The sequence below is a fragment of the Rhodobacter viridis genome (genome assembly GCF_003217355.1).
GTDB classification, from domain to species: domain Bacteria; phylum Pseudomonadota; class Alphaproteobacteria; order Rhodobacterales; family Rhodobacteraceae; genus Rhodobacter; species Rhodobacter viridis.
The window spans coordinates 112,118-168,060 of record NZ_QJTK01000007.1 but is presented as its reverse complement, the minus strand read 5'-3'; the positions used below and the strand labels follow the sequence as shown (position 1 = coordinate 168,060).

The 55,943-nt window shown below is 65.8% G+C and carries 55 protein-coding genes (2 of these 55 running past the window's edge); 18 read left to right on the top strand and 37 right to left on the bottom strand.

Going from position 1 to position 55,943, the window contains the following annotated elements; all coding sequences use genetic code 11:
* On the top strand, positions 1-685 hold the 3' portion of the coding sequence (locus tag C8J30_RS10985; protein WP_110805898.1) for an NUDIX hydrolase. Its footprint begins 14 nt before the window's first position; only the last 685 of its 699 coding nucleotides appear in the window; its start codon lies off the left edge, out of view; its stop codon occupies positions 683-685.
* A 2-nt stretch (positions 686-687) separates the two neighbouring features.
* Here C8J30_RS10985 and C8J30_RS10980 read toward each other — a convergent pair whose 3' ends face one another.
* The 8 genes from C8J30_RS10980 to putA all read right to left on the bottom strand — a co-directional run bounded on the left by C8J30_RS10980 (position 688) and on the right by putA (position 9,587).
* Complete coding sequence (locus C8J30_RS10980) at positions 688-1,203, bottom strand: lipocalin/fatty acid-binding family protein (RefSeq protein WP_110805897.1); 516 nt, start codon at positions 1,201-1,203, stop codon at positions 688-690.
* The gene (locus C8J30_RS10975; protein ID WP_110805896.1) at positions 1,191-1,535 is read right to left on the bottom strand and encodes a hypothetical protein; all 345 of its coding nucleotides are present in this window, start codon (positions 1,533-1,535) and stop codon (positions 1,191-1,193) included. The genes C8J30_RS10980 and C8J30_RS10975 overlap by 13 nt, the downstream gene beginning before the upstream one ends.
* Complete coding sequence (locus tag C8J30_RS10970; RefSeq protein ID WP_110805895.1) at positions 1,513-2,559, bottom strand: aldo/keto reductase; 1,047 nt, start codon at positions 2,557-2,559, stop codon at positions 1,513-1,515. Before C8J30_RS10970 ends, C8J30_RS10975 begins: the two co-directional genes overlap by 23 nt.
* Positions 2,560-2,628: 69 nt before the next feature.
* Positions 2,629-3,279, bottom strand: coding sequence for an aminotransferase class IV (locus tag C8J30_RS10965; RefSeq protein WP_110805894.1), 651 nt, complete (start codon positions 3,277-3,279; stop codon positions 2,629-2,631).
* Positions 3,219-4,349 (bottom strand): aminodeoxychorismate synthase component I, encoded by a 1,131-nt coding sequence (locus C8J30_RS10960; RefSeq protein ID WP_110805893.1) that lies wholly within the window; start codon positions 4,347-4,349, stop codon positions 3,219-3,221. Before C8J30_RS10960 ends, C8J30_RS10965 begins: the two co-directional genes overlap by 61 nt.
* Before the next feature lie 57 nt (positions 4,350-4,406).
* Positions 4,407-5,555: a CaiB/BaiF CoA transferase family protein gene (locus C8J30_RS10955; protein WP_110805892.1), complete on the bottom strand. Its 1,149-nt coding sequence runs from the start codon at positions 5,553-5,555 to the stop codon at positions 4,407-4,409.
* 92 nt (positions 5,556-5,647) lie between these two features.
* Positions 5,648-6,136, bottom strand: a complete 489-nt coding sequence (pccA, locus tag C8J30_RS10950; protein ID WP_110805891.1) for a cbb3 -type cytochrome c oxidase assembly copper chaperone PccA — start codon at positions 6,134-6,136, stop codon at positions 5,648-5,650.
* A gap of 67 nt (positions 6,137-6,203) precedes the next feature.
* The gene (gene putA / locus C8J30_RS10945; protein ID WP_110805920.1) at positions 6,204-9,587 is read right to left on the bottom strand and encodes a bifunctional proline dehydrogenase/L-glutamate gamma-semialdehyde dehydrogenase PutA; all 3,384 of its coding nucleotides are present in this window, start codon (positions 9,585-9,587) and stop codon (positions 6,204-6,206) included.
* A 109-nt stretch (positions 9,588-9,696) separates the two neighbouring features.
* Between putA and C8J30_RS10940 the strand changes: the two genes are divergently transcribed.
* Positions 9,697-10,161: an Lrp/AsnC family transcriptional regulator gene (locus C8J30_RS10940; protein WP_110805890.1), complete on the top strand. Its 465-nt coding sequence runs from the start codon at positions 9,697-9,699 to the stop codon at positions 10,159-10,161.
* Positions 10,162-10,163: 2 nt separating this feature from the next.
* Here the strand turns inward: C8J30_RS10940 and selD are convergent, their stop codons facing one another.
* Entirely contained in the window at positions 10,164-11,228 is a 1,065-nt protein-coding gene (gene selD, locus C8J30_RS10935) for a selenide, water dikinase SelD (protein ID WP_110805889.1), read from the bottom strand.
* A gap of 195 nt (positions 11,229-11,423) precedes the next feature.
* Here selD and C8J30_RS10930 point away from each other — a divergent pair, with 195 nt between their 5' ends.
* Complete coding sequence (locus C8J30_RS10930; RefSeq protein WP_110805888.1) at positions 11,424-12,284, top strand: universal stress protein; 861 nt, start codon at positions 11,424-11,426, stop codon at positions 12,282-12,284.
* A 26-nt stretch (positions 12,285-12,310) separates the two neighbouring features.
* Here the strand turns inward: C8J30_RS10930 and C8J30_RS10925 are convergent, their stop codons facing one another.
* Entirely contained in the window at positions 12,311-12,784 is a 474-nt protein-coding gene (locus C8J30_RS10925) for a hypothetical protein (RefSeq protein ID WP_110805887.1), read from the bottom strand.
* A gap of 436 nt (positions 12,785-13,220) precedes the next feature.
* Between C8J30_RS10925 and C8J30_RS10920 the strand changes: the two genes are divergently transcribed.
* Positions 13,221-13,658: an RbsD/FucU family protein gene (locus C8J30_RS10920; protein WP_110805886.1), complete on the top strand. Its 438-nt coding sequence runs from the start codon at positions 13,221-13,223 to the stop codon at positions 13,656-13,658.
* An 84-nt stretch (positions 13,659-13,742) separates the two neighbouring features.
* Here the strand turns inward: C8J30_RS10920 and C8J30_RS10915 are convergent, their stop codons facing one another.
* Genes C8J30_RS10915 through C8J30_RS10900 form a run of 4 tightly spaced genes read right to left on the bottom strand, consistent with a single transcriptional unit; the run spans position 13,743 to position 18,473 of the window.
* On the bottom strand, positions 13,743-15,212 hold the full coding sequence (locus C8J30_RS10915; protein WP_110805885.1) for an FGGY-family carbohydrate kinase: 1,470 nt from the start codon (positions 15,210-15,212) through the stop codon (positions 13,743-13,745).
* Positions 15,209-16,171 carry a transketolase family protein gene (locus C8J30_RS10910; protein WP_110805884.1) on the bottom strand — a complete coding sequence of 321 codons (963 nt, stop codon included), beginning with the start codon at positions 16,169-16,171 and terminating at the stop codon, positions 15,209-15,211. The genes C8J30_RS10915 and C8J30_RS10910 overlap by 4 nt, the downstream gene beginning before the upstream one ends.
* Complete coding sequence (locus tag C8J30_RS10905) at positions 16,171-16,995, bottom strand: transketolase (RefSeq protein WP_110805883.1); 825 nt, start codon at positions 16,993-16,995, stop codon at positions 16,171-16,173. The genes C8J30_RS10910 and C8J30_RS10905 overlap by 1 nt, the downstream gene beginning before the upstream one ends.
* Before the next feature lie 11 nt (positions 16,996-17,006).
* Positions 17,007-18,473: an L-fucose/L-arabinose isomerase family protein gene (locus tag C8J30_RS10900; protein ID WP_110805882.1), complete on the bottom strand. Its 1,467-nt coding sequence runs from the start codon at positions 18,471-18,473 to the stop codon at positions 17,007-17,009.
* A gap of 353 nt (positions 18,474-18,826) precedes the next feature.
* On the opposite strand from C8J30_RS10900, the gene C8J30_RS10895 reads away from it, so the two are divergent.
* From C8J30_RS10895 to C8J30_RS10875, 5 genes are all read left to right on the top strand, one after another.
* Complete coding sequence (locus C8J30_RS10895) at positions 18,827-19,768, top strand: D-ribose ABC transporter substrate-binding protein (protein ID WP_110805881.1); 942 nt, start codon at positions 18,827-18,829, stop codon at positions 19,766-19,768.
* A 63-nt stretch (positions 19,769-19,831) separates the two neighbouring features.
* Entirely contained in the window at positions 19,832-20,479 is a 648-nt protein-coding gene (locus C8J30_RS10890) for a DUF2291 family protein (protein WP_110805880.1), read from the top strand.
* The gene (locus C8J30_RS10885; RefSeq protein WP_110805879.1) at positions 20,476-22,011 is read left to right on the top strand and encodes a sugar ABC transporter ATP-binding protein; all 1,536 of its coding nucleotides are present in this window, start codon (positions 20,476-20,478) and stop codon (positions 22,009-22,011) included. The genes C8J30_RS10890 and C8J30_RS10885 overlap by 4 nt, the downstream gene beginning before the upstream one ends.
* Positions 22,008-23,066, top strand: a complete 1,059-nt coding sequence (locus C8J30_RS10880; RefSeq protein ID WP_110805878.1) for an ABC transporter permease — start codon at positions 22,008-22,010, stop codon at positions 23,064-23,066. The genes C8J30_RS10885 and C8J30_RS10880 overlap by 4 nt, the downstream gene beginning before the upstream one ends.
* Positions 23,067-23,176: 110 nt before the next feature.
* Positions 23,177-23,986, top strand: a complete 810-nt coding sequence (locus C8J30_RS10875) for a DeoR/GlpR family DNA-binding transcription regulator (RefSeq protein WP_110805877.1) — start codon at positions 23,177-23,179, stop codon at positions 23,984-23,986.
* A gap of 201 nt (positions 23,987-24,187) precedes the next feature.
* On the opposite strand, the gene C8J30_RS10870 is transcribed toward C8J30_RS10875, so the two are convergent.
* Positions 24,188-26,221 (bottom strand): bifunctional aldolase/short-chain dehydrogenase, encoded by a 2,034-nt coding sequence (locus C8J30_RS10870; protein ID WP_110805876.1) that lies wholly within the window; start codon positions 26,219-26,221, stop codon positions 24,188-24,190.
* A gap of 83 nt (positions 26,222-26,304) precedes the next feature.
* On the opposite strand from C8J30_RS10870, the gene C8J30_RS10865 reads away from it, so the two are divergent.
* A complete protein-coding gene (locus C8J30_RS10865) occupies positions 26,305-27,288 on the top strand; it encodes a sugar-binding transcriptional regulator (protein WP_110805875.1) in 984 nt (327 codons plus the stop codon).
* Between the two features lie 237 nt (positions 27,289-27,525).
* Here the strand turns inward: C8J30_RS10865 and mtnA are convergent, their stop codons facing one another.
* The 6 genes from mtnA to fabA form a co-directional block, all read right to left on the bottom strand.
* On the bottom strand, positions 27,526-28,629 hold the full coding sequence (gene mtnA, locus C8J30_RS10860; RefSeq protein ID WP_110805874.1) for an S-methyl-5-thioribose-1-phosphate isomerase: 1,104 nt from the start codon (positions 28,627-28,629) through the stop codon (positions 27,526-27,528).
* Between the two features lie 173 nt (positions 28,630-28,802).
* Entirely contained in the window at positions 28,803-30,674 is a 1,872-nt protein-coding gene (locus tag C8J30_RS10855) for a calcium-binding protein (RefSeq protein ID WP_181420849.1), read from the bottom strand.
* Between the two features lie 120 nt (positions 30,675-30,794).
* On the bottom strand, positions 30,795-31,619 hold the full coding sequence (locus C8J30_RS10850; RefSeq protein ID WP_110805872.1) for an alpha/beta fold hydrolase: 825 nt from the start codon (positions 31,617-31,619) through the stop codon (positions 30,795-30,797).
* Between the two features lie 69 nt (positions 31,620-31,688).
* Positions 31,689-32,477: an enoyl-ACP reductase FabI gene (locus C8J30_RS10845; protein ID WP_110805871.1), complete on the bottom strand. Its 789-nt coding sequence runs from the start codon at positions 32,475-32,477 to the stop codon at positions 31,689-31,691.
* A 6-nt stretch (positions 32,478-32,483) separates the two neighbouring features.
* Positions 32,484-33,713: a beta-ketoacyl-ACP synthase I gene (gene fabB / locus C8J30_RS10840; protein WP_110805870.1), complete on the bottom strand. Its 1,230-nt coding sequence runs from the start codon at positions 33,711-33,713 to the stop codon at positions 32,484-32,486.
* 23 nt (positions 33,714-33,736) lie between these two features.
* A complete protein-coding gene (fabA, locus tag C8J30_RS10835; RefSeq protein WP_013068378.1) occupies positions 33,737-34,246 on the bottom strand; it encodes a bifunctional 3-hydroxydecanoyl-ACP dehydratase/trans-2-decenoyl-ACP isomerase in 510 nt (169 codons plus the stop codon).
* A 156-nt stretch (positions 34,247-34,402) separates the two neighbouring features.
* On the opposite strand from fabA, the gene irrA reads away from it, so the two are divergent.
* The gene (gene irrA, locus C8J30_RS10830; protein ID WP_110805869.1) at positions 34,403-34,819 is read left to right on the top strand and encodes an iron response transcriptional regulator IrrA; all 417 of its coding nucleotides are present in this window, start codon (positions 34,403-34,405) and stop codon (positions 34,817-34,819) included.
* 34 nt (positions 34,820-34,853) lie between these two features.
* Here irrA and C8J30_RS10825 read toward each other — a convergent pair whose 3' ends face one another.
* Positions 34,854-35,471 (bottom strand): hypothetical protein, encoded by a 618-nt coding sequence (locus tag C8J30_RS10825; RefSeq protein ID WP_220033718.1) that lies wholly within the window; start codon positions 35,469-35,471, stop codon positions 34,854-34,856.
* 261 nt (positions 35,472-35,732) lie between these two features.
* Positions 35,733-36,302 carry an elongation factor P gene (efp, locus tag C8J30_RS10820; RefSeq protein WP_110805867.1) on the bottom strand — a complete coding sequence of 190 codons (570 nt, stop codon included), beginning with the start codon at positions 36,300-36,302 and terminating at the stop codon, positions 35,733-35,735.
* A 98-nt stretch (positions 36,303-36,400) separates the two neighbouring features.
* On the opposite strand from efp, the gene epmA reads away from it, so the two are divergent.
* On the top strand, positions 36,401-37,450 hold the full coding sequence (gene epmA / locus C8J30_RS10815; RefSeq protein ID WP_110805866.1) for an EF-P lysine aminoacylase EpmA: 1,050 nt from the start codon (positions 36,401-36,403) through the stop codon (positions 37,448-37,450).
* Here the strand turns inward: epmA and C8J30_RS10810 are convergent.
* The 4 genes from C8J30_RS10810 to C8J30_RS10795 all read right to left on the bottom strand — a co-directional run bounded on the left by C8J30_RS10810 (position 37,438) and on the right by C8J30_RS10795 (position 40,008).
* Positions 37,438-37,806, bottom strand: coding sequence for a DUF2237 family protein (locus C8J30_RS10810; protein WP_110805865.1), 369 nt, complete (start codon positions 37,804-37,806; stop codon positions 37,438-37,440). The genes epmA and C8J30_RS10810 overlap by 13 nt on opposite strands.
* Positions 37,807-37,818: 12 nt before the next feature.
* The gene (locus tag C8J30_RS10805) at positions 37,819-38,982 is read right to left on the bottom strand and encodes a serine hydrolase domain-containing protein (protein WP_110805864.1); all 1,164 of its coding nucleotides are present in this window, start codon (positions 38,980-38,982) and stop codon (positions 37,819-37,821) included.
* A 124-nt stretch (positions 38,983-39,106) separates the two neighbouring features.
* Positions 39,107-39,601, bottom strand: coding sequence for a MarR family winged helix-turn-helix transcriptional regulator (locus C8J30_RS10800; RefSeq protein WP_110805863.1), 495 nt, complete (start codon positions 39,599-39,601; stop codon positions 39,107-39,109).
* 134 nt (positions 39,602-39,735) lie between these two features.
* On the bottom strand, positions 39,736-40,008 hold the full coding sequence (locus C8J30_RS10795; protein WP_110805862.1) for an FAD assembly factor SdhE: 273 nt from the start codon (positions 40,006-40,008) through the stop codon (positions 39,736-39,738).
* Positions 40,009-40,134: 126 nt separating this feature from the next.
* Here C8J30_RS10795 and C8J30_RS10790 point away from each other — a divergent pair, with 126 nt between their 5' ends.
* Together C8J30_RS10790 and C8J30_RS10785 are read left to right on the top strand one after the other, a co-directional pair.
* The gene (locus tag C8J30_RS10790; protein ID WP_110805861.1) at positions 40,135-41,337 is read left to right on the top strand and encodes a pyridoxal phosphate-dependent aminotransferase; all 1,203 of its coding nucleotides are present in this window, start codon (positions 40,135-40,137) and stop codon (positions 41,335-41,337) included.
* Between the two features lie 26 nt (positions 41,338-41,363).
* On the top strand, positions 41,364-41,783 hold the full coding sequence (locus tag C8J30_RS10785; protein ID WP_110805860.1) for a hypothetical protein: 420 nt from the start codon (positions 41,364-41,366) through the stop codon (positions 41,781-41,783).
* Here C8J30_RS10785 and C8J30_RS10780 read toward each other — a convergent pair whose 3' ends face one another.
* From C8J30_RS10780 to ppk2, 5 genes are all read right to left on the bottom strand, one after another.
* Complete coding sequence (locus C8J30_RS10780) at positions 41,784-43,181, bottom strand: MATE family efflux transporter (RefSeq protein WP_110805859.1); 1,398 nt, start codon at positions 43,179-43,181, stop codon at positions 41,784-41,786.
* A gap of 42 nt (positions 43,182-43,223) precedes the next feature.
* A complete protein-coding gene (locus C8J30_RS10775) occupies positions 43,224-43,811 on the bottom strand; it encodes a cytochrome b/b6 domain-containing protein (RefSeq protein ID WP_110805858.1) in 588 nt (195 codons plus the stop codon).
* A gap of 58 nt (positions 43,812-43,869) precedes the next feature.
* Positions 43,870-44,325, bottom strand: a complete 456-nt coding sequence (locus C8J30_RS10770) for a c-type cytochrome (protein ID WP_110805857.1) — start codon at positions 44,323-44,325, stop codon at positions 43,870-43,872.
* A 116-nt stretch (positions 44,326-44,441) separates the two neighbouring features.
* On the bottom strand, positions 44,442-45,092 hold the full coding sequence (locus C8J30_RS10765) for an SAM-dependent methyltransferase (RefSeq protein ID WP_245909770.1): 651 nt from the start codon (positions 45,090-45,092) through the stop codon (positions 44,442-44,444).
* Between the two features lie 10 nt (positions 45,093-45,102).
* Positions 45,103-46,137 (bottom strand): polyphosphate kinase 2, encoded by a 1,035-nt coding sequence (gene ppk2, locus C8J30_RS10760; RefSeq protein WP_110805856.1) that lies wholly within the window; start codon positions 46,135-46,137, stop codon positions 45,103-45,105.
* 150 nt (positions 46,138-46,287) lie between these two features.
* On the opposite strand from ppk2, the gene C8J30_RS10755 reads away from it, so the two are divergent.
* The 4 genes from C8J30_RS10755 to C8J30_RS10740 all read left to right on the top strand — a co-directional run bounded on the left by C8J30_RS10755 (position 46,288) and on the right by C8J30_RS10740 (position 50,008).
* Entirely contained in the window at positions 46,288-46,959 is a 672-nt protein-coding gene (locus C8J30_RS10755) for a glutathione S-transferase family protein (protein ID WP_110805855.1), read from the top strand.
* A 103-nt stretch (positions 46,960-47,062) separates the two neighbouring features.
* Entirely contained in the window at positions 47,063-48,118 is a 1,056-nt protein-coding gene (gene prfA, locus C8J30_RS10750; protein WP_110805854.1) for a peptide chain release factor 1, read from the top strand.
* The gene (gene prmC, locus C8J30_RS10745) at positions 48,115-48,945 is read left to right on the top strand and encodes a peptide chain release factor N(5)-glutamine methyltransferase (protein ID WP_110805853.1); all 831 of its coding nucleotides are present in this window, start codon (positions 48,115-48,117) and stop codon (positions 48,943-48,945) included. The genes prfA and prmC overlap by 4 nt, the downstream gene beginning before the upstream one ends.
* Before the next feature lie 271 nt (positions 48,946-49,216).
* Positions 49,217-50,008: a DUF4167 domain-containing protein gene (locus C8J30_RS10740; protein ID WP_110805852.1), complete on the top strand. Its 792-nt coding sequence runs from the start codon at positions 49,217-49,219 to the stop codon at positions 50,006-50,008.
* 53 nt (positions 50,009-50,061) lie between these two features.
* On the opposite strand, the gene rsmA is transcribed toward C8J30_RS10740, so the two are convergent.
* The 5 genes from rsmA to lptG form a co-directional block, all read right to left on the bottom strand.
* Entirely contained in the window at positions 50,062-50,904 is an 843-nt protein-coding gene (gene rsmA, locus C8J30_RS10735) for a 16S rRNA (adenine(1518)-N(6)/adenine(1519)-N(6))-dimethyltransferase RsmA (protein WP_110805851.1), read from the bottom strand.
* A 71-nt stretch (positions 50,905-50,975) separates the two neighbouring features.
* Positions 50,976-51,986, bottom strand: coding sequence for a 4-hydroxythreonine-4-phosphate dehydrogenase PdxA (gene pdxA / locus C8J30_RS10730; RefSeq protein ID WP_110805850.1), 1,011 nt, complete (start codon positions 51,984-51,986; stop codon positions 50,976-50,978).
* The gene (locus tag C8J30_RS10725) at positions 51,983-53,251 is read right to left on the bottom strand and encodes a peptidylprolyl isomerase (protein ID WP_110805849.1); all 1,269 of its coding nucleotides are present in this window, start codon (positions 53,249-53,251) and stop codon (positions 51,983-51,985) included. Before C8J30_RS10725 ends, pdxA begins: the two co-directional genes overlap by 4 nt.
* 47 nt (positions 53,252-53,298) lie before the next feature.
* Positions 53,299-55,512: an LPS-assembly protein LptD gene (locus tag C8J30_RS10720; RefSeq protein ID WP_245909768.1), complete on the bottom strand. Its 2,214-nt coding sequence runs from the start codon at positions 55,510-55,512 to the stop codon at positions 53,299-53,301.
* Positions 55,509-55,943, bottom strand: the end of a protein-coding gene (lptG, locus tag C8J30_RS10715) for an LPS export ABC transporter permease LptG (RefSeq protein ID WP_110805848.1). It continues 666 nt past the right edge of the window; the window shows 435 of its 1,101 coding nt (coding positions 667-1,101); the start codon falls outside the window, past its right edge; it ends in the stop codon at positions 55,509-55,511. Before lptG ends, C8J30_RS10720 begins: the two co-directional genes overlap by 4 nt.

Genomic DNA, 55,943 nt, shown 5'->3' with positions numbered 1-55,943 from the left:
TCCCCAGCCCGACAAATCCGCCCTGCGCGACGCCGCCACCGTGATCGTGCTGCGCCGCGACCTGCCCGCAGGCCCGTCGGTGCTGATGGGCATGCGCGGCGCCGGGGCGGCCTTCATGCCCTCGAAATACGTCTTTCCGGGCGGGGCGCTCGATGCCGCCGACGCCGCCGTGCCACTTGCCCGCCCCCTGCCCGCGCGCGAGGCCGCACGGCTTGCGCTCGATGCGCCCGAGGGGATCGCCCCGGCCCTTGCCGTCGCCGCGATCCGGGAACTGTGGGAAGAAACCGGCCTGATCCTCGGCACCGAAGCCGCGTGGCAGGGACCGGTGCCCGAAGATTGGCAGGGCTTCGCCGCCAGCGGGCATTGCCCCTCGGCCGCGGGGCTGCGCTTCGTCTTTCGGGCGATCACCCCGCCCGGCCGTCCGCGCCGCTTCGATGCGCGGTTCTTTCTGGTCGATGTCGGCGAAATCGCCTCGGACCCGGATGATTTTTCGCGCGCCTGCGATGAACTCAGCCACCTGCACTGGGTGCCGCTGACCGAGGCAAGGGCGCTCGCCCTGCCCTTCATCACCGAAGTCGTGCTGACCGAGGTGCAGGCGCTGCTCACCTACCCCCGGTCAGAAACCGCCTCGATCCCGTTCTTCGACAACCGCGGCCCGCGCGCGACCTTTGCCCGGCTCGGCTGATCTCAGCCGCCGATCCGTTTCAGATCGTAGCCATTGAAATCAAGCACTTCGCGCGCCGCTGCGATCAGATCGCCGCGCGCCTTGCCCGGCCGCACCAGCACCACCGCCCAATCGCCCGAGGGCGTGCCCAGCGCGGCAACCCGGTAATCCTGATCGACCCACAGCACCCAGATCGGCTCGCGCCCATAGCCCTTGTCCGGCGCGAACCGCCCGCCCGGGCCGGTCAGTGCCGCCTGCCCCTTCAGCACCGCAGGCACCGTTCCCGAGCAATCGACCCCCGAGAGCGCATAGCTCCCGCGCCCGTCCCAGCGCCAGCCTTGCGTCGCCCCGCCACAGCGCGGCGTCGCACTCATCGCCACCTGCCACTCGCCGCCGAACCGCGCCGGATCGAACAGCACCGCCGAGGTGATCATCGCTTTCGGATCGCGGATCGACCCCGCGGGCTCGGGCGCCTTTTGCCCGCAGGCGGCCAGAGCCAGAAGCCCGGCCAGAAACCCGGCACATATCACTCGACGCATTGGTTCACCTCTATTCCGCCCTCGGTCAGCACGGCGTTGCAGCCCAAAAGCGGCTTGGCCGGGGCACATGTCATGGAGCGCGCCAGACATTCCCCGTCACACTCCGTACGGCTGTGACAGGATTTGCCCGCATCCTTGGTGCGCGTGATGCAATATTCCATCTTGCCAAGCCGCGCCCATTGCCCGCCCTTGCCCTCGCAGGCGGCACGGGCCTCGGCCACGGCTTCCGGCCCGCCGCCCTGCAACTTGCCGCTCTCGCCGCCCGGCTTGCAGGCGACAAGGGCAAGCAAAAGCAGAACCGCCAGCGCCTCAGAACGGCATCGGATGGCCATGATGCACCCTCTCGATCGTACTCAGCAGCGTCTTGTCGAGCCCAAGCCCCGCCGCATCGAGCGACTTTTCCAACTGCGCGACCGAGGTCGCCCCGATGATCGGCACCACCGGGAAGGGCCGCTGCAGCACCCAGGCCACCGCCATCGTCACCGGATCGAGCCCCGCCTCGCGCGCAAGGCCCACATAAAGATCGGCGATCTCGAAGGCCCGCGGATTGGACCGCCCGCCCAACTCGCGATTGATCGACCGACGCGAGCCCTCGGGCACGGCCCCGCCCGAATATTTGCCGCTCAGCATCCCGGTCGCGAGCGGCGAATAGGCGAGCAGCGTGATCCCCTCATGCACGCCGACCTCGGCCAGATCGGTGTCGTACAGCCGGCACATCAGCGAATATTCGTTCTGCAGGCTCGCCACGCGCGGCCCATGCCCCGCCTCGGCAAGCCGCAGCGCCGTCATCACGCCCCAGGCGCTGTCATTCGACAGGCCGAAATGCCCGATCTTGCCCTCGCCGCGCAGCACGGCGAGCGTTTCGAGACAGGCGCAGAAATCTTCCTCGATCTTGGCCTTGCCCGGCTGTTTCGTCGCGTCGAACTTCCAGTTCTGCCGGAAATGGTAATCGCCGCGGTTCGGCCAGTGGAATTGATAAAGATCGATGTGATCGGTCTGCAGCCGCCGCAGCGAGCCCTCGACCGCCGTGCGGATCGTCGCGGGGGTGATCGGCCCGCCGTCGCGCACGGCCTTCATCGCGGTGCCCGCGATCTTCGAGGCCAGCACGACATCGTTCCGCCGTCCGGTCTTGACAAACCAGGTCCCGATGATCTCCTCGGTCCGGCCGACGGTTTCGGCGCTGATCGGGTTGACCGGGTAAATCTCTGCGGTGTCGATGAAATTCACCCCACGATCGAGCGCCAAATCGATCTGCGCATGGCCCTCGGCTTCCGTGTTCTGCGTGCCCCAGGTCATCGACCCCAGACACAGCTCGCTCACCATCACACCGGTGCGACCCAGTTCCACTTTCCGCATGTTGCCCCCTTGAGTTGGCGCTAACCCTGCCACAGCGCGGGGGAATTTGGAATCCCTCTCGACTGCGCTTCAGATCACTTCCGCCGGAACCAGCCCGCGCAAGGCATTGCCCAGAAAGAACCGCCCCTCGGTCAGATCGGACCAGCGCAGCACCGCTTCCCGCGCGCGGCCGGTGGCAATCAGCTTCGCCCGCAGCACGCCCGGCAACGCCCCGCAAGCCAACGGCGGCGTCCACAGAAGATTGTCGCGCCACAGAAAGACAGTGGTGATCGTGCCCTCGACCACCTCATTGCGTTCATTCAGAAAAATCGCCTCGTCCCAGCCCTGGGGCAACGCGGCCCGGGTCAGGTCATAGAGATGCCGCTCGGTCGATTTCACCTGCCGCCACGGATCGTCCGAGGCCACGCGCCCCTCGGCCAGCCCCACCCGCCACAAAGATTTCGCCTTCGGCAGCGGCGCCGTCGTCATCTCGGGCACGCCATCCAGCCCCACCGTCAGCCGCAGCCGCAGCGGGTCCGAGGCGCTGACAGTCTCGATCATCTGCTCGACCCGCCACAGGTCGCAATCGATGCCCAGCTTGCGACAGCCCGCCTCGAGCCGCGCCATGTGATGCAGGATCAGCGCCACCCCTTCGCGGGGCGCCCAGAGCATCGTCTCGATCAGCCGCACGCCTTCGGGGGCGCTGTCACGAAGGCCGCCTTGCTCAGTGCTTCCGCCCATTCCGACACCCCCTCGCTGTCATGCACCACCCCGCCGCCGACGTTCAGCACCGCCTCGCCCTGACGCAGGGTCAGGCTGCGTATGGCCACGTTGAACGCCATTCCGCCCGTCGGTGCAAGCCAGCCGATGGAACCACAATAAACGCCGCGTTGACCCGGTTCGAGTTCGTGAATGATCTGCATCGCGCGGATCTTCGGCGCGCCCGTGATCGAGCCGCAGGGGAAAAGCGCCTGACATATCTCTTCGAAATCAAACCCTTGCCGGACCTGCGCCGTCACGGTCGAGGTCATCTGATGCACCGTTGCATAGGTCTCGATGTCGTAAAGCGCGGGCACCTTGACCGATCCGACCTCGGAAATCCGGCTCAGATCGTTGCGCAGAAGATCGACGATCATCAGGTTTTCGGCGCGATTCTTCTCGGACGCCCGCAGCCACTCCGCCGCCTGCGCATCCGCCTCGGGCGTCGCCCCCCGCGCCACAGTGCCCTTCATCGGCCGCACCGTCGCCCGGCCCTCGGCATCAATGGCGAAGAACAATTCGGGCGAGCGCGACAGGATCGCGAAACCCTCGGCCTCGACCAACACCCCATGACCGACCGGTTGCGCCGCCTTCAGCCGGGCGTAAAGCGCGCGCGGATCGGCGTTGCAGCGGGCCCGCAGCGGAAAGGTCAGGTTGATCTGATAGACATCGCCCGCCGCGATATAGTCCTGCACGCGCGCAAAGGCCTGCAGATAGTCGGCCTGCGTGACGGCAGGGGAAAACTGCGGTGCCTCAGCCGCGGGCGGCACGTCGGGCAACGGCGCCTCGGGCGCGTCATAGACACCAAACAGCATCAGCGGCACATCGCGCGCCTCGGGCATAAGGGGCGCGAGTTTCGCCGAAAAGGCATATCCGAGCTCATAGCTCAGCAGCCCCGCAAGCCATTTACCCGCGGAACGCGCTTCGGCAATCGCGGCAAAGGCCGGGCCGATCTCGGCCATGCTATCGGCCCGGATCACCGAAACAGGCCGCGCAAATCGCGCGGCCCGACCCTCAGGACCGTGGTCAAATTCGAAACTCAGGCTGGCCACGTCTCCCTCGCGCTCGCTCCGCCCCAATAAAGCGGGGTTTTGCCGCGCGGCAATGCCTCAACCGACAGAAAAATGCCACGTACCGTCACCAAGCGCCGGGCTGGCCTTGTCCAGCGCCAGATCCGAGCGCGAAAAGACGATCGGCGTGCGCAGACCGGCGACGCCCTCGGGGGCGATCTTCATCCCCCGCGCCGCGATCTGCGGCTCGGCCAAAGCCTCGGCCACGTCATTGATCGGCCCGCCGGGAATGCCAGCGGCTTCCATCGCCGCGATCAGATCGGCTTTCGGCCGGGCCGAGGTGACCTCGGCGATGCGCGCGCAAAGTGCCTCGCGATGCGCCACGCGACCAGCATTGCTGGCATAGTCCGGGTTACTGGCTTCCTCGACCAGCCCCAGCATGGTGCAGAGCGCCTGAAACTGCCGATCATTGCCGCAGGCGATGATGAAATGCCCATCCGCGGCCGGAAACACCTGATACGGAACGATATTCGGATGCGCATTGCCCAGTCGATGCGGCACCATCCCGCCCAGAAGATGGTTCATCGCCTGATTGGCAAGCACCCCCACGCCGCAATCGAGCAGGCTCATGTCCACATGTTGCCCACGCCCCGAGCGCGCCCGCTCGGCCAAGGCCGCCTGCACCCCGATCACGCCATAAAGCCCGGTGAAGATGTCGATCCAGGCGACGCCGACCTTTTGCGGCTCGCCGCCCTTCGGCCCGGTCAGATCCATGATCCCGCACATGCCTTGCACCAGAAAATCATAGCCCGGTTGCGCCGCGCGCGGCCCGGTCTGCCCGAATCCGGTGACCGAGACATAGACCAGTCCGGGGTTCTCGACGGCAAGGCTCTCGTAATCGAGACCGAACTTCTTCAACCCGCCAAGCTTGAAGTTCTCGATCACCACATCGGCCTCGGCAATCAGCCGTTTCAGCCGCGCCAGATCGTCAATGTTCGAAAAGTCACATATGATCGAGGTTTTTCCCCGATTTGCGGCCTGAAAATAGGCCGCGACGGTTTCAAAAGTGCCATCGGGCCGCAGCCGCTCGATGAAGGGCGGACCCCAGCGACGGGTGTCGTCGCCCTCGGGGGCTTCCACTTTTACAACCTCGGCGCCCAGATCGGCCAGAACCTGGCCGATCCACGGACCGGCGAGTATCCGCGCCAGTTCCACCACCTTGAGCCCCTTGAGCGGCGCATCGGACATCGGACCCTCCCTTGCTGGGATCTTCCTAGCCCGAGGCGGCGGCCAAATCGACCGCCGTTTTCACCGCCGCATATGCCTTTTGCGCATGGATCTCAGGGGGTCATCTTGTGGCCAGACATGTCGGGCGCCTTGCCCGCCGTCGTCACCATGAATTCCACCGGCACCTTGCCCGCATGTTCGAAGACCAGCGTTCCGGGCACCAGCACCCCTTCCGCGATCGGTGCGGTCAGCCCCATGAACATCACATGCAGCCCGCCCGGCGCGAATTTCACCGTGGCCCCGGCGGGAACATCGACGCCCTCGACATGCACCATCCGGGTCACGCCGCTCGCATCGGTCTCGCTCGTGTGCAGCATCGCCGACGAGGCGAAATCGACCTCGACCGCGGTCAGCCGATCGGCGCTGTCGCCCGCGTTGACGATGGTGAAATAGCCCGCCGCCGCCTGCGCCCCCTGCATGACCGCCGGGATCGACGGGTGAATGATCGTCAGCGCCCCGGCATGCGCCTCGTGCGCCTGAACCGAGACCGGCGCCAGCGCCAGCACCAGCGCGCAAAGTTGCGCCGCAATTCCCTTGATCATCGTCTTCTCCCTTGATCGCGCCCGCGGGCGGTGCCGCAAAATGCCGCAGGCGGGCGCAAAGGGCAAGTCACCCCGCCAGCAAAGCGGCGTTGCCGCCCGCCGCGGTGGTGTCGACACAGAGATGCCGCTCATGCGCGACATGGGCCAGATCGGGCCGCGCGGTTATGAGCGGCACCAGCGGACCGGGCCGCGCCGCCAGCGCTTGAGCATAGGCACGGCCCATCTCGGCCTCGCCCCACCACAGCACAGCGGCCAGCGGCTCCGCCGTGCCCAGCGCCTTGGCCGCGACGGCCCCGGTCGCCTGCACCGCCTGCCCGCCCAACACCGCGACCGCCGCCGCCTGCGCCGCGGCCGCCTCAGGCCCCGGCCCGAGGCAAAGGACCGGCCCCCGCACATGCCGCGTCAGACGGTTCAGCTCGCCCGTCGGACCGGGCAGGAACAGCTCGCCCAGCAGCGTTTCGACCGCTTCGGGCAGCACGGGCGTCACCGCCTGCGTCCAAGCCCCGGTCGCCACGACCGGTTCCGGCGCATAGAAGCGGCCCAGATACAAAGGCCCGCCCGCCTTCGGCCCGGTGCCCGAAAGCCCCTCGCCGCCGAAAGGCTGGCTGCCCACCACCGCGCCAATCTGGTTGCGGTTCACATAGATATTGCCCGCCCGGATCGTCTCGGCCACGGTTTCGACACGGGCATCGATGCGCGAATGCAGACCGAAGGTCAGCCCGTAGCCGCGCGCATTGATCGCCGCGATCACTGCAGGCAGGTCATCGGCGGCGAAAGTTGCAAGATGCAAAACCGGACCGAAGATTTCGTGCGACAGATCGGCAATGCCGGTCACTTTCAAGAGCGCGGGGGCGACGAAATGCCCGCCCGCAGGCGCGGCGGTGCGATGCAGGATGCGCCCCGCATTTTGCGCCAGATAGGTCTCGATCCCGGCCTGCGCCTCGGCGTCGATCACCGGGCCGACATCGGTCGACAACCGCCAAGGATCGCCCAGAACCAGTTCGTCCATCGCGCCTTTCAGCATCGCGATCACATGGGGGGCGATGTCTTCCTGCACATACAGGCAGCGCAGCGCCGAGCAGCGTTGCCCGGCCGAACGGAAGGCCGAGGCGACGACATCGCGCACCGCCTGTTCGGGCAGCGCGGTGCTGTCGACGACCATCGCATTCAACCCGCCGGTTTCCGCAATCAGCGGCGTGCCCGGCGCCATATGCGCGGCCATCGCGCGGGCGATGATCTGCGCGGTCTCGGTCGAGCCGGTGAAAACGACGCCCTTGATGCGCGGATCGCGGGTCAGCGCGGCACCGACCGTGGGGCCATCACCCGGCAAAAGTTGCAGCGCCGTCGCCGGAACTCCGGCCTGATGCAGCAGCCGCACCGCCAGCGCGGCGATCACCGGGGTCTGTTCGGCGGGCTTCGCCAGCACCGCATTGCCCGCCATCAAAGCGGCCGCGATCTGGCCGGTAAAGATCGCGAGCGGGAAGTTCCACGGGCTGATCGCCACCACGGGGCCACGCGGGGCCCGCGTGTCGGACGTGCCCTCGGCCGCATAATAGCGCAGGAAATCAACGGCCTCGCGCAGTTCGGAAATCGCATCGCCGAGCGTCTTGCCCGCTTCGCGCGCCAGTGCGGCAAAGATCGGACCGAAGTTTTCTTCGTAGAGATCGGCGGCACGGCTCAGCACCGCCGCGCGCTCCGCCGCGGGGGCAGACCAGACCCGCGCCGCGTCAAGCGCCACCGCCACCGTTGCCGCATCCGCCTCGGTCACCCGCGCGACGACCGCGCCGGTGGCCGGGTTCACCACGTCCCGCGACCCGCCCGAGACCGGCCCCGCCACGATCGGCGCGGCGTCCGGCAGCGTCACGGTCCGCGCCGTCTCGATCCGCGCCAGAACCTCGGGGTCGCTCAGATCGAAGCCTTGCGAATTGACGCGATCCGACCCGAACAAAGCCGCAGGCGCCAGCAGCCCGCGCGGCGCCCGGGCCGTGGCCAGCGCCGCAAAAGGACAAGCGGCGACCTCACTCGGCGGCACGCTTTCATTGACGATCTGGTTCACGAAAGACGAGTTCGCGCCGTTCTCCAAGAGCCGCCGCACCAGATAGGCGAGCAGGTCGCGATGCGCCCCCACCGGAGCGTAGATCCGGCAGCGCCCGCCGGTCTCGCGCAGCACGATATCATGCAGCCGCGCGCCCATCCCGTGCAGGCGCTGGAACTCGTAAGGCCGCCCCGCCGCCATCTCCAGCACCGCCGCCACCGTATGCGCATTATGCGTCGCAAATTGCGGATAGAGGCAATCGCTCAGCCCGAAGAGCTTCGCGGCAAGGCAGATATAGGCGACATCGGTGCCGGTTTTCGAGGTGAAGAGCGGAAAGCCCGGATGGCCCTCGACCTGCGCGCGCTTCATCTCGGAATCCCAATAGGCGCCCTTCACCAGACGGATGTTGATGCGCCGCCCGCTCGCCCGCGCCATCGCGGCGAGCGCGTCGATCGCCGCCCCCGCGCGCTTGCCATAGGCCTGCACGACGGCGCCAAAGCCCTGCCAACCCGCGGTCTCGGGATCGGCCATCACCGCTTCGATCACGCGCAGCGACAGCGCCAGACGGTCCTGTTCCTCGGCATCGATATGCAGCGCAATCCCCGCCGCCGCCGCCGCCCGCGCCAGATCACGCACGACCGGGACGAGTTCGGCCATCACCCGGGCCTCCTGCGCCACCTCGTAGCGGGGATGCAGCGCCGAAAGCTTGATCGAAATCCCCGGATTGGCCGCGATCGAGCCCTTGGTCGCCGCCTTGGCGATCGACGCGATCGCCTGCGCATAGGCGACACGATAGCGTTCGGCATCGGCGGTGGTCAGCGCCGCCTCGCCCAGCATGTCATAGCTGAAGGTATAGCCCTCGCTCTCGCGTTTTTCGGCGCGTTCAAGAGCCTTTTCAATGGTTTCGCCCAGAACGAATTGACGGCCCATCTCGCGCATCGCCTGCCCCACGGCGGCGCGGATCACCGGCTCGCCCAGCCGCCGCATGGCGCCGCGCAGCGTGCCCGCAAGGCCGCCCGCGCCATCATCGAGCACCTTGCCCGTCAGCATCAGCGCCCAGGTCGAGGCATTGACCAGCGACGAGGCCGCCGTGCCCAGATGCTTGCCCCAGTCCGACGGCGCGATCTTGTCCTCGATCAGCGCGTCGATCGTGGCGTTGTCGGGCACGCGCAGCATGGCCTCGGCCAGACACATCAGCGCCACGCCCTCGCGCGTCGAAAGCCCGTATTGCGCCAGGAAATGCTCCATCAGGCTCGGCTTCGCTTCGGCCCGGATCCGCGCGACCAGATCGGCGCCGCGCGCGGCGATCCGGTCAAGCTGCGCCTGCGGCAGCGCGGCCTGCGCGACGAGCGCCTCAAGAACCTCGGCCTCGGGGGCGAATTTGGCCTGCGGGCCAAGAGCGGAAAGGTCGGTCATGGTCGGGAACTCCTTGGGCGTTTCCCCGATCATATCATTGGGCCTCTGGACGATGTGACTATTGAAATCCATAATTGCAGTCCATCGGACCAAAGATAGGGCCAAAGACATGACCGACCCGCTTGACGCCACCGACCGGCGCATCCTGCACGAGCTTTGCGCCAATGCGCGGATTCCGGTCACGGAACTCGCCCGCAAGGTCGGGCTGTCGAAAACCCCAGTCGCGGCGCGCATCCGCGCGATGGAGGAGATGGGGCTGATCACCGGCTACCGGGCGATGCTCTCGCCAATCCAGCTCGGCCTGATCCATGTCACCTATGTCGAGGTGAAGCTGAGCGACACACGGCAGAAGGCGCTCGAGCAGTTCAACGCCGCCGTGCGCGAAATCCCCGAGGTCGAGGAATGCTACATGATCGCGGGCGGCTTCGATTACCTGCTGAAGGTGCGCAGCCACGACATCGCGGAATACCGCAAAATCATGGGGGAAAAGCTTTCGGCGCTGCCGCATGTGGCGGCAACCTCAAGCTATGTGGCGATGGAAGCGGTGGTCGAGCAGAACAGCCCGACGCTTTGAACTCAGACGATGCGCAGCCGCGGGGTGGCGCTTTCCGCAAGCACCCGGCCAATCGGCGCGGCATGATCGAAGCCGTGACGACGGAAGGTCGAGAGAACCGCCTCGACCGCGTCCGGCGCACAGGCGACGAGCAACCCGCCGGAGGTCTGTGGATCGGTCAGCAACCCGCGATCGAGATCCCCCAGATCGGCGGGCAGATCGATCCCAGCGCCATAGCTCGCCCAGTTGCGCCCCGAAGCCCCGGTCAGATGGCCCTCGGCCGCGGCCTCCATCACGCCCGGCAGTCGCGGCACCGAGGCCCAGGAAATCTCGATATCGCAGCCCGATCCGCGTGCCATTTCAAGACCATGACCGCCAAGACCAAAGCCCGTCACATCGGTCATCGCATGCACGGCCGCCATCTCGCCCAGATCGGCGCCGGGGGTGTTCAGCTGCGTGACCGAGGCGATCAGCTCGGCCTCGCCCGAGGGCGGCAGCTGGCCCTTTTTCAGCGCGCCCGACAGGATGCCGACGCCGAGCCGCTTGCCCAGCACCAGCACGTCACCCGGCCGCGCCCCGGCATTGGTCTTGACCCGATCGGGATGCACGAGGCCCAGCGCCACCAGCCCGTAGATCGGCTCGACGGAATCGATCGTATGCCCGCCCGCCACCGGAATGCCCGCGGCGGCGCAGACCTCGGCCCCGCCTTTCAGGATCGCGCCGATGGTGCGCTCGGACAGAACCTTGATCGGCATGCCGACGATGGCCAGCGCCAGAATCGGCCGCCCGCCCATGGCGTAAACGTCCGACAGCGCATTCGTCGCGGCGATGCGGCCGAAGTCGCGGGCATCATCGACGATCGGCATGAAGAAATCGGTCGTCGCCACCAGCGCCTGCGTGTCATTGAGCCGCCAGACCGCCGCGTCATCGGCGGTGGCAATGCCCACCATCAGCTCCTTCGGCACCAGCGGCACGGTGGTATCGGAGAGGATCCGCTCCAACACCCCGGGGGCGATCTTGCAGCCGCATCCGCCGCCATGCGAAAGCGAGGTCAGCCGGGGCTCGGGCTGCGGGGCGGTGTCGGTCATCGCGAACTCCTTGGTCGCAGAAATGGCGCGCTTTATAGGCTCATGCCGTCGCGGGGCCAAGCATGATTGCGCAAAACCTGTCGCAGGACCCCGTCGCAGCTTGGATTTTCCGCCAAAGCCGTGTATCCGGCGGCGCGGCCCCGGTGTGGGCAGAGTCGCGAGGCGCCCCTGCGGGGAAAGCCGTCAGGAGGACAGATGACCGGGAAGATCGTCGCATTCGTCGATGGCTCGATCTACGCCACGAGCGTGTGCGATCATGCGGCGTGGATTTCCAAGCGCACAGGCGCGCCGGTGCAGCTCGTCCATGTGCTGCGTCCCTCGCCCTCGGGCGCGACCACGCTGGACGATCCGGCGGAACCCGCGCCGCTGGGCGCGCGCAGCGGCGTGATGGAAGAACTCGCGGCGCTTGATGCGCAGCGCGCGCGGCTGATGGCGGCGCATGGGCGCGCGCTGATCGACGACGCCCGGGTGCTGCTCGAAAAAGCCGGTGTGGCGGAGATTTCCGCCGAATTGCGGCAGGGCGATCTGCTGGCGACAGTGCACGAGTTCGAGCCCGAAGCGCGGGTGATCCTGCTTGGCAAGCGCGGCGAGGAAGCCGATCAGGCGATGGATCATCTGGGCGCAAACCTTGAACGCATCGTGCGCTCCTGTTCGCGGCCGGTCTTCGTCGCCTCGCGCGCCTTCAAGCCGATCGAGCGGGTTCTGATCGCCTATGACGGTGGGGTCTCGGCGATGAAGGCGGTCGATCACATCTCGCGCAGCACGCTGTTCCCCGGGCTCTCGGTGCAGATCGCCGCGGTCGGTCAGGGGACGCCCGAGGTGAAGAAGGGCCTTGAGACCGCGCAATCGATGCTGGCGGCGGCAGGCATCTCGGCCGAGACCACGGTTCTGGCGGGCCAGCCCGAGGCGGCGCTGCGCAAGCTCGCCGAAGACGAGAAATTCGATCTGCTGGTGATGGGGGCCTATGGCCATTCGCGCATCCGCAGCCTGATCATCGGCTCGACCACAACGGCCACGATGCGCGCCTGCAAGGTGCCGGTGGTGCTGATCCGCTGATCCGCTGATCCGCCGAAGCGGCGGGGCTAACAGGCCCGCACCACCTCGCGCAGCTCGGGCGAGGCCACTTTTTCGGCACTGCAGCGGCACGCGGCAAGGTCCGCCACCCGCCGTTGCGGCGACGTCGCATCCGCCGGTCGCTCGGGCGGCATGACATCGGCGACGAACTGCGCGAGCTGCAGCACCTTCTCGGCCATCTCCCAATGCGCTTGCGCGGCTTCCTCGGGGTAAAGCAAGGCAACATTGCGCCGCGCCACAATCTCGCGGCACAGGTCGCGACTGGTGTCAAAGCCCGGCTGGCAATGGCAGCTTTGCCGGTGCAACGACAACAGCAGAGATCCCTCGACCATGCCCGGCGTCGCCCCCGCGCCGCAGCGCATCAGCCATGTCACCAGAATTTCCTCGGCCATGGCCATGATCCGGTCAAGGCGCGGCAAGGGTTCGCGCCCCACCAGCCCGGCCTCGAGCCGTGCGACAATCTCGGCAAAGGGTCCGGTCATCCGCAGGCCTCCGATGCAGAGGCAGACACAACCCCAGATTGCTTCTTCTGGAAGTGAAACGTCATCTCAGGCTCCTCCCCGGGCTGATCATGGTCGCGACATCGCAGATGGTGCGCGCAATTGGCCTTCGGTTTCTGTCGGCTTTCGGCCTTTCCGAACCGTTCTGGCCCGGCCTTTCGAAGTCCCTGGCCCCTGCCTCGACCGCGCTCAACACCGGGCGGGCGGATGCTCTCTTGTACCCCGGGCAAAAGTTAACTCGCCCCTAGGGTGAGTCAAGGTCACTCACCAACCCACCGATTGTCAAAGGAATTCGTTGCTGCGGCGCGGCACCGCAAAGCGCGTCGCAGCGTCGCACAAACGCTTGCACTTTGCCCGGCCGAGGTCTTTGATCGCGGCGGGACTGGCCCCGTGCCGCCCGCGAACACAAGGTGATACCATGCTGAAGAACATCGACCCGATCCTGACGGCGGACCTGCTTTACACGCTGCGCGCCATGGGCCACGGCGACGAGATCGTGATCGTCGACGCCAATTTCCCCGCCGAAAGCTGCGCGCAGGAGCTGATCCGCATGCCCGGCCTGAGCGCGACTCAGGTGATGGATGCGATCCTGTCGGTGATGCCGCTCGATGATTTCGTGCCGGAAGCCGCCTTCCACATGGAAGTGGTGGGCGATCCCACGGCCGAGCAGCCGATCTTCGCCGATTTCCGCGCCATTCTCGCCAAGCACGAAGGCCCGGCGGCGAAGCTGGGCCGGGTCGAGCGCTTCGATTTCTACGCCCGCTCGAAACAGGCCTTTGCGATCGTCGCGACGGGCGAGACCCGGCTTTACGGCTGCCTGATCCTGAAAAAGGGCGTGATCCGTCCGACCGCCTGAAAAGGAACCGCCCGCAAGGCGAGCTTGCGGGCGGTTACACTCCCACGGCGCCACGGGGGAGGAGATTGGGCGCCCGGGAATGGCTCAGGCAGGCAGCGACGCCTGCGCGATGGCATGGGCCCAGGACCTGCGCAGCTGCGCGCGATCGGCGGGTTTCAAGGCAGGCTCGAACGGCGGTTTCGGCGCGGCAAGCGGCAGAGCATGGCCAAGCGCCGCCATCGCCATCGCAGCCACGCCCATCGCGCCCACCTCTTCCAGCGCCGCGACCTGAACCGGGCGGCCGATCAGATCGGCCTGCAACTGCATCAGGAAGTCATTCCCCGAAGCCCCGCCATCGGCCGAAAGCGCGGCGAGCGGGTGGCCGATATCGGCCTGCATCGCCTCGAAGACATCCGCGATCTGCTGCGCGATGGCCTCAAAGGTCGCGCGCGCCAGATGCGCGGGTCCGGTCGCATGGCTCATGCCGGTCAGCGTGCCGCGCGCGGCGTCGTTCCAATGCGGGGCGCCAAGGCCTGCCAGCGCCGGAACAAAGGTCACACCGCCCGCATCGGGCACGCTTTGGGCAAAGACCGACAGCGCGCGGGCATCCTCGAAGCCGAGGATCTTCGCCATGAAGGCCGCCGCCTGCGCGGAAACGGTGATGTTGCCCTCCAGCGCGTAAGCCGTGCCGGTGCGATCGGTCCAGCCGATCGTGCCCGAGAGCCCGTGGCTTGACGTCACGCGCCCGGGTGTCAGCGTCATCAGCGACGAGCCGGTGCCATAGGTCGCCTTCACCGCGCCGGGGCTGCGCACGCCATGGCCGTAAAGCGCGGCATGGCTGTCGCCCATCATCGCCTGAATCGGGACGCCCGCAGGCAGCGCCGTCGCCCCTGCGGCGGTGACCCCGAACAGGCTGTCCGAGGGCAGCGGTTGCGGCAGGCAATCGACCCGCACGCCAAAGATCGCCGCCAGCTCCGGCGAGAAGCTCAGCGTGCGCGTGTCAAACAGCAGCGTGCGCGAGGCATTCGAGTGATCGGTCGCATGCGCGGCGCCCCCGGTCAGGTTCCACAAAAGCCAGGCATCGACCGTGCCCGCCCTGAGCCGTCCAGCGTCTTGCGCCGCAGCCACGGTCGGGATGTTGCGCAACGCCCAAGCCAGTTTCGTCGCCGGAAAGAGCGGGTTCAGTCCCAGCCCCGTCGCCGCCTCGACCGCCGGGCCGACGCCCGTCGCGGCGAGCGCCGCGCAATCGTCGGCCGTGCGACGGCATTGCCAGATCATCGCCGGGCAAAGCGGCTTGTGGGTCACCGCATCCCACAGCACCAGCGTCTCGCGCTGGTTCGCGATGGCGATGGCGTCGACCCCAAGACCCGGGGCAAGGCCCGCGACCGCCTCGGCAATCGCGCCCTGCACCGAGGCCCAAAGCGCCTCGGCCGATTGTTCCGCCCAGCCCGACTGCGGATAGCTGGTCGTCAGCGGGGCCGAGGCGCGGGCCAGCACCGCTCCATCCGGGCCGACGATCAGCACCTTGGTGTTCGTCGTGCCCTGATCGATGGCGAGAACCCGCGGCCCGTTCATTTTGTCACCCGCGCCAGAACCTTGCGCACGGCGGCCGAGATGCCCGCAACCGACAGGCCGTATTCCTCGAACAGCCATTCGGTCGAGCCGGTGACGACAAAACCCGGGAAGCCGAGCCGTTCGACCGGCACCGGGCATTCGCCCGCGGTGATTTCCGCCACCGCGCCGCCCAGCCCGCCGCGGACCGAGGCTTCCTCGACCGTGACGATGGCGCCGGTTTCGCGGGCCGCTGCCAGAATGGCATCGACATCGATGGGATTGATCGTGGCCATGTTTAGAACCCTTACCGAAAGGCCCTTGTCCGACAGCTTGTCCGCCGCTTCCGCCGCAAGATGCACTGTCGTGCCGCAGGCGATGACCGTCACATCCGAGCCCTTGCGCACCACCTCGGCCTTGCCGGGGGTGAAGGTGCGGCCCGGAATGTCGAGATCGGGCACCGGCATCCGCGACAGCCGCAGATAGACCGGGCCGTCATGCTCGGCCGCCCATTTCACCGCCTGCGCCGTTTCCCAGGCATCGGCGGGGGCAATGGTGGTGATGGTCGTCAGCACGCGAAGCCAGGCGAAATCCTCGATCGAATGGTGCGTCGCGCCCAATTCGCCGTAAGCCACGCCCGAGGATTGACCGACCAGCTTCACGTTGAAATTCGCGTAAGCCACATCGGCCTTGACCTGCTCGAGCGAGCGCCCGGTCAGGAAGCAAGAGGCGGCCGAGACGAAGGGGATACGCCCCCCGTTCGCCAGCCCTGCGGCGACGCCGACCATCAGCTGTTCGGCAATGCCGACGTTGATCAGCCGATCGGGGAATTTCTTCTGAAAGCCGTTCAGCTTCGACGAGCCGACCGAGTCGTTCACCACGGCGACGATGCGCTCATCCTCGGCCGCGAGGGCTTCGAGCGTTTCCACCCAGGCGTTGCGGCAGTCGGCCAGACCGGCCTTGACGGGTCCAACATGCGACATCACACCAACTCCTTCATCGCTTGCGCGAATTGCGCATCATCGGGCACGCCGTGGTGCCATTTCGCCTGATTTTCCATGAAGGACACACCTTTGCCCTTCACCGTATTGGCAATCACGCACAAGGGCTTGCCGCGGCCCTTGGGCGAGGCCGAGAGCACGTCGTAAAGCGCACCCAGATCATGACCATCGACCACCGCGACCTCGAAGCCGAAGGCGCGGTATTTGTCGTCCATCGGGTCCATGCCCGTGGTGTCCTCGGTCGATTGGCCCTGCTGCAGCCGGTTGCGGTCGATGATCAGCGTCAGGTTTTCCAGCTTGCGGAAGCCCGCGGTCATCGCCGCTTCCCAGTTCGAGCCTTCCTGCTGTTCGCCGTCACCGGTCAGAACGAAGGTGCGATAGTCCGCCCCGGTCAGCTGCCCCGCAATCGCGATGCCGGTGGCGACCGGAAAGCCGTGACCCAAGGGCCCGGTGTTCGTTTCGATCCCCGGCAGGTAGTTGCGGTTCGGGTGGCCGTTCAGCTTCGAGCGCGGCTGCATGTAGGTCTGCAGCCAGCCTTCCGGGAAGTAGCCCGCCGCGCAAAGCGCAGAGTAAAGCGCGCCCGTCGCATGGCCCTTCGACATGATGAAGCGGTCGCGTTCTGCCCATTCGGGGCGGGTCGCGTCATAGCGCATCACCCCGAAATAGAGCGTCGCCAGAATGTCGATGGCGGAAAAATCGCCACCCGGATGGCCAAGCTGTGCCTTGTGCACCATCGAAAACGCGGTCCGGCGCATCCAGAGCGCCTTTTCGCGAATGAGGGTCACGGTTTCGGTTTTCGGGGTCATGACGTCCTCTGTCAGAAACGGTGGGGAACGAAGAGCTGCGGCTCGGGCTCGCCCCCGTGGTGGTAGATCGGCCAGCCGAGGTAACGGACCACGGCCTCGTTCAGAACGTCCGCCACATGGCCGCGCACCATTGCAACGTGGTGTTCAAAGCCGTTGTGAGAGACGAATTTCATCAGCTTGCGCAGCTGCGGCACATGGGCGACGGCGATGCCGCCATCCATGCCGAAGGGATCGTCGGTGAACTCCCCCTGCCCCAGATAGCATTTCATCGTGCCGTTGCGGTCATCGGTCGAGAGCCGGAAATAGGTCATCGGACCGGCTTTCACCTTGCCCTTGACCGCGCCGAAGCATTTCGCCCGGCCGATGGTTTCACCCAGCACATCAAGCTCGCCGATTTCCGGCGTGTCGCCGATGAAGCTCTTCGGATAGTTGCCGCAATGGGTGCAGACGCATTTCTCCGGCTCGGTGCCGTAGTTGTTGTTCCAGTCAAGCAGCGCCGAAGGCTGACCCGAGGCGAGCGCCAGCGCATACATCGAGACCGCGCCGATCACGTCGACCTCGCAGGCCGAGGGCATCAGCTCTTCGCCCATCATCGACATGGTCACGCAGGTGGCGCAGCCGAAATTGTCCTGCAGCGAGCGCCAGCATTGAATGGCCGAGGCATCGCAGCCGTTTTCGGCGATCCAGCGGTTCACGGCGAGGGTCCATTTCGCCTGCTTCAGGATCTGGCCGGGCTGGATATGCGCCGGGATCTTGCCATAGGCTTTCAGCTTCATCAGCTTCGCCGCCAGATCCGGGTCGGCGTCGTCAATGGCGCCCGCCTGTTGCAGCAACTCCGACAGATCGGCCGTGACGACGGTCATGCCGCTCGCCTGCAAGAGCTTTTCGGAAAAGCGCATGGTCTGGAACGGGCTCGTCCGCGCGCCGATCGCGCCGATGCGGGCGTTTCTCAGCCCCCGCACGGTGCGGCAGATGCGGGCGAAGCGCTCAAGGTCAGCCCCGAACTCTTCGCCCCCGGTGTCGCATGTATGAGTGGTGGTTTCCGTGAATGCGACACCGTATTGCCAGAAGTTGTTCGCGACCGAGAACTTGCCGCAGAAGGCGTCTCGGCGCGAATGCACATCGACCTTGCCGATCTCGTCGTTCGACGCCTGCAGCAGGATCGGCACGTTCAGCTTCGTGCGGTTGACCAGTTCGGCCACCGCGATTTCATCGCCGAAGTTCGGCAGGCAGATCACCAGACCGTCTATCTCATCCCGGTGAGCCTTGAAATGCTTGGCATAAAGCTCGGCATCGGCAATCGACTGCACCGCGCCATTCGCCGTCGCCTCATAGGGCAGGATCACCGCATTGACGCCCAGACGGGCCAGCTGCGCCAGAACCTCGTCGCGCGCATCCTTGCAGGGCGCAGGGCTGAAAAAGGCGCGGCTGCCGATCACCACGCCCAGCGTGACCTTGCGGTGGATATGCTGGCTCATGTCTCTCCTCCCGACATTCGCTGCCCCGCTGCGGCCGTTTTGTGCGCATCGCGGGTTGCTTTCGATTACTTTCGATTTCTTCGTTTTACTACGAGTCGCCGCTTTTACGCAAGCGCCGGTATGCGCGAAGAGTGAACAAACTAACCCCCTGAGATTGCAGTGCATTCGCAGAAAATCACGCCGCAGCGCCGCGTCATGCGCAAACATTCATGGCGCAGAATGTGATTATTGCGAAAGCAAGCGAAATAATCGAAAGCGAAACGAAAATACTTGACGACAATCGAGAGCGAGGCGCAGGATCACAGCCGGGGAGTCGCCCCCGGTCGGGGGGCGCGCGACAACGGAGGATACCCATGAACGTGAAGAGACGCCTTCTGGTGTCGGCGATGGCCGTCGCCATGGCCGGTGTGATGCCGAGCTTTGCCGCCGCGGCGGACACCATCGCCATCATCACGCCGAGCCACGACAACCCCTTCTTCAAGGCGGAAGCCGACGGGGCCGCAGCGAAGGCCAAGGAACTGGGTTATGACACCATGGTTCTGGTGCATGACGACGACGCCAACAAGCAGTCGGAACTGTTTGACAGCGCCATCGCCGCGGGCGTGAAGGCCATCGTGCTCGACAACGCGGGCGCCGATGCGACCGTTGCCGCGGTGCAAAAAGCCAAGGATGCGGGGATCCCGTCGTTCCTGATCGACCGCGAAATCACCGCCTCGGGGATCGCGGTCAGCCAGATCGTGTCGAACAACTACCAGGGCGCGCAGCTGGGCGGTGAAGAATTCGTCAAGCTGATGGGCGAAAAGGGCGATTATGCCGAGCTTCTGGGCAAGGAATCCGACACCAACGCCGGGATCCGCTCGCAGGGCTATCACGACATCATCGACCAGTATCCGGACCTGAAACTGGTGGCGAGCCAGACTGCGAACTGGTCGCAGACCGAAGCCTACACCGTGATGGAATCGATGCTGCAGGCGCACCCGGAAATCAAGGGTGTGATCTCGGGCAACGACACGATGGCGATGGGCGCCTGGGCCGCGCTCGAAGCGGCTGGCCGGACCGATGTGGTCGTGGTGGGCTTCGACGGCTCGAACGACGTGCGCGACTCGATCAAGAAGGGCGGCATCAAGGCCACCGTCCTGCAACCGGCCTATGCACAAGCGCAGATGGCGGTCGAGCAAGCTGACAAATTCCTGAAAACCGGTTCGACCGGCGTCGAGGAAAAACAGCTGATGGATTGCGCGCTGATCAACGCCGACAACGCGGCGAAGCTTGAAACCTTCGCGCTGTCGAACTGATCGAAGAACGTCCCCGGCGCGCCGATATCCCTCGGCGCGCCGGATTCCAAAGGATCCACGGCCATGAAATCCCCCATTGTGACGGCCCTGTGCCTTGCGGTTGCGCTTGGCACCACGGGCTGCAAGATCGTGCCGAAAACGGCGGAAAACTCTGCCGCCCCCGCCGCTGATGCCAGCGGCGATGCGGCCCGCATCACCACGCTTCTGGCCGAGAGTTACGAGGCAAAGCTGTTGCCACTGATCGCGTCGCAGGCGCAGACGGCGAGCGCCCTGCGCGGCCAGATCGCGGCCGGGCTTGACGCCGCGGGCAAGGCCCATGGCGCGCGCGGCGCGGGCAATGGCTCGCCCTGGAACTTTGCGCTGAAGGATCAAGGCAAGGTCGTCAAGGCCGAGCTGACCACGCGCGCGCGGGTGCTCGAGCTTGACACCGATGGCGATGGCGGCGCCGATCTGACGCTGCAGCTCGGCCCGGTGATCAAGGGCAATGCGCTGCGCGATGTCGCGCCGAAGATCTACGATTTCACCGCCTTCCGCGACCAGATGGAGTTCGGCAAGCTGGGCCGTGCGCTGAACGACCGCGCCTCGGCCGGGCTGAGCGTCCCCACGGCGGACCCGACCGGCAAGATCGTCGCCTTTACCGGCGTCGTGTCCTTGCGTGCAGCCAGCGACAAGTGGCTTGTCACGCCGACCGCGATCGAGGTGCTGCCATGACCGAAAAACACCCGATCGGCCTGTCGATCCGGGGTGGCGTCAAGGTCTACCCCGGCACCCGCGCGCTCAAGGGCGTGGATTTCGACCTGCGCATGGGCGCGGTGAACGTGCTGGTGGGCGAAAACGGCGCTGGCAAATCGACGCTGATGAAGCTGATCGCCGGTGTCGAGGACATGACCGAAGGCACGATCACCATGGACGGGCGCGAGATGCGCTTTCGCACCAAGGCGGATGCCGTGGCCGCGGGCATCGGCATCGTGTTTCAGGAACTGAACCTGTTTCCGAACCTGAGCGTGGCGGAAAACATCTTCATCGGCCATGAAACCACCCGCGGCGGCATCGATATCGACATCGAGGCGCATCGCGAAGCCACGCGCCAGCTGATGGAACGGCTCGAACAGAACATCCATCCCGACACGCCGCTCGGCAACCTGCGCATCGGCCAACAGCAGATCGTCGAGATCGCCAAGGCGCTGGCGCAGAACGCCCGCATCCTCATTCTCGACGAACCCACCTCGGCGCTGTCGGCGGCCGAGGTCGAGGTGCTGTTCCGGGTCATCGACGAACTCACCGCGCAGGGCGTCGGCATCGTCTACATCTCCCACCGGCTCGAAGAGCTGATCCGGGTCGGCGATTACATCACCGTTCTGCGCGATGGCGTCATCACCGGCGCGCGCTCGATGGAGGGCGTGGACATTCCCTGGATCGTCAAGGCGATGATCGGGTCGAGCTCGAAGGAATACGGCCGCTCCGAAGTCGCGAATTTCGGCCCCGAGATCTTCCGTGCGGAAGACATCACCCTGCCCCGCGCGGGCGGCGGCTTCACCGTCGATCACGTCTCACTGTCGATCCGATCGGGCGAGATCGTCGGGCTTTACGGGCTGATGGGCGCGGGCCGGTCCGAGTTTCTGGAATGCGTGATGGCGCAGCACCCGCATTCGGGCGGCAAGTTCTGGGTCGAAGGCAAGCCCTTGACCGAACGCGACGTGCCCGGCCGGATCGCGCGCGGCATCGCGCTGATCCCGGAAGACCGCAAGCGCGACGGGCTCATCCAGATCATGTCGATCCGGGAAAATCTGACGCTGTCGTCGCTGCCGAGCTTCACCAAGCTCTTCCATCTGGATCTGAAGAAAGAAGCCAAGACCGCGGTCGAATTCATCAAGCGGCTGACGATCAAGGTGGCCAGCCCCGAAAACCCGGTCTCGTCGCTTTCGGGCGGCAACCAGCAGAAGGTGGTGATCGGCAAGGCGCTGATGACCGGGCCGAAGGTGCTGTTGATGGACGAGCCCTCGCGCGGCATCGACATCGGCGCCAAGGCCGAGGTCTTCCGCACCATGCGCCGTCTGGCCGCCGAGGGTCTGGGCATTCTTTTCGTGACCTCGGACCTCGATGAGGTCCTGGCGCTTTCCGACCGCATCATCGTCATGGCGCAGGGCCGCGTGACCGGTGAGTTCCCGTCCGGCACCGAAGCCGCGAAGGTGATCTCGGCCACCACCCCCAATGCGCAAAACTCGAAGGACATCGCAGCATGACCGCCGCTCCCGCCTCCACCCCCGCGCAGGGCTCGCCGCTGCTGCTGACGCTTCTGCAAGCCCGGACCTATCTGGCGCTGATCCTTGTTTTCGGCTTCTTCGCCTTCATGGCGCCGAACTTCCTGTCGGTCGCCAACAGCGTGATCGTGGCGAAACATGCCGCGCTGACGGCCTTTCTGGCGATCGGCATGACCTTTGTCATCATCACCGGCGGCATCGACCTGTCGGTGGGCTCGACCGTGGGCCTTTGCGCCATGGTCTCGGGCTGGCTGATCCTTTACGGCATCGATCTGGGCGCAATGGGCACGATGCAGTTCAACACGCTGGAAATCGCCCTGCTCGTCATGTGCGTCGGCGTCTTCGTCGGTTTCGTGAACGGGATATTGATCACGAAACTGAACGTCGCCCCCTTCATCGCCACGCTCGGCACGCTGTACATCGCCCGCGGCGCGGCGCTGCTGTCTTCGGGCGGCCGCACCTTCCCGAACCTGTCGGGCAATGCCGACTATGGCTCCGCGAGCTTCCCGGGGATCGGCGCAGGCACCTTCCTTGGCCTGCCGGTGCAGATCTGGATGCTGATCGCGGTGGGTCTGGTCGCGGCCTATATCGCCAAGCGCACGCCGCTCGGCCGTCACATCTATGCGGTCGGCGGCAACGAACGCGGGGCGGCGCTTTCGGGCGTGAAAGTCAATCGCGTCAAGCTTTTCGTCTACATGTTCTCGGGCTTTTGCGCGGCGATCGTCGGGCTGATCATCGCCTCGCAACTGCAGGCGGCGCACCCGGCGACCGGGGAAACGTTTGAGCTGAACGCGATCGCCGCGGCGGTTCTGGGTGGCACCTCGCTTTCGGGCGGGCGCGGCAAGATCGGCGGCACCATCGTCGGCGCCTTCGTGATCTCGATCCTCTCGGACGGCCTCGTGATGATGAGCGTGTCCTCGTTCTGGCAGACCGTGATCAAGGGGCTCGTCATCGTCGCCGCCGTGGTCATCGATCAGGCGCAAAGCAAGCTGCAGGCCCGCGTGGCGCTGCAACAGGAGGCGGCGCTCGGGCGTTAAGGCCGCGCCTCGACAAGGCACTGGGCCGTTGACCGGCCCAGCCCCCGCCCCTAAGGAAGTCAGAGACATTCCCTGACGTTCCCATGACCCGCAACCGATAGGCGAACCCCGTGTCCACGAAACCCGTTCCGATCCGTGACGACAGCAAGGCCGGTCTTTTGTCCGAACCGCGGCGGCGTCGCATCCTTGAATGGATCGAGGAAGAGGGCTCGGCGCGGGTGCGCGATCTGGCGGTGGCGTTTCAGGTCTCCGAGGCGACGATCCGGCAGGATCTGGAAAAGCTCGAAGCCGAGGGTTTCATCACCCGCGAACATGGCGGCGCGTTCCTGAACGCGCCCTCCTCGCGCGCCGAGGGGTTGGTGCTGCATCATCAGGACAACATGGACAAGAAGCGGCTGATCGGGGCGCTGGCGGCCTCGCTCGTCAGCGACGGCGAGACGATCATCCTCGATGCCGGGACGACGACGACCGAGGTGGCGACGCGGTTGGTGACGCGGCGCAATCTGACGGTGATCACCAATGCGCTCAATATCGCGATCATTCTGGGCTCGGTGCCCGGGTTTGCGGTGCACATGCCGGGCGGGCAGTTCAAGGCCCCCACGCTGTCGCTGTCGGGTGACAAGTCGGTCGATTACTTCCGCAACATCTTTGCCGGGAAGCTGTTTCTGGCGACGGCCGGGGTGGCGCTCGATGCCGGGCTGACCTATCCGAGCTTCGCCGATCTGCAGCTGAAGGAAGCGATGATCCGCGCGGCCTCGCGGGTCTATCTGGTCGCCGACAGCTCGAAGATCAACAAGAGCTCCTTCACCCGGCTCGGCTCGCTCGCGGTGATCCATTCCTTCATCACCGATGACGGGATTTCCGACAAGGATGCGAAGGAATTCGAAGCCCGCGGCATCGAATTGCTGATCGCGACCTGACAGGGTTCGGGCGGAAAAGGAAAGGCATCGCCTTTCCCCGCCCGCAGCGCCACCGAAGTCAGAAGACCGTTTCCCCAAGCACAACAGAGGCCGGCGCCCGCCATGGGCGGGGCGGGCGCTGGCCGAGTGCCTTTGGGCCCTCGGCGGTCACGGGACATCTGTTTCGCATGACCGAGGCGATGGCCTCGGTCAAATCCACCCTCAGCGCAGCGCGGCCTCGATATTGCCGCCGTCCACCGTCATCACATGCGCCGTCGTGCGCTCGGCCCGCGCCAGCGCCACGAAAGCCTCGGCCACATGCCGGGCCTCGACCTCGACCTTCAGCAGGTTGCCCGCCATATAGGTGCCCGCATCGATCCCCCGCGCCGAGGAGCGCGCCGCGATCATCTCGGGCGTCAGCAAACCGGACCGGATGCGGTCGGCGTTGATCCCGTTGACCCGGATCCCCTCCGGCCCCAGTTCCAGCGCCAGTTGCCGCAGCAAAAAGAAGCTCGTGGCCTTCGGCAGGCCGTAAGCCGCAAAGCCCTTGCCCGGGTTCACGGCCTGTTTCGACACGTTGAACAGGATCTGCCCCGGTTCGGCGCCGCGCGTGCCGCGCCCCGCCGCCTGCGCGCGGTAAAGCGCGATCGCGGCTTGCGAAAACGCCAGATGCGAGAAGAAGTTCAGCTCGAAACTGCCGCGCAGAACCTGTTCATCCAGCGTCGCGATATCGCCGGTGATCGCCGCCCCGGCGTTCGAGACAAGGATATCAAGCCCGCCAAACCGCGCCGCACAGGCCGCCACCGCCGCCGCCGCCGCGCCGGGCTGGGTGATGTCGCAGCCATGCCCCGCCGCATCGCGGCCAAGCCCGGCCACGGCCTTTTCCAGCACCTCGCCGGGACGATCAACGAGGAAAATCGAGGCGCCTTGCGCCGCGAAAGCCTCGGCCGTCGCCAGCCCGATTGCCCCCGCGCCTCCCGTCACCAGCACCACCCGGCCCTGCAACGCAGGCGCCTTAGCCGTGCCCAGCTTCGCCAGTTCCAGCGGCCAATATTCCATGTCGAAGAGGTCCGCGTCGGCGATCGAGCGGAAACCGCCCGCCGCCAGACCATCCGCCTTCACCCGGGCCGATTGATCGCCGATGTCGGCTGCAATCCGCGCGGCCTTGGCATCCGCGCCCGCGCCCACGGCCCCGATGCCCTCGAGCCAGATCAGCCCCGGCATCGGATTGAGCATCGCCACCGGCCCGCCAAAGCGGGCCTTGTTCGCCTCGAAATAGGCGCGGTAGCGGCTGACGTAGTCGGTCACCGCCGCGCGCATCGCCTCGGGCCTCTGCGCAGCCTGCCGCAGCACCAGAACCTCGCCCTTGGTGCGGATGACGTGATCGGGCGTCACCACCCCGGCCTTGGCAAGCGCCTCCAGATCGGGGCGGGACACAAAGGCCCGCGTCGCGTCATCGGCGCGCAGATCGAGGACCGGAAGCGCGGCCTCCTCGGGCAGCGCCGAGGCGAGCGCCCCGCGCAGAGCCGCCAGAACCGGGGCGACCTCCGCCACAGGCAGGGCGGCGGCGGGCAGCAAAGGTGCAGGGCGGCGGTCGGCCAGCCAGGCCTCGACCAGATTGGCGTGCGCGATCACCTTGAAATAGCTCGACTTCGCGTCCGGCCCCCAGGTGAAATGGCCGTGGTTCTTCAAAAGCAGCGCCTCGACGCCCGGGTGCGCCGCATAGGTCGCAAGCCCGGCCTTGGCCAGACCGAAGCCCGGCTTGACGAAGGGCACCAACGCCATCCGGTCGCCGAAAAGCTCGCGGATCGCCGCCTCGGCCTCGGGCAGGTTCGCCAGCACCAGAAACGGCGTCGCATGGGTATGATCGACGAATTTATGCGGCAGGAAGACATGCAGCAGCATCTCGACCGAGGGGTTCGGCGCCGCGGGATCAAGCAGATTGAGCCGTTGCAGCTTCACCAGCACATCATCGGGAACCGCGTCGAAATCCTTCAGCCGCAGCATCGGATCAAGCCGCACCGCAGGCATGCCCGCCGCGTCGATCGTCGCCAGATCATGGCCCGATCCCTTGACATGCAGCACCGAAACCGTCTCGCCGAACAGATCCACCGCCTCGGTCTTGACCGAGGTATTGCCGCCCCCGTGCAGCACCAGCTCCGGGTCCGACCCGATCAGCCGCGAGGTGTAGATCCGCTGCCCGAGGTCGCCCCCCGCTGCCGCAGCAGCCTCGTCACTCCAGAGATTGCGGATCATCGGGGTCTCCTTTTCCTCACGGGCGCTGGATTTCCTTACTTTTGTCACCTATTTTTGTCAAACGGCGAAACCCGGAGGGCAAGATGGCGGGCACGACACGGCGGCGATCTCTGGGGCGGTCTCTTGGCCGGATCAGCGGCGAAAATGCGGTGATCGAGGTGGCGTGGATGTATTACCACGACGGCCGCAACCAGCAGGACATTGCCGAGGCCTTGGGAATTTCGCGGGCGACGGTGGTGAACTACCTGCAGGAGGCGCGCGAAAGCGGGCTGATCCGGATCACCTTGGCCGCGCCCGCCTTTACAGCGCATCGGCTATCCCTTGAACTTTGCACGAAATTTGGCCTCGCCGAGGCCTATGTTGTCCCCGATGACGGGCTGCCCACGGACACCGCCTTTGCCCGCGTCGTGCGCGGGGCGGCGCTTTGGCTGCCCGACCTGCTCGCCCCCGGCGACCGGCTGGGCGTGGCATGGGGCCGCACCGTCTACGAACTGGCCGAGCGGGTCGAAAGCCGCGAGATCGAGGGTCTGACGGTGCTGCAGTTGGTGGGTTCGATGGCGACGCCCTATGGCTTCACCGCCGAGGCCTGCTCGACCCGGCTGGCGCAACGGCTCGGCGCGCGCTGTCTGAACCTGCATGCCCCCGCTGTGCTGAGCCGCGCGGCACTGGCCGAGGAATTGCGGGCCGAGCCGATCCTGCGCGCGCAACTCGAGGCGCTGCAGGGGGTGAACAAGCTTCTCTTTTCCGTCGGCACGGTGAGCGAGAACAGCCATGTCGTCAGCTCGGGTCTGGCCACGCCCGAGGAACTGGCCGCCCATGTCGCGCGCGGTGCGGCGGGGGTGATCTGCGGGCGGTTCGTCGATGCGATGGGGCGGCAGATGCCGGGCGAGACCGAGGCGCGGATGATCGGCATCGACCTGCCGCGACTGGTTGGGCTGGAGATGGGGCTCTTGGTGACGCCGGGGCTCGACAAGGTGGTGCCCAGCCTTGCGGCGATCCGGGGCGGCTATGTCACGCATCTGGCGACCTCGACCCGGGTGGCCGAGGCGCTTCTGGCGGCGGAGTAGGAGCGGGGGATGCCCTGACCGAGGCCATCGCCGAGGTCACGCGAGACAGAAGTCCGATGACCGCCGAGGGCCCCAAAGGCACTCGGCCAGCGCCCGCCCCGCCCCATGGCGGGCGCTTTCGCGCCGCCCGGGCCGGGCGCTGGCCTCTGTCATCGCGGGGTGCAGACGGCCCTGAAACGCAGGTTGCGAAACGGGCGGGGAAAGGCGGTGCCTTTCCTGATCCGCCCGAAACGGGCCTCACCTCAGCATCGCGGCTTTCAGATCGGGGAACATCGCCGCCATCGCGGCTTCGTTCGCCGGGCACAGGCCGCGCTCGGTCAAAAGCCCCGTCACCAGCTCGCAGGGCGTCACATCGAAGGCCGGGTTGCGCGCGGGCGTGCCGTCGGGCGAGATCTGCACGAGCTGAATCGTGCCATCCTTGCCGCGACCCTGCACCAGCGTCACCTCTTCCTGATTGCGCTCCTCGATCGGGATTTCCTTCACCCCGTCCTGCACCCGAAAATCGATCGTCGGCGAGGGCAGCGCGACGTAGAAGGGCACGCCATTCGCCTTGGCCGCCAAGGCTTTCAGATAGGTGCCGATCTTGTTGCAGACGTCGCCGCGCGCGGTGGTGCGGTCGGTGCCGACGATCACCATGTCGACCTCGCCGTGCTGCATCAGATGGCCGCCCGCATTGTCGACAACGAGCGCATGCGAAATGCCGTGGTGGTTCATCTCCCAGGCCGTCAGCTGCGCGCCCTGATTGCGCGGCCGGGTCTCGTCGACGAAGACATGCACAGGAATCCCCGCCTCATGCGCGTGGTAGATCGGCGAGGTGGCGGTGCCCCAATCGACCGTCGCCAGCCAGCCCGCATTGCAATGGGTCAGGATGTTCACCGTCTTGCCCGGCTTCTTCGCAGCGATCGCCTTGATGATCTCGAGCCCGTGCAGACCGATCTGGCGGTTGATCTCGACATCCTCGTCGCAGATCTCGGCGGCGCGTTTTGCGGCCACCGCGGCGCGCAGCTCCGGCGGGACCGCGCGCAGCACGCGCACCATTTCATCGAGCGCCCAACGCAGGTTGATCGCGGTCGGACGGGTCTCGTGCAGAACCTCCCAGGTCTCGGTCAGACCGGCGTCCGAGGGGTCTTCCTGCATCGCGACGGCCACGCCCCAGGCGGCAGCCGCCCCGATCAGCGGCGCCCCCCGGACCCACATGTCGCGGATCGCCACGACGAAATCGGCACGGCTTTGCAGATCGACGATGCGCAATTCATGCGGCAGCCAACGCTGGTCGATCACCTGCACGATGCCGCGCGCGTCCTGCCAGATCGTGCGATAGGGGGTTCCGTCGATCTTCACCGCATCCTCCTTTGCCCGCCCTGCGGGCCTGATTTGGCCGCAGGTGTTCCACCGGATGCGCCATAAGTCAAACGCTAATGACAATTGAAAAGGCGCGAGGGCACGTCTGCGACGAAGCGCCCCGCGCCCGCAGGGACCCGCCCCCGAAGGGGCGGGCCCGTCGATGCCAGGTCTCAGATGACGGTGAAATCGTCGGCAGTCAGGATCGAGCCCGCCACATAGGCGATCAGCACCCGCGCGCCCGCGCCATTGCCATCGGCGTCATAGTAAAGCCGCGTCGTGGCCGTGTCGAAAAGGATGCGATCATCGGCATCCATCGCCCGGCCGCCCTCGTTCGCGACAAAGGCCGAGGCCGCCAGATCCCCCCGCGTCAAGGCCGTGAAGATCGCATCATCCAGACGGAACGTGTCGTAACCGGTGTAGAAATCGGTCACCTGATCGACGTTGCCCGCGCCGATGGCGGTGTTGAAGACGATCACGTCATTGCCCCAGCCGGTGGTGATGACGTCGTTGCCAAGCCCCCCGGCCAGAATGTTGGTTGCGTCATTGCCGGTGATCACGTTGTTCAGCGCATTGCCGGTGGCGTTGATCTCGGTGTAGCCGGTCAGGGTCACCACCTCGACGAACCGGGCCCCGACATAGCCGTTCAGATTGATCGAGACCGAACTGACGACCGTGTCTCGCCCGCCCGCATCGGCGGTGCCGGTCAGCGTGACGGTCTCGTAGATCCGGTCGCCCAGGTCATCGACAAGATAGACGTCATTGCCCGCGCCGCCGAGCATCCGGTCGGCCCCAAGACCGCCATCCAGACTGTCATTGCCCGCCCCGCCCTGCAACGTGTCGGCGCCCGCCATGCCAAGCAGCGTATCAGCGCCGAGATCGCCCGACAGCACGTTCACCGCCGCATTGCCGGTGATCAGGTTCGCCAACGCGTTGCCGGTGCCCGCCCGGACCATGCCGTCAAGCTGAAGGCATTCCAGATTGAGGCCAAGCACATATCCCGAGATCTGCGAGATCACGGTTTCGCTGCCGCCGGTCGCGCCCTCGGTGATCAGATCATCGAGATTGTCGACGACATAGATATCGTCGCCCGTCCCGCCGCGCATCACATCGGCGCCGCCGCCGCCATCGATGCGGTTCGCGTCATCCGTGCCGATGATCGTATCGGCGCCGGCGCCGCCGATCACGTTCTCGATGCTGTCAAGAATGTCGAGGCCGATATAGGTGGGGTTCCGGGCAGATCCGGTGAGCAGGTTGACGGTGATGCCCGAGTCAGCGGTGACGGCGCTGTAATCGGCCGTATCGGAGCCCGCCCCGCCGTTCAGCTGGTCGGCGGCCGTGTCCATCGCCCCGGCTGCAAGCACGTCATCACCATTGCCGCCATTCATCGTGTCACGGCCCGCCGCGCCGTTCAGCGTGTCATTCCCCTCGAGCCCGGACAGGCTGTCATTGCCCGCAAGCCCGAGGATCTGATCGTTGTATTCGGAGCCGACCAAGGTATCGGCCCGGCTCGACCCGCGGATCACATTGTTGATGTCGAAATCGCCCCAGTCAATCAGCGTGCCGGGGGGATAGGTCGCCGGATCGGGCGGCCCCCAGGACTCGAAGTTGTTCGCCCAGGCGACACAGTCAGCCACCGACGAAAAATCGGGCAAGGCGACGCCATCGAGGTAGATGAAGATTTCATCGAACCCGACCATCACGCGGTTGTCGCCCTCGCCTTCGAAGACATGGCGGTTGATGGTGAGAAGATCGGTGAAGCTGCCGTCGTTGTAGGTCACGCGCCGCACGCCGACGATGTTCCACATGCCAAGCGTATCGGTCACCGCCCCGAGGGTGTCGAGCGTGTAGGAGATCATGCTGTCGGTGAATTGGTTCGGATCGGCATGGCCGTTGTCCTGCAGGGTGAACGCGTCGTGCCCATCCGGTGTCTGCAGGGAAAGCGTGGGCGTCTGCAGCGTGTTCACCTCGCTGTTCACCCAATCCTGCGGATCAAGGAACCGCCGCGTCAGAATGACGGAGTCGAAACGGTAAGAAAGCGTCATGGTGTCCTCCCATACCAGAACGGGACGATTTCCTCGCGCAAACGTGATCGGCGCCATGACCGGCGTCAACTTTGGTTTAAATAACGGGCAGTTTGCGAAAATGCCGCAGCCGCGGATGGGTCAGACGGGCAGTTTCGCGATCCAGTCGCGGATCAGCGCCACCGCCTCGGGCTCGTCAAGGAAGGGGATATGCGGGCGGCCCGGAACTTCGGCAAAGTCCATGTCGGGGCGGCGGCGGCGCATCTCGGCCACGGTTTCGGGGGACAAAAGGTCGGAATTCGCGCCCCGGATCAGCGCCACGGGCAGACCGGCGCAGGCGTCGAACAAGGGCCAGGTCTCGAAGACGCCACTGTCGAAGGCGTGGATGAAGGCGTCGCGCAATTCGGGGTCGTAATTGATCTTCACGCCTTGCGGGGTTTCGATGTTGTGCCGCTCGGTCTCTTCCAGCCAGCGGCTCATCGGCACGTTCTCATAGCCCACCATCGCGGCGGGCAGCTTTTCCACCAGATCGGCGAAGGTCTTTGCCAGCGGGTTCCGCCCCACGACGTCGAAGATCCGCACCAGCCCCTTGCGCTCGATCACCGGGCCGATGTCGTTCAGGCACAGACCGGTCAGCCGGTCTTTCGCCACCGCCGCCAGATACATGCCGATCATCCCGCCGCGCGAAGTGCCAAGGATCGCCGTCTTCTCGACACCCAGATGGTCGAGCAACTGCAGCGCATCGGCGGCCTCGCGCACCACCGTATAGGTGGCACCGCCGGTCCACTGGCTGTCGCCGCGGCCGCGGTAATCCATGCGGATCAGCCGACAGGGCGGCAGAAGCGGCGCCAGATAATCGAAGTCGCGGCCCGTGCGTGTGAGCCCCGCCAAGGCCAGCACCACCGGGCCCTGCCCCTCATCGGAAAAAGCGATCTTCGCGCCATCGTCTGCGGTGAAAAAATCCATGTCTTCCTCCCGAAGGTAGGGCCAAAAACAAAGGGCGCCCGCAGGCGCCCTTGAAACTCGATCTGTCGATCAGATGTTTTCCGGCTGCGGCATGCCCAGCACATGATAGCCGCAATCGACCATCACCACATCCCCCGTCGTGCAGGCGCCGTAGTCCGAGCACAGGAACACGGCCGAGCCCCCCACGGCTTCGAGCGTCGCGTTTTGCCGCATCGGGCTGTTCGCCTCGGTGTGGCGGAAGGTCTTGCGCGCGCCGCCAATGGCAGCCCCCGCCAGCGTCTTCATCGGCCCGGGCGAGATCGCATTGACGCGAATGCCCTGCGGCCCCAGATCGTTCGCCAGATAGCGCACCGCGGATTCCAGCGCCGCCTTGGCCACGCCCATCACGTTGTAGAACGGCGTCACCCGGTTCGAGCCGCCATAGGTCAGCGTGATCAGCGCGCCGCCGTTCGGCATCAGTTCCGACGCGCGCCGGGCGATGTCGATGAAGGAAAAGCACGAGATCGCCAGCGAGTTCTTGAAGTTCTCGCGCGTGGTGTGGATGAACCGCCCCGCCAGCTCGTTCTTGTCGGAATAGGCGATGGCATGGATCACGAAATCGATCGTGCCCCATTCGTCCTTCAGCCGCTGGAAGGCGGCATCGAGCGAGGCATCGTCGTTCACGTCGACATCGACGAGCAGCGTCGATCCGACCGAGGCCGCCAGCGGCTCGACGCGCTTGCCGAAGGCGTCGCCCTGATAGGAGAACGCCAGTTCCGCCCCTTCCGCCGCGAGCGCCGAGGCAATGCCCCAGGCGATCGAGCGTTCGTTGGCCACGCCCATGACAAGCCCACGCTTGCCCTTCATCAAATCAGCCATCAGACCTCAGCCCTTGTAAGCGCTCATCACCAGCGTGGCGTTGGTGCCGCCAAAGCCGAAGCTGTTCGACAGAACCGAGTCGAATTCGACGTTTTCGACAAGCTTGGTGGCGATTTCCTCGGGCTTGATCGCGGGATCAAGCTGGGTGACGTTCGCGGAAGCGGTGATGAATTTGCCCTGCATCATCAGAAGGCAATAGACCGCCTCATGCACGCCGGTCGCACCAAGGCTGTGGCCGGTCAGCGATTTCGTCGAGGAAATCGGCGGCACGTTGCCCTCGCCGAAGACGCGGCGGACGGCCTCGACCTCGGTCACGTCGCCCGCGGGGGTCGAGGTGCCATGCGCGTTGATATAGGTGATCTTGCGGCCTTCCGGCAGCGTGCCGAGCGCCAGACGCATCGACCGCTCGCCACCCTCGCCCGAGGGGGCCACCATGTCATAGCCGTCCGAGGTCGCGCCGTAGCCGGTCAGCTCGGCATAGATCTTGGCGCCGCGGGCTTTCGCATGTTCCAGCTCTTCCAGAACCAGCACGCCGCCGCCGCCGCCGATCACGAAGCCGTCGCGGGTGGCGTCGAACGCACGCGCCGCCGTGGTCGGCGTGTCGTTGTATTTCGACGACATCGCGCCCATCGCATCGAACAGGCACGACAGCGTCCAGTCGAGTTCCTCGCCGCCGCCGGCGAAGACGATGTCCTGCTTGCCCATCTGGATCAGTTCCGCCGCGTTGCCGATGCAATGCGCCGAGGTCGAGCAGGCCGAGGTGATCGAATAGTTCACGCCCTTGATCTTGAACGGCGTCGCCAGACAGGCCGAGTTCGTCGACGACATGCAGCGCGTCACCATGAACGGCCCCATGCGCTTCGGCGAGCCCTTCTGGATCACGGTCTGATGCGCTTCGAAGAAGTTCGAGGTCGACGGCCCGCCCGAGCCCATGATCAGCCCGGTGCGCGGGTTCGAGATGTCGCTTTCCTCAAGCCCCGAATCGCGGATCGCCTGTTCCATCGACAGGAAGTTGTAGGCGGCGCCGCGGCCCATGAAGCGCAGGTTGCGCTTGTCGATATGGTCTTCCAGCACGATCTGCGGCGCACCGTGGATCTGGCTGCGGAAGCCGCGCTCGGCATATTCCGGGGCGAAGACGATGCCCGACTTGCCGGCCCGCAGGCTGGCCGAAACCTCTTCGGCATTGTTGCCGATGGGGCTGACGATGCCCAGCCCGGTGATGACGACGCGCCGCATGGGGGCCTCCTGTCTTGCTTGGATCAGCTCTCGGAGAGAGCCACTTTCATGTCCTTGACCACATAGATCACTTCGCCATCGGCCTCGACGATGCCGTCGGCCACGCCCATGGTCAGACGACGCGTCTGCAGGGCCTTGGTGAAATCGACCTTGTAGGTCAGCATCTTGCGGTCGGGGCGGACCATCCCGGTCAGCTTCACTTCGCCCACGCCGAGCGCATAGCCGCGCCCCGGCCAGCCGCGCCAGCCCAGGTTGAAGCCGGTCAGCTGCCAGAGCCCGTCAAGGCCAAGGCAGCCCGGCATGATCGGGTTGCCCGGGAAGTGGCAGTCGAAGAACCACAGATCGGGCGTGATGTCGAATTCGGCCACAACATGGCCCTTGCCGTGCAGCCCGCCATCTTCCGAAATCTCGGTGATGCGGTCCATCATCAGCATCGGCGGCGCCGGAAGCTGGGCATTGCCCGGCCCGAACAGCTCGCCTCGCGCACATTTGAGCAGATCATCCTTGCCGAAGCTTGTCGGATAGAGTGACATCGGCGTTTCCCCCCAAGGTCTTGTCCCCCTTCCTCTAACACCCCCCCGCCCGGAGGTGCAAGGCCCGCCCCCGCCCCCGGGGGTGCGTCAGAATCCCGTTGAAATGACGCGCCAGTTCAACTTATAATAGTTACAGGGAGAAAAGGGTTTGCGACCATGAAGACGATGGCTCAGGAACGTGGACTTCGCTGGCTCGCTGCGGGCGGGCTGCGCCCGACCCGGCAGCGCATGTCGCTCGCCTCGCTTCTGGTTGGCGACGGGATGAACCGTCACGTCACCGCCGAGGGGCTTTATGCCTCTGCCCGTGACGCCGGGGAAAAGGTGTCGCTGGCCACCGTCTACAACACGCTGCGCGCGTTTTGCGAGGCGGGGATCATGCATGAGATCACCGTCGATGCGGGGCGCAGCTATTTCGACACCCGCATGGACGATCACCCGCATTTCTTCTGGGAAGGCGAGAACCGGATCTCCGACGCGCCGGTCGAGGAACTCGAACTCGTCCGCGTGCCGAAAGCCCCGGAAGGGACCGAGGTCAGCCGCGTCGATGTGGTGATCCGGCTGAAGAAGATCTGAAATAAAAGTTCCGCAAACAAAGCTATGAATGGTCTCAGTCCTTCAGTTTCTTATCTGAAATTTTGGCTAATCCCTCCGACAACTTTCCAACCAGATCGCCCAACGCAGCGATTGTGGTCTTCATATTTTTCTCTGACTCGTTTTTTGCAAAGGCAGAGTCGAGGTCATCCGGAAGCGCCAAAATTTGTGAAAGCTCCCTAAAATCGACACGCGCCCGAAGAAGATGAAGTTTGAGTCTCACTTCCCGGAGACGATGTCGCTTACGGTAGAGCAATGTCGCCTCATGAAAGAACGAACGGGCAAGGCTGATCATGACCGCAATGCCGCCAATAAACAATGCGCCGAGAACAAGCCGCTCCAAACCGACAAGAATCGCGGCTTGAACTGAAAGTGTTTTGAGAGTTTTAACATATTCGTCTTTAAGCTCGTGATGAGCAACACTGTAGAAATACGCTGCCACGCCGACAGCTGCGGCGATTAGCAAAACGCCTGCGGCGTTGCTCAACTTGGCTCGAATAGTGAGATGGTATTGCGCCTTTTCGACCGTGGCGTCAGCCATAGCCAACTTCCAAGCCTCTTCTTCGGTCAGCACACCGCGTGATCTCTCAGCAGACGCACCTGAACTTCGGCTATCTTCTTTCAGCCCGCTCAACAATGCGTCAAAAAGCTGTCGCCTCAGAACCACGCTGTGGTAAATCGCAGGGCTCGACTCTTCGAGTGACGCCCCCTTCCTCCGCTCACCGCAGAGAACTTTGTTCCGCATGCCAAAAGCTCGCAAAAATAGGTCACAAAACTCGACCTCGCACAAATACTAACAAAAATTTGAATTATTGCAATGGCAGTACACGCATGAGCGTTGCAAAACATAAAGGCACCCCGCGGGGTGCCTTTTCAGTCTCACCTTTCCGAAGGATCACTCCTTGGCGCGTTCCACATAGGAGGTGTCGGCGGTGTTGATGATGATCTTCGTGCCGACGCCGATATGCGGCGGCACCATCACGCGGATGCCACCCGTGCACATCGCGGGCTTGTAGGACGACGACGCCGTCTGCCCCTTCACCACCGGCTCGGTCTCTTCGACTTCGACGGTGACCTTTTGCGGCAGTTCGATCGACAGCGCCACGCCTTCGTGGGTCAGCATCCACACGCGGATGCCGTCGCGCAGGTGCACCTTTGCGTCGCCCACCACATCGGCCGAAACGGCGATCTGGTCGTAGGTTTCGGGGTTCATGAAGTGGAAGCCTTCGCCATCCTCATAGAGGAAGTCGAATTCGTTCTCGTCCACATGCGCCTTTTCCACGCTGTCCACGGTGCGCCAGCGTTCCGACACCTTCACGCCGTCCGAGATGCGGCGCATCTCGACTTGCGTCACCGAGTTGCCCTTGCCCGGGTGGATGTTTTCAGCGGTCAGCACGATGTAAAGCACGCCGTCCATGTCGACGACGTTGCCCTTGCGCAGCGAAGAGGCGATGACTTTGGCCATTTGGGTTTCCTTGAATGGGGTCTAAGACAGGCTCTGGCGCCCGGATGGCGAAGCGCCTAAACCATCGCGAGCCGTATTTCCAGCAAAAAGCCCCGAAAATGAGCCAAACGCCCTGGTGGAGCCCCTCCCGTCATGCCGACCGCCGCCCGGCGCTTCTGGCGCGTGCCCGCATTCAGGCCGCGCTGCGGCTCTGGCTGGCCGATCACGCCTTCCTCGAGGTCGATCCGGTGGCGCTGCAAGTCAGCCCCGGCAACGAGGCGCATCTGCATGGCTTCGCCACCACCGCCATCGGCAACGACGGCGCGGGCGTGCCGATGTATCTGCACACCTCGCCCGAATTCGCGATGAAGAAACTGCTCGCCGCGGGCGAAACCCGGATCGCCGCTTTTGCCCATGTCTGGCGCAATCGCGAGCGTGGGGCCCTGCATTCGCCCGAATTCACCATGCTCGAATGGTATCGCGTCGGCGAGGACTACACCGTGCTGATGCGCGATTGCACCGATTTCCTGCGCCTTGCCGCGACGGCGGCGGGCAGCACCGTGCTGCGCTACAAGGGCCATGAATGCGACCCCTTCGCCGAGCCCGAGCGGCTCTCGGTCGCCGAGGCGTTTCAGCGCCATGCGGGGATCGACCTTCTCGCCACCTGCAGCGCCGATGGCACGACCGACGCCGAGGGGCTGCGGGCGCAGGCCCGTGCCGCGGGGATCAAGGTCGGCGACGGCGACACTTGGTCGCTCATGCTCTCGAAGGTGCTCGTCGAAAAGGTCGAGCCGCATCTGGGCCACGGCCGGGCGACGATTCTGGATCGCTATCCGGTGGCCGAAGCCGCGCTCGCCCGCCCTGCCCCCGATGATGGCCGCGTTGCCGAACGGTTCGAGCTTTACGCCTGCGGTGTGGAGCTGGCGAATGGCTTTGGCGAGCTGACGAATGCCGCCGAGCAGCGGCTGCGCTTCGAGGCCGAGATGGAGGAGAAATCCCGCATCTATGGCGAGCGCTACCCGATCGACGAGGATTTTCTGGCGGCGCTGGCGCAGATGCCCGCGGCAAGCGGCATTGCGATGGGCTTTGACCGGCTCGTCATGCTCGCCACCTCGGCGCCGCGGATCGATGATGTGATCTGGACGCCGGTCAGCGATCAGATCGCGTAAAGCCGCAGGATTTCGAGCGGCACCTCCTCCAGCGTGCGCTGATGCGTGGCTTCGAGCCGAACCTCGGGGGCGCAGCCCTCGTCATGCGCCTGCAGGAACCGGCTGGCGCAGAGGCACCAGCGATCGCCGGGCTTCAGCCCGGGAAAATCGTGCTCGGGCCGCGGCGTCGAGAGATCATTGCCGACGTATCGCGACCAGGCGAGGAATTCCGCCGTCATCACCGCGCAGACCGAATGCAGCCCGCGATCTTCCCAGCAGGTGTTGCAATGGCCGTCGCGGAAAAAGCCGGTCTTGGGCTGCATCGAACAGGGTTCGAGCGGCCCGCCCAGCACATTGACCGAAGGTTCCATTTCCATGTGATCCCCCTCTCAGCCGCCAGCCTGCGCCAGCTGCCGGAACATCGCAAGGTTTTCGTCGGTCACCCCCGCGGCGGCAAAGCCCAGATCGACCGCAGCGACCGCAATGACCACTTTTCGGGCGGGGTTGATATAGATGAACTGCCCGTAGATTCCCTGCGCCATGTAGTCATTGCCGAACTGCGCATTGTCCTTCGGCACCCACCACTGAAAGCCGTAACCCGCCCCGTCGCGCGCCTGATGCGCGGTCGAGGCCGCGACCCAATCGGCGGGCACGATCTGCTGGCCGTTCCAGAAGCCCTGTTGCAGGAACATCTGCCCGATGCGGGCATAATCGCGGGTGCGCAGGTTGAGCCCGCCCAGCACGAAGCCCGTGCCCTCGCCATCGGTCAGCATCTCGGGGCTGGCCTCAAGCCCCATCGGCACGATGATCCGCTCGGCCATCAGATCGACCGGATCCCGCCCGGTCGCGCCCTTGATCACCATGCCCAGAACATGCGTGTCGACCGAGACGTAATGCATGTGGCTGCCCGGCGGCGTCGCCCGGGTCTTGAGCGAGGCGGCAAAGCCGTCCATCGAGCCACCGAGCGCCAGCACCCGACCCATCCGGTTGATGTCGCTGGAAAACTTCATGTAATCTTCGTCAAAGCCGACGCCCGAGGACATCGTGAGCACATCGCGGATCGTCGTGCCCTCATAGGCCGAGCCCTTGAGCGAAGGCACGAAATCGACCACCTGCGCGTCGAGATCGGGGAATTTTCCCTCGGCCACCAGCGTGCCGAAGAGCGCCGACAGCACCGATTTCGCCATCGACCAGCTGATCCGCAGATCCTCGGGCCCGGTGCCCTTGTAATAGTTCTCGTAGGTGATCTTGCCATCGCGCAGGATGACGAGCGCGGTCACCGCGCGGCGGGTGACCCAGGCCTCGGTTTCGGGCGGCAGGGTTTCGGGCGTGCCCATCGGCAGGGCCGAGACCGGCCCGGTGCCGCGATCGAGCACCCGGAAATGGAAAAGCCGGTCCATATGCGAGAAATTCTCGACGATCCGGCTCTCGTCGAACAGCGTCTGCACCGCCATCAAGCGGGTGATGTCGTCGCGCTTCACGAAGGCCGCAGCGCCCCCGAGCACGAGCAGAACCAGAAGAACGCGCAAAAAGATGCGCAGAAAACGCCGCATGTTTCCTCCCCCAAGCCGGATCGGCCCGCCCGGGACGCCTGATCGCCGGCCGGACCTGCAAAGGAAAGCACGCCGCCTGCCCCGGGGGCAAGCGGCGCCATGCAGCCTGCCGCTGCGTCAGTCCTCAGTAGATGTAGCGGATCTGATCCGACCAGTAGCGCTCCATCCGGCGCAGGGTGCGGTTCATCTCGTCCATCGCATCAAGGGTGATAACATTGCGCGCATCCATGCCCTTGGCATGGCGTTCGAACAGCGACGTCACCATGCCGCGCAGTTCGACCCCCTTCGGCGTCAGCTTCACCCGTACCGACCGACGGTCGATCTCGCAGCGCTGGTGATGCATGTAACCGCATTCGACCAGTTTCTTCAGGTTGTAGCTGACATTCGAGCCCTGATAATAACCGCGGGTCTTCAACTCGCCCGCCGTCACCTCGTTCTCGCCGATGTTGAACAGAAGCAGCGCCTGCACCGGGTTGATTTCCAGGATGCCCAAGCGCTCGAACTCGTCCTTGATCACGTCAAGCAGCAGACGATGCAGACGCTCGACCAAGGACAGACTGTCCAGATAGCAGGACATGATACCGGGTGAAGCGCCCTCTTCGCTTCCGGGCGCTCTCATCGGGGTTTGAAATGACATTCGGTTCTCCGCCAGTCTCGCTTCCTTGCGATCACTTTGGCGGCAAAACCCGAAAATACAGTTAAACCCGCAGGATGTTACGGAAATTCGTCACAAATCCCGCGGGAACCGTTTCGTCACGCCTTGTGCAGCTTGCCCTGCATGAAGGTCGAGATTTCCGCAAACAAACCAACATATTGCGGCGGGCACGGCTGCGCCCCCGAGAACCAGGGGTAAAGGTCCTGATCATTCTCTTCGAGCAGCGTGTCGAACAGATCGAGCGCAGCTGCGTCAAATTGTTCAAGCTTTGCATCGGCATAGGGGCCGAGAATCAGATCCATCTCGCGGATGCCCCGGCGCCAGCTGCGCATCTTCATCCGCTTGATCCGGGCTTCGTGCGTTTCGCTCATGATCCGACCTTCCTTTGCCGTCCGTGTGCCTGCCTTGCACCCGTCAAACCTGTCCGTCAACAGCGTTTTCCTTGATCGCCCGCAGCCCCCCGCGTAAGGAGGGGCGACCCACAGCAGGAGCCCGCCATGGCCTTTTTGTCCGATACGCTTGCGCGCGTGAAACCCTCGCCCACCATCGCGGTGACCAACAAGGCCCGCGAGCTGTCCGAGGCGGGCCGCGACGTGATCGGCCTTGGCGCGGGCGAGCCTGATTTCGACACCCCCGCCCATATCAAGGCGGCGGCGATTGCGGCGATCGAGGCGGGCAAGACGAAATACACCGCCGTCGATGGCATTCCCGAGTTGAAAAAGGCGATCTGCGCCAAGTTCGCGCGTGAAAACGGGCTGTCGTACAAGCCGAGCCAGATCACCGTCGCCTCGGGCGGCAAGCAGGTGCTGTTCAACGCGCTCGTCGCGACGCTGAACCCGGGCGACGAGGTGATCATCCCCGCGCCCTATTGGGTGAGCTATCCCGACATGGTGCTGCTTGCGGGCGGCACCCCGGTCTTTGTCGAGGGCAAGATGGAGGCGGGCTACAAGATCAACGCCGCCGATCTGGAAGCCGCGATCACGCCGCAGACGAAGTGGTTCATCTTCAACTCGCCCTCGAACCCTTCGGGCGCGGCCTATACCCGCGACGAGTTGAAGGCGCTGACCGAGGTGCTGCTGCGCCATCCGCAGGTCTGGGTGATGTCGGACGACATGTATGAACATCTGGTGTTCGGCGGGTTTGAATTCACCACCCCGGCGCAGGTCGAGCCCGGGCTTTACGACCGCACGCTGACCTGCAACGGCGTCTCGAAAGCCTATGCGATGACCGGCTGGCGGATCGGCTATGCGGGTGGCCCCGAGCATCTGATCAAGGCGATCGCCAAGGTGCAGTCGCAATCGACCTCGAACCCCTGCTCGATCTCGCAATATGCGGCCGTCGCCGCGCTGAACGGGCCGCAGGATTACATCACTGAGAGCCGTGTGGCATTCGAGCGTCGCCGCGATCTGGTGGTGGCCGCGCTGAATGAATGCCCCGGCATCACTTGTCCCACGCCCGAGGGCGCCTTCTACGTCTATCCCTCGATCGCGGGGCTGATCGGCAAGACCTCGGCCGCCGGGGTGACAATCGGCGACGACGAGACCTTTGCCACGGCGCTGCTTGAGGAAACCGGGGTGGCGGTCGTCTTCGGCGCGGCCTTCGGCCTTTCGCCGGCCTTCCGCATCAGCTACGCTACCTCTGACGCGGCGCTGAGCGACGCCTGCGCGCGGATCAAGTCCTTCTGCGAAGGGCTGAAATAAGGCCAAAACGGCCCGGGGAGTAGGCGATGGCCGGTGACCTGCCGGAGTATTATTTTCGCATCCGCGACAATGGCGCGGCGGTCTTTCGTGTCGATACCGAGAACCGGCAGCGCCGGATCGAGATGGACCAGATCGCCGTCGTCAACGTCAAGAACGGCGAGATCAAGGCGCAGGGCGACCGCAAGCTGACGCCGGGCGACCTGCGCGAGATCGAGGCCTGGATGGCGAAGCGCATCGCGCTTCTGGCCGCGCGCGACATCGACGACATCCTGCGCGCAGTCGATCATTTGAACCTGACGACGCACTGGGTGCAGTCGAAGGCCACGGATGCGCAGCTGGAAGAGGTCACCGATCCGCTGCTGCTGGCGATGCACGACCTGCGCTCGGTCCTTGTGCGCAAGAAGGCCGAACGGATGATGAAGGCCGGGCCCGAGGACGAGGCGTAATCAGGCGGCAGGGGAGTGTTCGGGGCGCAGCCAGGGGCCACGCCAGAACCGCACCATCAGCGTGACGCCGACGCAGGCGAGGCCGATCACAAGGCCGAGCCACAGCCCGATGCCGCCCAGATCGAAGCGGAAGGCGAGGATGTAGCTCGCGGGCACGCCGATCAGCCAATAGCTGATCGTGGCGATCACCATCGGCACGCGGGTGTCATGCACGCCGCGCAGCAAGCCCAGCGCCATCACCTGCGCCGCGTCAAAGAGCTGGAAGAGCCCCGCCACGGCCAGCAGTTGCGCGCCAAAGACCAGAATCTCGGCCGCCTCGGGTTTCGTGCGATCGAGGAAGAGCCCGATCAGCGTCTGCGGCAAGAGCAGAAAGGCCGCGATCGTCACCCCGGCAAAGACCGCCGACATCAGCACCGCCGCTTTCGCCCCTGCCCTGAGCCGCGCGGGCTCGCCCGCCCCGAAGGCATGGCCCGCCCGCACCGTCGCCGCATTCGACAACCCCATGTGGATCATGAAGGTGAGCGAAGCGAGTTCCAGCGCGATGCCATGCGCGGCAAGCTGCACCGTGCCGATCCAGCCCATCATCAAGGCTGAGGCCTGAAAGAGCCCGGCCTCGGAGAGATGCGTCAGCCCCGCGGGCAGGCCCAGCCGGACGACCGAGACCAGAGCCTCCCAATCCGGGCGCCAGAAGCGGGTGAAAAGGCCGATGGCGCGCAGTTTCGGGTGCCAGGCCGCATAGGCCGCGAGCAAGATCGCCGAGCTGATCTGCACCAGCACCGAAGACAGCGCCGAGCCGGCCACGCCCAGCTCGGGCGCGCCGAAATGGCCAAAGACAAAGGCCCAGTTGCCAAGGATGTTGACGCCGACGCCCAGCACGGTGACCCACATCACCACCTGCGCGCGCTCTTGTGCGCTCAGATAGGCGCGCAGCACGGCAACGACGAGCGCAGGCACCAGCCCGAAGGCGGCGACGCGCAGGAATTCGGCGGCAAGCTCGGCCAGATGCGGGTTCTGCCCGAGCGCGAGCAGGATCGGCCCGGCGGCGAACATCACCGGCATCGCGGCCAGCCCGTAGCCGATCGAGACCCACATCCCCATCCGCGTGTCGCGGCGCAGCTGCGTGACATTGCCCGCGCCAAGGGCCGCGGAAATCCGCCCCATCAGCGCATAGGAAAAGCCCGAGCCAAGGATGAAGAGGAAGAAGAAGAACGACGAGCCAAGCACGACAGCGGCCAGTTCAGGCACGCCATACCAGCCCAGCATGATCGTATCGGTGACATGAAGCGCCATCTGCGCGATGCTCGAACCCACCATCGGCAGGCCGAGAAACAGCGTGGCACGGATATTTTCGGCAAGGCCGGATTGCCCTGCGGGAGCGGTTTTGACTGTCTGGTTCATTGTTTGGACGCTAACCGAAGCCGCGCCCGCCGTCCATATGGCTCAGCCGCGACGACGGCCGGTGATCATCGGGGTCACCAGATCTTCGCGCTTCCAGATCTTGTAGAACCAGATCGCGCCGACATGCAGCGCCACCAGCGCCAGAATGACCGGGGCCAGCGATTTGTGGAGATCAAGCATCAGCTTGTTCACGTCTTCCGACACGAGGTCCGAAAACGGCCCGAAGACGAAATCATCGACGCTGGCGCTGAACAGACCCGTGACGACCTGCAGGCCCAGCACCCCGATCATGGCGACGACCGACCAGCCGCCGAGCGGGTTGTGGCCGGGCGTGTGGCTCGGCTTGCGGGCGGGCAGCGTCATCGCATAGCGCAGAACCGCCCCCGGCCCGGTGACGAAATTCGCAAACCGCGCCGTGCGGGTGCCGACAAAGCCCCACAGGAGGCGGATCAGCAAGAGCCCCCCCACCGCATAGCCGATCCAGAAATGCAGCGTCATGATGTCGGGGCCGAATTCCCCCAGCAGCCAGGCAGAGACGACGCACAGAAAAAGCGCCCAGTGGAACACCCGCACCAGCGGATCCCAGATCATCGGGCGGCTCGTCGCGGGGCTGTCGGTCATGTCGGTCATCGGGGAAAGCCTTCAACGGAAAGGGAAAAGGGCGAGGGTCTCCCCTCGCCCGGGCAGCTTATTCGTCTTCTTCGCGGTAGTCGTCGTGGCAGGCCTTGCAGGTGCCGCCCATCTTCTGCAGCGCCGCACCGAAGGCGGCCGCGTCACCGGCATTGGCCGCGGTGATCACTTCGGCACCCGCTTCATGCATGGCTTTGCCCTTGGCGCCGAAATCGTCCATGTTCGCCCAGATCGAGGCTTTCGCTTCGGTCTCGCCGGGGAAATCGGTGCTCGAGGTGCCCGGCGCGAACAGCGGACCGGCGTCGGTGGCAAGGATCTTCTCGAGGGTCGCGGCTTCGGCCTTGGCGGCTTCGGCGTCGAACGATTTGGCCACGCCCATCATCGCCTTCATCGATTTGCCGAGCGACTTGAAATAGGCCTCGCGGGCGTCAAGAACGTCCTTGGCATCCGAGGCATAGGCCACGGTGCCCAGCGCGAGGGCGGCCACCGGAAGAGCAAGAAGGATTTTGCGCATGCGTCATCTCCTGAAAGGTTTGGGGTCAGTGCGTCGAGCGCATTACACGCACGACAGACCCCGTTCCGTCTATGCGTGACGCAATAAATTGTCTGTGACGACGTCACAGGATGGTCTTATCTTCCGGGCTTGCGTGCGATGAAATCGATCAGCGCCGCGGGACCGCTGTGACCGGGGCCTTCGGACAGCACGGCATCGTAATCGCCCTGATGCCGGACCTCCCAGCCCGCGAAGGCCTCGCGCAGCAGATCAAGCGTCCAGAGCTGTTCCGCCACCTTCGGCCCGCCCGAGGCATTCGCCAACTGACGCACCGAAAAAGCGTGCAAAAACAAAAGCCCACCGGGTTTCAGCGCCTGTGCCATGCCGCGAAACATCGCCGCGCGCATCGCGGGCGGGGCGAACTGGATGAAGACGCCGAAGACCGCATCATAAGCCCCGATCGGCCAGATGAAGCGGCCCAGATCGGCGCGTTCGGTGGTGATGGTGACGCCCCGCATGGCCGCCAGCTTCTGTGCTTTCACAAGCGCGGGAGCCGAGCCATCCAGCGCATGCACGCACAGACCCTGTGCGGCGAGCCACACCGCATTGCGGCCCTCGCCCTCAGCCACCGAAAGCACATGCGCCCCCTGCGCCAGCCGCCAGGCCTGCGCCGCGACAAACCCCGCCGGCTCAGTGCCGTAGAAATACTCGTCCCCCGAAAACCGCTCGTCCCACATGATGATGCCCCCGTTGCCCCGGCGCAGGATGGGCCGGGGCCGGGGCTTCATGCAAGGGCCTTTACGCTTTCGTCCTTGATGCCGTCCCGCGCCGTTCGGGGTGTTGCGCGCTCGCAAGGATATGCGCCGCCCCATGCACGACATGGCTCGCATGACCGACGATCAGCGGATCGGGCGGGGTGACGATCGACATGTCCTTGTCGGGATAGTCGAGCGAGGACAGGAAATGCTTCATGCAGTTCAGCCGCGCCCGTTTCTTGTCGTTCGACTTGATGATCACCCAGGGCGCATCGGCGGTGTCGGTGTAAAAGAACATCGCCTCCTTCGCCTCGGTGTAATCGTCCCATTTATCAAGGCTGGCCATGTCGATGGGCGACAGCTTCCAGCGCTTGAGCGGATCGGTCGCGCGTTCGGTGAAGCGCCGCCGCTGCTCCTCGCGCGAGACCGAGAACCAGTATTTGTAAAGCCGGATCCCCGACCGCACGAGCATCCGCTCGAACTCGGGCGCCTGACGCATGAATTCGAGATATTCGCTGGGGGTGCAGAAGCCCATCACCCGCTCGACCCCGGCGCGGTTGTACCAGCTGCGGTCATAAAAGACCATTTCCCCGGCCGTCGGCAGCCAGCGCACATAGCGCTGGAAATACCACTGCCCGCGCTCCTCGTCCGAGGGCTTGTTCAGCGCCACCACCCGGGCAAAGCGCGGATTGAGATGTTCGGTATAGCGCTTGATCGTGCCGCCCTTGCCCGCGGCATCGCGGCCCTCGAACAGGATGACGAATTTCTCGCCCGTCTCCTGCGCCCAGCGCTGCACCTTGAGCAATTCGGCCTGCAACAGCGCCTTTTCCCGCTCGTAAGCGACACGGCCCAGACGATGCGGATAGGGATATTTGCCGCTCTCGAACGCCAGCCGGATCGCATTGGCATCAAGCGTGGGAAATTCCCGCGGCCCGCTCAGCGCCGCGCTTTCGCCCGCGGCAGGTTCGGGGGTGGACTCGGGCGTGACGGGATCAGGCGTCGCGACGGGCGTGACCTCGGTGAGTTGCGGGGAATCCGAAACGGCCTCGGCCGCCGCGACAGTGACGTGATCATCCATGCGCAACCCTCCCTGTTGTCGCAGACAAGGCTCCCACGAAAGGATGAATATCGCCTTGATACGTGTCAAGAAACCGTCATCCGGCGGTTGCATTTTCGCCTTCCCTCCGCCCCGTTCCCGGCGCAGTCTGAACCCGAACAGGAGGGACCGATGATCACACTTTATGGCATGTATCGCTCGCGCGCGACGCGCAACATCTGGGCCGCAACCGAACTGGGGCTCGACTGGCATCTGAAGCCGGTCATTCAGGCCTATCGGCTTGAGGCGCAGGGGATCGACCCCACCCATCCCGAGGCGCCCTTCAACACCCGCACGCCGGAGTTTCTGAAGCTCTCGCCCGCGGGTGCGATCCCGGTGATGGAGGATGCGGGGCTGGTGCTCTCGGAATCGCTCGCGATCAACCTTTACATGGCAAAGAAGGCGGGCGGGCCGCTCGCGCCGAAAGACCTGCGCGAAGAGGCGCAGATGCTGCAATGGGCGCTTTACGGCGCCACCGCGATCGAGAACCCGGCGCTCGACATTTCCTTCGCCTATGCCCGCGGCGAGGCCGCGACCGAGAATGGCGAGGCGAAGATCGCCGCCGCCTCGGCGCAGCTGCAACGCCCGTTCAAGGCGCTTGAAACGCATCTGGGCGCGCATAGCCACATGGTCGGCGGGCGCTTCACCGTGGCCGACATCAACATGGCGGAAATCGTGCGCTATGCGCAGGCCCACACCCGGCTGATGGCGCATTTCCCGCGGCTGAGCGGCTGGCTCGACCTGTGCCAAAGCCGCCCGGCCTTCCGCGACCTGATGGAGAAACGCGCGGCCGAACCGGCGTGAGCAAGCCCGCGCCTGCTTCTTCTTGGGGAAAATACGCCGGGGGTGCGGGGGCAGCGCCCCCGCCCACCCTTGACCCGCAGCCCCGTCTCGGTCAGATGAACCCATGGTTCCGCTCGACAAACTTGCCCAGATTACCGCCCGCTTCGACTTTCTCGAAGCGAAGCTGAACACTGCGCTCCCGCCTGCGGACATCGCCGCGCTCTCGCGCGAATACAGCGAGCTGCGCCCGGTCGTCACCGAAATCGCCGCCTATCGCAAATCGCTCGACGATCTGGCCGAGGCCGAGGGCTGGCTTGCCGATCCCGAAATGAAGGCGCTCGCCGAGGAAGAACTGCCCCGGCTGAAGGCGCGCATTCCCGAGATGGAACAGGCGCTGCGGCTCGCGCTTTTGCCGAAAGACGCGGCCGATGCCCGCCCGGCGATCCTCGAGATCCGCCCCGGCACCGGCGGCGAGGAGGCGGCGCTCTTCGCCCATGACCTGTGGCGGATGTATGAACGCCACGCGGAAAAGATGGGCTGGCGCTTTGAACGGCTCGAATTCACCCCGACCGAACTGGGCGGCGTCAAGGAAGCCATGGCCCGGATCGAGGGCGAAGGCGTCTTTGCCCGGCTGAAATACGAATCCGGCGTGCATCGCGTGCAGCGGGTGCCGGAAACCGAGGCGGGCGGGCGCATCCACACCTCGGCCGCGACGGTCGCCGTGCTGCCCGAGGCCGAAGAGGTCGACATCGACATTCCGGCCACCGACATCCGCATCGACACGATGCGCTCGTCGGGCGCGGGCGGGCAGCACGTCAACACCACCGACTCGGCGGTGCGGATCACCCACCTGCCCACCGGCATCATCGTGACCTCGTCGGAGAAGAGCCAGCACCAGAACCGCGCCAATGCGATGGCCGTGCTGCGCGCCCGGCTGTACGAGATCGAACGCGACCGGCTGGCGAACGAGCGGGCCGAGAACCGGCGTTCGCAGGTCGGCTCGGGCGATCGCTCGGAACGGATCCGGACCTACAATTTCCCGCAAGGGCGGATGACCGATCACCGCATCAACCTGACCCTTTACGCCCTGCCGCAGATCCTTGCGGGCGATCTGGGCGAGGTGATCGATGCGCTCGTCGCCCATGATCAGGCGGCCAAACTGGCGGAGATGGACGAATGAAGGCACAGATCGCCCTGATGCTGGGCACGCGCCAGCTCGAAGGCGCGGGGATCCGGGGGGCTGCCACCGATGCCCGCCGTCTGCTCGCCCATGTGATGGAGGTGCCGCCCGAGCGGCTTTACCTGTCGATCAACACCGAGCTGTCGGAAGACCGGCACAAGCAGTTTCTCAAATGCCTCGCCGCCCGCGAGGCGCGTCAGCCGGTGGCGCAGATCACCGGGCACCGGGCGTTCTGGAAACATGAATTCCGGGTGACGCGGGCGACGCTCGACCCCCGCCCCGAAACCGAACTTCTGGTCGAAGTCGCGCTTGAAACCCCGTTCGAGCGGGTTTTGGACCTTGGCACCGGCACCGGCTGCATTCTGCTCAGCCTCTTGGCCGAGCGGCCCGCGGCGCATGGCGTCGCCACCGACATTTCCGAAGCCGCGCTTGCCGTGGCGCAGGAAAATGCCGAACGCCTCAGCCTGCATGAGCGCGCCCATTTCGTGCAGGGCGACTGGTTTCACGGCGTCGAGGGGCGCTTCGATCTGATCGTGTCGAACCCGCCCTATATCACCGAGGCCGAAATGGCAGACCTCGCCCCCGATGTCCGCGACTGGGAACCCCATACGGCGCTGACGCCCGGCGGCGACGGGCTGGGCGCCTATCGCACCATCGCGTTCGGCGCCTTTGCCCGGCTCAAGCCCGGCGGCCGGATCGCGCTCGAGATCGGCCCGACCCAGGCGGCGGCGGTCTCGGCGATGCTTTCCGCGCAGGGGTTCGAGGCGGTCGAGGTGCGGCAGGATCTGGGACGGCGTGACCGGGTGGTGCTGGCGCACCGACCCTGAGCCGCGCGAAAGCGCGGTTTTCCGGTCGCAATCCACAGATTTTCACGATCTTTTCCCGCCTGCGCTCTGATTCCGACTTGCACGGCTGCGCCCGAAGTGTTTACTGCAAGCGCGTGCGGGGATGGCTCAAGCCCTCCCCCCGGTCAGCTTCCTTCCATGGGTCGGTTCCGGATGCAGGCGTTGCCTGCTGGCTCTGCCCCACGTCAGACGGGCGCCCAACTCCGGTCCGGCCCAGACCTATCACCCGCAAGGGTCCAACAGACGCAGGCTCATGAGATCCTCCAAGTCCCGTTCGCGCAACAAGTCGAACCGCCAGCGCAGCATCGGCAATATCATCAACCGGGTCTTCGACAGCTCCGGCCCCGAGGGCAAGGTGCGCGGGACGCCGCAGCAGATCATCGAGAAATATCTGGCTCTGGCGCGGGATGCGCAGCTGGGCAACGACCGCGTTGCCGAACAGAACTTCCTGCAGCATGCCGAGCATTACACCCGCATGCTGGGCGAAGCGCAGCGCGAACTCGCCCGCGAACAGGAAGAGCGCAACCGCAATTACCAGCAGAACGGCAGCCAGAACGGGCAGTCGAACGGCAATGGTCAGAACAGCGGGCAAAACGGCGGCCAGAACGGAAATGGCAACGGGAACGGCAATGGCTACCGCGAGCGCGCCGAGCGTGAACCGCGCGAGCCGCAGCCCGAAGCCGCCCGCTTTGAGGAAGCTCCGCAGCCCCGTTACGACGGCGCTCCGGTGATGATGCCCGATTTCTTCGCCACCGCCGAAGACGACGGCCCGGGCCTTGTCGAAACGCCCGAGATGCGCCAACCCGAGCCGCCGCGTGCGGAAAAACGGGCCCATGCGCCGCGCCCGGTCGACGTGGCGCCCTTCACCGCCGCCGAGCCCGAGGCCCCCGCGGCCGAGGCCGCTCCGGCCCCTGCCCCGACGAAAGCCGCCAAGGCCGCCGCCGCGGGCGATGGTGCGCCGAAGCCGCGCAGCCGCGCCCCGCGCAAGCCGCGCACGGAAAAGCCCAAGGCCGAGGCTCCGCCCGAAGGTTCCGCCGCAGAATGACAAAACCGCGCCTTCGGGCGCGGTTTTCATTTCAGCACCGCGGGCGCGGAGGATCAGCCCGCCGCCACCAGCCGGGCCAGATGGCAGAACTGCTCAAGGCTCACCCGCTCGGCCCGCTCGGTCGGCGGAATGCCCGCTTCCTCGAGCAGCGCCTCGATCCGCGGATGCACGCCTTTCAGGCTCGAACGCAGCATCTTGCGCCGCTGGTTGAACCCGGCCGCCACCACCCGCTCCAGCACCGCCGGATCGGCGGGATAGCGCGGCTCGGGCAAGGCGGTCAGATGCACGACGGCCGAATGCACCTTCGGCGCCGGGGTAAAGGCCTCGGGCGGCAGGACCATCACGATCTTCGCCTCGGCCCGCCACTGCGCCAGAAGCGCCAGTCGCCCGTAATGATCGGTGCCGGGCTTCGCCACGATCCGCTCGGCCACCTCTTTTTGAAACATCAGCGTCAGGCTCTGCCAGAACGGCGGCCAAACCGCGGGCGTCAGCCAGCGGATCAGAAGTTCGGTCCCGACATTATAGGGCAGGTTCGCCGCGATCCGGATGGGCGGGGTCAGATGCGCCAGCACATCGACGGCAAGCGCATCGCCGTTGATCACTTCAAGCCGCCCCGGATAATGCGCGCCAATCTCGGCCAGCGCCGGCAGACAGCGGCTGTCCTTCTCGACCGCGAGCACGCGACGCGCGCCCTCGGCCAGCAGGCCCCGCGTCAGCCCGCCCGGCCCCGGCCCGACTTCCAGCACGTCACAGCCGCGCAGATCCCCCGCCGCCCGCGCAATCTTCGCGGTCAGATTGAGGTCGAGCAGAAAATTCTGCCCCAAAGCCTTCTTCGCCACCAGCTCATGGGTCGCGATCACCTCGCGCAAGGGCGGCAGCCCGTCGATCGCAGCCAAAGCCCGTCCCCTTCCTTTTCATCTTGCCCAAAATACCTCGGGGGTCCGGGGGCAGAGCCCCCGGCGCGCCGTCACAGCCGCGCGGCCCCCATCTTCGCCGCCATCGTCAAGGCCGCGATCAGGCTTTGCGGACTGGCCTTGCCGGTTCCCGCAATGTCATAGGCCGTACCGTGGTCGGGCGAGGTCCGCACGAAGGGCAGCCCCAGCGTCACATTCACCCCGCCATCGAAATCGAGCGTCTTGATCGGGATCAGCGCCTGATCGTGATAGGCGCAGATCGCCGCATCATAGCGCGCCCGCGCCTGCGGGTGGAACATCGTGTCGGGCGGCAAGGGCCCGGTCACCGCCAGCCCCTCGGCGCGCAGACCTTCGACCACATCGGCGATCCAGTCGATTTCCTCGCGCCCCATCGCGCCGCCCTCGCCCGCGTGCGGATTGAGCCCCGCCACCGCAAGCCGCGGATTTTCAAGGCCGAAATCGCGCCGCAACCCCTCGGCGGTCAGTCGCACCGTCTCGCGCAGGAGCGCGGGGGTATAGGCGTCAAGCACCTCGCGCAGCGCGATGTGGATCGTCGCGGGCACGACGCGGCAGGGCGGCTCGACCCGCTCGGAGGCCAGCATCATCACCACCCGCGCGCCGCCCGCCAGATGCGCCAGATATTCGGTATGCCCCGGAAAGGCGAAGCCCGCCCCGTCCTTCAGCACCTTCTTGTTGATCGGCGCGGTGGTCAGCGCCAGCCCCTCACCGCGCGTCACCAGATCGACGCCACGCGCGATCACCTCGATCACCGAGGCCGCATTGGCCAGATCGGGTTGCCCGGGCACGGCCGCCGCCGGGAATTCATGCGGCAGCACGCAAAGCACCGATCCGGCATGGGTCATCGCCTGCTCGGGCGTTTCGATTTCGCGGATCGCCGTGCCACGCGGCAGATGCGCCGGATCGCCCAGAAAGACAAAGGGCAGCCGCGCCCCAAGCGCCTGCTGCGCCCGCACCGCCAATTCAGGCCCGACACCCGAGGGATCGCCACAGGTCAGGATCACCGGCCGGTCGAAGACCGCAACCTCGGTCGCGCGCAGGCTCATTTCCGCACGATCACCGCTTCGGCGCGCAGCTGCGCCAGCAGCCGATCGGCCATGTCCCCGACGCGCGCATTCAGCAGCTTGTCCCGCGTCGCCTCGCGCGAGGGGCCGGTTTCGCCCACCGCCGCATTGAGCGCGCGGCCGCGATCGCACAGCATCACCAGCAAATCATTGCCGCCGCGGGCGACCACCTGCATCTCGCCGATGTCCATGCGCGGCAGGATCCGCGCGATATCGGCCGGGACCTGCCCGGCACGGGCGCCATCGACCCGCTCCAGCCGGTCGGGCGGCAGCGTGCCCGCCACCGAATAAAGATCGTCACAGCGCTGCGCCTCGGCCTCGGCCTTGGCATGCCAAGCCGCCGCTTCGGGCGACCCCGAGGCGCCCAGAAGCAGCGTCGCATACCCCAGTGCCTGAGTCTGCGGCGTCAGCGGGCCGCCCTCGTCCAGACCGCGCATGAAGAAGACCGACACCGAATTCGGCGTCTGGATCGGCGCCGAAGCATGGCCCGGCGACATCGACATCACGGTCTCGCGCACTTCGGGCGGCAGCGCCGTCACCGGCATCCATTCGAGCCGCCCGCCCTTCGAGGCGGTCGGCGAGGAGGACAGCTCTTTCGCCATCGCGGCGAAATCGGCTTCGGTCTTCGCGGCAGCGGCCTTGCGCGCCTTGGCCATCGTCTCGGCATCGCGGCCGGGGAAATTGCGCACGACGATTTCCGACAGCAGCACTTTCGGCGGCTCGGGCTCGGTGCCCTGCGGCGGCGCGATCGCCAGCGCCCGGTCGATCTCGGCATCCGAGATCTGGATCCGACCGCCGCCGTAAGTCGCCTTCACCACCTCGCGCCAGATCATCCCGGAGGCGACGAAATCACGATAGGTCTGCCCCTCGACCCCGGCTTCGCCGAGCGCCTTGAGGAAATCTTCGGTGCTCAGATTGGCGCGGGCCGCGAATTCCGCCATCCCCTTCGTCACCGCATCGCGCGAGGGCGTGATGCCAAGCGTTTGCGCCTTCCAGCTTTGCAGCCGGTCGTTGATCAGCGCCTCCTCGGCCATCTTGCGCACATCGCCCTTGGCGCCCAGCAGTTCCATGAACCGGGCGCGCTGCGCGATCTCGTAGCCGGTGATCGCCAGACCGTTGACGGTGATCACAGGGGAAAAACCGCCCGCCGACTGCGCCTGAACCGGAGCCATGGGGCCGAGGGCCAGCCCGGCCATCAGAGCCCAGCCAAGAACCGAGGGAAAATGCCGCATCATTCGTTCCGTCATCCGTTCGTCGTTCCTTTGCGCGGGCCTGCGCCCGACCGGACCCGGTCTCAGCGTCGGCAGACCCGCTCGGCCCGGTTGCCACCCGATCCGGCGCCGAAGCCCGCAAGCGCGATCGACAAGCCGAAGTCGGTTTCGGGCTCCACACTAGTGGAGGACGTGAACCGGCGCGAGAGGGAAAGATCGACGGTGACGCATTCGTTTGAATATTGCAGACCCAGCGCCGCCTTGGCCGCGCGGTCGGCAATCAGGTCATAGCGGGTGTCGAAATTGGTCGACCAGCCACGGCGCAGCTGCCAGTCGGATTCGAAAAGCAGCTCCGACGTCTTCGGGATCGCATCGGTCTCCAGCATCCACAGATAGCCCGCCGCGACCTGCGCCCGATCACCCAGATAGGCCAGCCGCAGCTCGTCGCGATCGAAACTCAGGTCATTGGCGACCAATGCCCGGTTCGACAGCACAAGCCCGCCCGCGGTGGTCAGATGCGTGGCCACGAGCCAGTCCGAAGTGGTGCCAGAGAGCCCCGAGCCCTTGGCGAAATCTTCGATGTCATCGAGCCGGAACACCCGCCCCGCCGTCAGCCCGAGCGACCAGCCCGAGGCGTCATGCCGCGTCCAGCTCAGACCAAGGTTCGCCCGCGTGCCGCGCTCGCGCACGTCTCCGCCCGGATAGCGCGAGAAATCGAACAGGTTGCCCTCGTCGAATTCGGTCAGCAGGCTGTCCTCGTCGGGCAGGTATTTGCGGCTCTTGCCGCTCCAGATGATCTGCGCCACCGGCTCGATCACCTGCGCGGCGCGGCCTTCGCTTTTCACCCAGGGCCAGCGCAGTTCGACCCCCAGCGAGGGCAGCGCCCGCAGCGTCTCGCCCGCATAGTCCTGATCTTGCCGCACCGCGGTCGCATCGACGGCCAGTTCGCCCTCGAGTGCGGCCAGCACGCCGCCGCCCAGAAGCCAGTTGCGCCGCCAATCGGCCACGCCCGAGATCCGGGTCATGTCGCGCCCGTCGGCCGCATCATCCGCATCGGCGCCATCAAGCGACGAATTCGAGGCCCGCCAATGCGTATGCAGGCTGCCCTCGAAGCTCAGCTCGCCACCGATCAGACCGGGCCGGAACACCTTGGTCCAGCTCGCATCGGCCGATTGCATCGGCTCGGTCGTGTTGCTTTCGTCGTCGCGCAGCGAATGCGTGTTGCCGATCTTCGCGTCGATCAGCTCGTCGCGGCGCACCCGTTCGAGCGTCACGCCGGACCAGAGCCGGTCATCCTCGGTGATGTCGTAGTTCAGCAGGTAAGACGGGTCCGAGACCATCCGCAGCTGCACGCCCAGCGTGAAATCGGCGGGCAGCGCAAACGTGCCGGTGCCGAAGACATAGCCGCGGGTCTCGCCCTCGCGGATCGAGTCGCGGCTGAGCGCGCCCTCGACCTCGATCGTGCCCGCATCCAGCGCCTGCCGATAGCGCAGCCCCAGCGTGCGGGTGTAATTGGCCGAAAAATAGGGCGTCACCGTCAGATCGGCCGAGGGGCCGAAGGTCAGGAAATACGGCACCTTGAGCCCCGGCCCGAGCAGCGAAGTGGTGCGCAGCGACGGCCGCAGCACGCCCGACATCCGCTCCACCGTCGGATCGGGCATCCGCAGCCGCGGCAACCAGACCAGCGGCACGCCCATGGCCCGGAACTGCGCGCTTTCGAACAGCAGCTGGCGCGTGGTGGTGTCATGGGTGATGGTGCGGGCGCGGATCTCCCACAGCGGTTCGGGATCGGTGATGCAGACCTGGCAGGAGGAGGCCACGACCTCGTGCAGCACGGTGCGGGTGCCGTCCTGCCGCTCGATCCGGTTCGCGGCCAGTTGCAATTCGCGCGACAGCACCATCCGCGCGCCGGTCAGCACGCCGTTTTGCAGATCGCGGCTCAGTTCGGCGGCATCGGCCAGGATCACCGATCCGGTGGCGCCCGGCTCGACCATGCGGATCGGCCCGTCGATCGTCAGCCGGTCGGTCGCCTTGTCATAGACGATGCGCGCGGCAGTCAGCCGGTGTTCGTGCCAATAGACTTCGACATTGCCCTCGGCGATCAGCCGGTTCGAGCCGGTGACCTCGATCCGGTCGGCCAGAAGCGTCGCGGCATCGGAATAAAGCTGCGGCGCCGCCGGTTCGGGCGGGGCAGCGACGGTCTGACCCGCGGGGATCTGTGCCAGCGCGGGGCTTGCCAGAGTCAGCGCCAGCGCGGTGCCCAAGGCCCAGTGCCGCAAGCTGCGGTTGCGCATCATCCTTCCTCCTGCTGCAACACCAGCGTCAGCGCGAGCATCAGGGCCACGACCGGCGGCGCCCAGGCCGCCAGCGCGGCTGGGATCTGCCCGTTGTCACCCAGAACCTGCGCAATGTTGCGCAGGAAGAAGAGCGCAAGTCCAGCCAGAAGCGCCAGCATCACCCGCCCGCCGGTGCCGCCGAAGCGCGCGGGCCGCATGGTGAAACCCGCCGCCACCAGCACCATCGCGGCCAGCATCAGCGGTTGCGCCAGTTCGACCTGCAGCCAGACGATATGCCGCCGCGCCGAGAACCCCGCAGCTTCAAGCGCGGTGATGAACCCCGGCAATTCCCAGATCGGCATCGCCGAGGGCGCGCCGAAACTGTCGGCGATGCTTTCGGCCGTCAGCGTCGAGGGCAGCGAGATCGTCTGTGCCCGGGTCGCGTCGCGCTC

Coding starts and splice junctions, on each gene's coding strand:
- C8J30_RS10980 (WP_110805897.1), bottom strand. CDS start 1,203: ATGCGTCGAGTGATATGTGCCGGGTTTCTGGCCGGGCTTCTGGCTCTG.
- C8J30_RS10975 (WP_110805896.1), bottom strand. CDS start 1,535: ATGGCCATCCGATGCCGTTCTGAGGCGCTGGCGGTTCTGCTTTTGCTT.
- C8J30_RS10970 (WP_110805895.1), bottom strand. CDS start 2,559: ATGCGGAAAGTGGAACTGGGTCGCACCGGTGTGATGGTGAGCGAGCTG.
- C8J30_RS10965 (WP_110805894.1), bottom strand. CDS start 3,279: ATGGGCGGAAGCACTGAGCAAGGCGGCCTTCGTGACAGCGCCCCCGAA.
- C8J30_RS10955 (WP_110805892.1), bottom strand. CDS start 5,555: ATGTCCGATGCGCCGCTCAAGGGGCTCAAGGTGGTGGAACTGGCGCGG.
- pccA (WP_110805891.1), bottom strand. CDS start 6,136: ATGATCAAGGGAATTGCGGCGCAACTTTGCGCGCTGGTGCTGGCGCTG.
- putA (WP_110805920.1), bottom strand. CDS start 9,587: ATGACCGACCTTTCCGCTCTTGGCCCGCAGGCCAAATTCGCCCCCGAG.
- C8J30_RS10940 (WP_110805890.1), top strand. CDS start 9,697: ATGACCGACCCGCTTGACGCCACCGACCGGCGCATCCTGCACGAGCTT.
- selD (WP_110805889.1), bottom strand. CDS start 11,228: ATGACCGACACCGCCCCGCAGCCCGAGCCCCGGCTGACCTCGCTTTCG.
- C8J30_RS10930 (WP_110805888.1), top strand. CDS start 11,424: ATGACCGGGAAGATCGTCGCATTCGTCGATGGCTCGATCTACGCCACG.
- C8J30_RS10925 (WP_110805887.1), bottom strand. CDS start 12,784: ATGACCGGACCCTTTGCCGAGATTGTCGCACGGCTCGAGGCCGGGCTG.
- C8J30_RS10920 (WP_110805886.1), top strand. CDS start 13,221: ATGCTGAAGAACATCGACCCGATCCTGACGGCGGACCTGCTTTACACG.
- C8J30_RS10915 (WP_110805885.1), bottom strand. CDS start 15,212: ATGAACGGGCCGCGGGTTCTCGCCATCGATCAGGGCACGACGAACACC.
- C8J30_RS10910 (WP_110805884.1), bottom strand. CDS start 16,171: ATGTCGCATGTTGGACCCGTCAAGGCCGGTCTGGCCGACTGCCGCAAC.
- C8J30_RS10905 (WP_110805883.1), bottom strand. CDS start 16,995: ATGACCCCGAAAACCGAAACCGTGACCCTCATTCGCGAAAAGGCGCTC.
- C8J30_RS10900 (WP_110805882.1), bottom strand. CDS start 18,473: ATGAGCCAGCATATCCACCGCAAGGTCACGCTGGGCGTGGTGATCGGC.
- C8J30_RS10895 (WP_110805881.1), top strand. CDS start 18,827: ATGAACGTGAAGAGACGCCTTCTGGTGTCGGCGATGGCCGTCGCCATG.
- C8J30_RS10890 (WP_110805880.1), top strand. CDS start 19,832: ATGAAATCCCCCATTGTGACGGCCCTGTGCCTTGCGGTTGCGCTTGGC.
- C8J30_RS10885 (WP_110805879.1), top strand. CDS start 20,476: ATGACCGAAAAACACCCGATCGGCCTGTCGATCCGGGGTGGCGTCAAG.
- C8J30_RS10880 (WP_110805878.1), top strand. CDS start 22,008: ATGACCGCCGCTCCCGCCTCCACCCCCGCGCAGGGCTCGCCGCTGCTG.
- C8J30_RS10870 (WP_110805876.1), bottom strand. CDS start 26,221: ATGATCCGCAATCTCTGGAGTGACGAGGCTGCTGCGGCAGCGGGGGGC.
- C8J30_RS10865 (WP_110805875.1), top strand. CDS start 26,305: ATGGCGGGCACGACACGGCGGCGATCTCTGGGGCGGTCTCTTGGCCGG.
- C8J30_RS10855 (WP_181420849.1), bottom strand. CDS start 30,674: ATGACGCTTTCTTACCGTTTCGACTCCGTCATTCTGACGCGGCGGTTC.
- C8J30_RS10850 (WP_110805872.1), bottom strand. CDS start 31,619: ATGGATTTTTTCACCGCAGACGATGGCGCGAAGATCGCTTTTTCCGAT.
- C8J30_RS10845 (WP_110805871.1), bottom strand. CDS start 32,477: ATGGCTGATTTGATGAAGGGCAAGCGTGGGCTTGTCATGGGCGTGGCC.
- fabB (WP_110805870.1), bottom strand. CDS start 33,713: ATGCGGCGCGTCGTCATCACCGGGCTGGGCATCGTCAGCCCCATCGGC.
- fabA (WP_013068378.1), bottom strand. CDS start 34,246: ATGTCACTCTATCCGACAAGCTTCGGCAAGGATGATCTGCTCAAATGT.
- irrA (WP_110805869.1), top strand. CDS start 34,403: ATGAAGACGATGGCTCAGGAACGTGGACTTCGCTGGCTCGCTGCGGGC.
- efp (WP_110805867.1), bottom strand. CDS start 36,302: ATGGCCAAAGTCATCGCCTCTTCGCTGCGCAAGGGCAACGTCGTCGAC.
- epmA (WP_110805866.1), top strand. CDS start 36,401: ATGAGCCAAACGCCCTGGTGGAGCCCCTCCCGTCATGCCGACCGCCGC.
- C8J30_RS10810 (WP_110805865.1), bottom strand. CDS start 37,806: ATGGAAATGGAACCTTCGGTCAATGTGCTGGGCGGGCCGCTCGAACCC.
- C8J30_RS10805 (WP_110805864.1), bottom strand. CDS start 38,982: ATGCGGCGTTTTCTGCGCATCTTTTTGCGCGTTCTTCTGGTTCTGCTC.
- C8J30_RS10800 (WP_110805863.1), bottom strand. CDS start 39,601: ATGAGAGCGCCCGGAAGCGAAGAGGGCGCTTCACCCGGTATCATGTCC.
- C8J30_RS10795 (WP_110805862.1), bottom strand. CDS start 40,008: ATGAGCGAAACGCACGAAGCCCGGATCAAGCGGATGAAGATGCGCAGC.
- C8J30_RS10790 (WP_110805861.1), top strand. CDS start 40,135: ATGGCCTTTTTGTCCGATACGCTTGCGCGCGTGAAACCCTCGCCCACC.
- C8J30_RS10785 (WP_110805860.1), top strand. CDS start 41,364: ATGGCCGGTGACCTGCCGGAGTATTATTTTCGCATCCGCGACAATGGC.
- C8J30_RS10780 (WP_110805859.1), bottom strand. CDS start 43,181: ATGAACCAGACAGTCAAAACCGCTCCCGCAGGGCAATCCGGCCTTGCC.
- C8J30_RS10775 (WP_110805858.1), bottom strand. CDS start 43,811: ATGACCGACATGACCGACAGCCCCGCGACGAGCCGCCCGATGATCTGG.
- C8J30_RS10770 (WP_110805857.1), bottom strand. CDS start 44,325: ATGCGCAAAATCCTTCTTGCTCTTCCGGTGGCCGCCCTCGCGCTGGGC.
- C8J30_RS10765 (WP_245909770.1), bottom strand. CDS start 45,092: ATGAAGCCCCGGCCCCGGCCCATCCTGCGCCGGGGCAACGGGGGCATC.
- ppk2 (WP_110805856.1), bottom strand. CDS start 46,137: ATGGATGATCACGTCACTGTCGCGGCGGCCGAGGCCGTTTCGGATTCC.
- C8J30_RS10755 (WP_110805855.1), top strand. CDS start 46,288: ATGATCACACTTTATGGCATGTATCGCTCGCGCGCGACGCGCAACATC.
- prfA (WP_110805854.1), top strand. CDS start 47,063: ATGGTTCCGCTCGACAAACTTGCCCAGATTACCGCCCGCTTCGACTTT.
- prmC (WP_110805853.1), top strand. CDS start 48,115: ATGAAGGCACAGATCGCCCTGATGCTGGGCACGCGCCAGCTCGAAGGC.
- C8J30_RS10740 (WP_110805852.1), top strand. CDS start 49,217: ATGAGATCCTCCAAGTCCCGTTCGCGCAACAAGTCGAACCGCCAGCGC.
- pdxA (WP_110805850.1), bottom strand. CDS start 51,986: ATGAGCCTGCGCGCGACCGAGGTTGCGGTCTTCGACCGGCCGGTGATC.
- C8J30_RS10725 (WP_110805849.1), bottom strand. CDS start 53,251: ATGACGGAACGAATGATGCGGCATTTTCCCTCGGTTCTTGGCTGGGCT.
- C8J30_RS10720 (WP_245909768.1), bottom strand. CDS start 55,512: ATGATGCGCAACCGCAGCTTGCGGCACTGGGCCTTGGGCACCGCGCTG.